Below are 53,329 nucleotides of genomic sequence, written 5' to 3'. Positions count from 1 at the left end.
CCCACCATGGCGGAGCAGGGCCTGCGGGGCTACGAGGCCGATGTCTGGTTCGGCGTGATCGGCCCGGCGGGCATGCCCGCGCCCATGGTCGGGCGCATGGCGGCCGACATCTCCCGCGCGCTGTCCAACCCGGCGGTGCGGGAGCGCTTCACCTCGCAGGACGCCGTCGTCCTCAACAGGCCACCGGAGGAGTTCGCGCAGCTCATGCGCGACGAGGACCGGAAATGGTCCGAGCTGATCCGCGCCGCCAACATCCGCGCCGAGTAAGGGAACCCCATGCCGAAGATTGCCTCCGTCGAGGTCTGCGTCGCCCGCGTCCCGCTCGACAAGCCGATCAACTTCTCCACGCGGCAGGTCACGGCACGGGAGTACTGCCTGGTCCGCGTGCGCGCGGAGGACGGCACGGCCGGCCTCGGCTACTGCTACGCCGTGAACAAGGCCGGGCGGCTGCTCTTCGATGCGGTCGTGGACGGCCTCTCGCACAAGGTGATCGGCCAGGACTCCCACCGCGTGGAGGGTATCTGGCAGGACATGTACCAGGAGACGCTGCTGCTCGGCCGCGTCGGCGGCGTGATGCGCGCGCTCAGCGCCATCGACATCGCCATCTGGGACCTGAACGCGCGCCTGGCCGGCCTGCCGCTCTACCGCTATCTCGGCGCCGCCGTGCTGGACCGCGTGCCCTCCTATGGCAGCGGCGGCTACTACTGGCCGGGCAAGGGCGACAAGGAACTGGGCGACGAGCTGCGCGCCTTCGTCGATGCCGGGCACCGTGCGGTGAAGATCAAGGTCGGCGCGCGCGGCCGGACCCCGGCGCAGGAGGCGGCGCGGCTGCGCGCGGCCCGCGAGGCGATCGGCCCGGACATCGAGCTGATGCTGGACGCCAACAACGCCTGGCCGGACCTGCCCACCGCCCTGCAGTACATCCGCCGCTTCGAGCCGATGGACCCCTACTGGATCGAGGAGCCCTTCCTTCCCGACGACATCGACAACCACGCCGCCCTGGCCCGCGCGACGCCGATCCCCGTGGCCACTGGCGAGATCGAGGCCGGCCGCTGGCGCTTCAAGGAGTTGCTGGAGAAGCGCGCCGCCGCCATCCTGCAGACGGACGCGACCGTCTGCGGCGGCATCACGGAATGGCGGCGCATCACCGCCATGGCCTCCTGCTTCGGCGTCGCCACCTCACCCCATGCCTGGCACGACGTGCACGTCCACCTCGCCGCCAGCGCGCCGAGCGTCAGCTACGTCGAGTTCATGCCGGACGACCATGTGGTGAACTTCCGCCGGCTGATCGACACGCAGCTTGTGCTGGAGAAGGGCGACCTGCTGCTTCCGAAAGGCCCGGGCCTCGGCTTCGACTTCGACCCGGAGGCGATCGCCCGCTACGGCGCGAAGGATGTTGGCGGCGAGGGCATCTGGCGCGTCCTGCGCTAGACCCCGGCCTCCGCCGCGGAGGTGATCCGCGCCATGCCGGCCTTCAGGTGATCCCGCATCGCGACCCGCGCCGCCTCGGCGTCGCGGGCCGCGATGGCGTCGAGGATCCGGCGGTGCTCCTCCAGCACCACCGCCATCCGTCCGCCCTGGCGCGTGTGCCCGTGCGAGACGCCGATGCTGTCGGTCAGGTACTGCTGCAGGAAGACCTGGAACTCGACGAAGAGCGGATTGCCGGCGGCCTCCGCGACGGCCCGGTGGAAGCGCAGGTCCGCCTCCATGGCGGGCTCGCCGCGCTCGATCCTCTGAACGAAAGCCTGGAAGGCCTCCCGGATCCGCTGCAGGTCCCCCCGCCCGGCCCGCGCCGCGGCCAGGGCGGCCGCCTCGGCCTCTAGGCCCAGCCGTAGCTCCAGCACGCGCAGGACGGAGGCGTCGCTCGCCGATCCCGTCGCGATGCGGAAGGGGCGCAGGCTGCCGGAGACATAGGCGCCCGACCCCTGCCGCACCTCAACGAGGCCTTCGGAGCGCAGCCGGGCCAGCGCTTCCCGCACCACGGTCGGGCTGACGCCGTAGGTGCCGGAAAGGGCCACGATCGTCGGGAGCTGCGCCCCCGGCGTCAGGCCGTTCTCGACGATATAGGCCTGAATGGCCTCGGCCACGCGGTCCGTCAGCTTCGGCGCCGCGGAGAGGGCGGGCTGCGGCGCGGGCGCCCGATGCCTAGGCGGCGTGTCACCGCCATCGGAATCTGCCGCGCGTCGTCTTGCCACGCCGCGAGATTACAGGCCGGTCCCGCGCGCCGTCGAGAGGAAGCGCCGGATCACCCCTCGCGCCAGGGCTTCTCGGACCAGAGCTTTCGGAACTCCGCCTCCCGCCCCAAGGTGAAGGTGCGGTACTCGTCGCCCAGGATGGACCGAACAGGCATGCCGAGCCGGTCCGCCTCCGCCAGGAAGGCCGGGTCGGCGAGGACCGTGCGGTAGGCCTCCACCAGCCGGGCGTGGATCTCGGCGGGCAGGCCGGGCGGGCCGCAGATGCCGCGCTGGGCGCCGCCGCCGGAGAGGGCCACGCCCGCCTCCTGCAAGGTGGGCACGCCCGATGCCTTGTGCCAGCGGGCGGCCCCGGCCTGGGCGAGGCAGCGGGAGCGGCCGTCGCTCAGCCCCTCGTAGCCCTCGCTCATGTTGAAGGAACCGAAGTCGATGTGGCCGCCCAGCATGGCGGCCTGCAGCGGTGCGGAGCTGTTGAAGGGGATATGGACGAAGCGCGTGCCCGGCAGCTTCTGCGCGATGTCGAGGACGAGGAGATGGTCGTCCGACCCGACGCCCGTGGTTCCGTAGGAAAGTCCCTCCGGCTTCGTGCGCGCGGCCTCGAGCAGGTCGGCGAGGCTGTTGTAGGGCGAGGCGGGCCGGACCCAGAGCCCGCCCGGATCGTCCACCACGTTCGCGATGAAGCTGAACTCGCCGGCCCTGTACCGAGTGGGCCGCTCGATCGGGATGGTCACCAGCGTGGGGGAGGTGACCACGGTCAGCAGGTACCCGTCCGGCCGCGCGTTGAAGACAAACTCGTTCCCGGTCTGGCCGGAGGCGCCGGGGCGGTTGGAGATGATGAAGTTGGAGCCGGGCAGCAGCCGCTGCACATAGGGCAGGGTGACGCGCGCGATGATGTCGCTGCCGCCGCCCGGGGTGAAGGGCACCACCACCTCGATCGGCCGCTCCGTGGGCCAGGCGCGCTGGGCCAAAGCAGGCGAGGGGGCCGGCGAGGCGAGCGCGGCGCCGAGCGCACCTGCCCCCAGGCCGCGCCGCGTGACCCTCAGCCCATGCGGGTTCCTCTCGTCCATTCCATCCTCCCCTTCCGGCTGTTCCGCCGGCTTGTCCCGGTCTCGTTCGACGCTCTCTAGGCAGTCTCCAGCACGACCCCCACGCTCGCCGCGGCCTTCCCGATCTCGCGCCAGGTGGTGGCGTCCACGGGGATGCCCTCCGCCAGGCGCTTGCGGCGGCTGGCCCGCTCGGGGTCGCCCGCGACCATCACCGGCTTGCCCGGGTCGATCGCGGCCGCGGTCTTCATGTGCGCCACCACCGCCTCGACCTCCCCTGCGAACCAGGGCAGGTCCACCACATGGCCGGGATCGATCACGATGGCCGTCATACCGTTGATGATGGCGGGGTCCGCGGCATCGGCGCGCTGCGCGGCGCCGCCACCGGCCAGGGCACCGCCCAGCAGCTCGCAGATCAGGGAGAGGCCGGAGCCCTTGTGCTCGCCGAAGGCCAGCAACGCGCCGCGCGGCCCATCGCCGTACAGCACGTCGGGGTCGGTGGAGGGCTCGCCCCCATGCGTGATGATGGAGCCGGGCGCGACGTGCCGGCCCTCGTTGCGGGCCACCCGCACCTTGTTCAGCGCGATCCGGCTGGTGGCGAAGTCCAGCACGACAGGCGCATCGCCGTGCGGCACGGCGATGCAGATGGGGTTCGTGCCCGTGCGCGGCTCCCGCCCGCCATGGGGCGCCACGCGCGGCGCGCCGGAGATGCCGTTGACGAAGGCGAGCATGATCAGCCCGGCCGCCACCGCCCTCTCGCCATAGGTGCCGACGCGGCCGATGTGATGGACGTTGCGCAGCGCCAGCAGGGCCAGGCCGTTCGCCTTCGCCGCGTCGATGGCCCAGTCCGTCGCCTCCCGCGCGACCACCTGCCCGAAGCCCATGCCGCCATCCACCACCGCGATGGTGGGATCGCGCCGGATGAACTCCGCGTGCCGGTTCGGGTGAAGGCGCCCCGCGCCGATGTTGCGGATATAGGCGGGCAGCACGCCCACGCCGTGGCTGTCATGGCCGCGGAGGTTGGACTCGATCAGGTGGTCGGCGACGATCGCCGCCTCCTCCGCGCTGCTTCCCGCCCCGCGCAGCACGCGATCCACCTCGGCCCGCAGGCGCTCCGCCTGGATCAGCATCAACCCTTTTCCCTCCCTTGCCCGGCGCGCACCACGTTCTCCAGCGGCCTCCCCTCGGCGAGCCGCCGGATATTCTCCGCGATGAGGGCGTATCGCCGCTCCATCAGCCCTTCCGTCCAGCCGGAAATGTGAGGCGTGGCGCGCAGGTTCGGCAGGTCGTGGAACGGGAAGCGAGAGGGAGGGCACTCCGCCTCGCCCGGTTTCGGGTAGCGGTACCAGACATCCACGGCCGCCCGCGCGATGCGGCGGTCCCGCAGCGCCTCGAACAGCGCCTCTTCCTCCGCCACCTCCGCGCGCGCCACGTTCACCAGCAGGGCGGAGGGCTTCATCGCCGCCAGCTCCGCCGCGCCGATCAGCCCGCGCGTGCCCTCGTCCAGTGGGCAGCACAGCACCAGCACGTCGGTTTCCGGCAGCACCTCCCGCAATTGCGCAACGGGCAGGCTGCGATCCGCCGCCGCATCCGGCTGCCCGCGGCGGGTCACGGCGACGATCCGCATCCCCAGCGCCCGTGCGCGGAGGGCGATCTCCTTCCCGATATGGCCGAAGCCCACGAGGGTCATGGTCCGGCCGCAGGCCTCGCCATGGAACGGCCGATCGCGGTGGATCGCCGGCCATGTCCAGGCATCCAGCCGGTCCGGCAGCGCGCCGAGCTCCAGCACGTGCTCCAGCACGGTGAAGAGCACGTATTCCGCGATCGGAATCTCGTGCTCGAACACGTTGCAGGCCGTGCAGCCCGGCGGCAGCGCGTCCAGCGCCACCCCGTCCAGCCCCGCGCCGGGAACCTGGAGCAGCCGGCTGTCGAGCCGCCCGGCCTCCTCCTCCGTCAGCCGGGTGGTGACGAGCACGTCCGCGCGGATCGGGCCCTCCGCCGGAAGGCGCTCCAGGGGGTGAACCTCATGCCCGGCCCCGAGCAGGGCGCGGAGCCGCGGGGCCTGGGCGGCGTGTGCGCCGATGAGTTGGATCAGCATCGGACCACCCCTAATCCGCCGTGATCCGGCCGGCCTTCACCACCTGCCGCCAGCGCTCGATCTCGGAGGCCTGGAAGGCGGCGAACTCCTCCGGGCTGTTGGCCACCACGTCGAAGCCCTGCTCTGTCAGGCGCGGGGCGACGCCGGGGCTTCGCAGCGCCGCGACGGCCGCGGCATGGACCTGCGCCAGCAGCGCCGGCGGCATTCCCGCCGGCCCGCCGAAGCCCTGCCAGGAATAGACGACGAAATCGCGCAGCCCCGCTTCCAGCGCTGTCGGCACCGCCGGCAGCACGGGGCTGCGCTCCGCCGAGGTGATGAGGATCGGGCGCAGCCGCCCGTCCTGGATGTGCGGGATCACGGCGCCGAGGTTCTGGAAGGAGATCTGCGTGTCGCCCGCGATCACGCTCGTCATCGCCGGGCCGCCGCCGGAATAGGGGACGTGCGTCATCTGTGTCCCCGTCTCGATCTTGAACATCTCCCCCGTCAGGTGGTCCGAGGCGCCGACGCCAGAGGAAGGATAGGAGGCGGTGGCCACATTCGCCCTCATCCAGGCCAGCAGGCCCGGCAGGTCGTTCACCGGCAGCCTCGGGTTTACCACCAGCACGTTCGGCGTCCGCACGGTCTGCGTGATGCGGGTGAGCTGCGTGACGGGGTCGTATCCGAGGTTCGGCCGCAGTGCGACGTTGATGGCCCAGGTGCTGATCGGCGCGTGCATCAGCGTGGTGCCATCGGGCGCCGAGCGGATCACCTGCCGCGCGCCCACCTCGCCCGTGGCGCCGGGGCGGTTCTCCACCGCGAAGGGCCGGCCGAGCGCCTGCTGCATCTGCTGCGCCATGGCGCGCGCGATGATGTCGGAGGAGCTGCCCGGCGCGAATGGCACGATGATCGTGACGGCGCGGGATGGCCAGGCCTCCCCGCCCCCCTGGGCCCGCGCGGCCCAGGGCAGGGCCAGCGCCCCGGCCGCGAGAAGGCCGCGGCGTCGGATTGCCCCTGCTCCGGCGCCGCTCACGACAGCGCGCTCTCGCGGATCACGGCATCCGGTCGCGTCCGCACGGAATCCTGCAGCTTCGTCCCCAGCCCCGGCGCGGTGGGGGCCTGCACCATGCCGTTCCGCAGCACCGGCAACTCCGTCACCAGGTCGCGGTACCAGGTGGCCAGGGTCGCGCGCACCACCTCCTGGAAGATCGCGGTCGGCGCGTGGAGCGCGAGGTGCAGGCCGGCCATCAGCGTGATCGGCCCGGTGCAGTCATGCGGCGCCAGCGGCTTGGCATAGACCTCGGCCAGGGCCGCGATCTTGCGGCCCTCCGTCAGCCCGCCGCACCAGGCGAGGTCGATCATCACCATGTCCAGCGCGTCCGCCGCCAGAAGGTCGCGGAAGGGCACGGCGCCGCCCAGCGTCTCGCTGCCGCAGATCGGCGTTCGCGTCTGGCGCCGCAGGTCCGCCAGCGCCCGCGCGTCGTCCATCTTGGCGATCGGGTCCTCCGCCCAGAAGACGCCCACGTCCTCCAGCGCGCGGCAGATGCGGATGGCGGCGTGGCCCGACCACAGGCTGTGCAGCTCCGCCATTACCTCGATCCGGTCGCCGACCGCGCGGCGGATCTTGCGGAAGGGCTCCAGCCCCGCCTTCAGCTCCTCCAGCGTGATCAGGTGCCCGCCGCTCGCCGTCGCGTACTCGTCCAACGGCCAGATCTTCATGGCCGTGTAGCCCTCGGAGAGCAGGCTCTCCGCCAGGCGGCCCGCATCCTTCATGAAGGCGACCTGATCATCATAGGGACCTGCCGCCTCCTCCTGCCCGGAGGTGGCGCGGCGGCCGCCGCTGGTGTTGTAGGCGTAGCCCGCGCAGGTGTTGTAGGCGCGCACCTCCGTCCGCACCGCGCCGCCCAGCGCCTCGTGCACGGGGATGCCGTGGCGCTGGCCTGCTAGGTCCCACAGCGCAATGTCCACAGCGCTGGCGGCGCGCACCTCCGCGCTCGCGCTGTGGAAGCCGAGATAAGGGGTCATCAGGTGGCGGGAGACCTGCTCGATCCGGCGGGAATCCTTGCCGATCAGCCAGGGCGCCACCGCCTCGTGCAGCACCGCCTCCACCGCCTGGGCGCCGCGGAAGGACTCGCCGAGGCCGGTCAGCCCCTCCTCCGTCTCGATCTCCACCCAGATCAGGTTGGGTCGCTCGGCGATGCGGATGGTGCGAAGGCGCGTGACCTTGGACAAGGAAGCGGTCTCCTACTCGGCACTGATGTTGTTGGCGCGGATCACCTCGCCCCAGCGGGCCGCCTCGCTCCGCAGCTGCCCGGCCATGCGGGCGGGCGGGCCGCCCAGGGGCACCACCGCGGCCTCTCTCAGGCGCTGGCGCACGGCCGGGTCCTGCAGGGCCCTGTTGAAGGCGGCGTTGAGGGCCTCCACCGTCGCGTCCGGCGTGCCGGCGGGGGCGAGGAAGCCGAACCAGCTGTCGATCTCCAGCCCCTGGGCCAGCTCCGGCAGGCCGGACTCGCGGAAGGTCGGCACGTCCGGCAGCTCGGGGATGCGCTCGTTGGACACGGCGGCGATCGGCCGCACCGTGCCGGCGCGGATCTGCGGCAGGATGGAGGGAAGGTTGTCGAAGAACACGTCGATCCGCCCGCCGATGAGGTCGGTGATCGCCGGGCCGCTGCCGCGATAGGGGACATGGATCCAGTTGATGCCGAGCATGCCGCGCAGCAGCTCCGGCGCCAGCTGGTTCGAGGCGCCGACGCCGGAGGAGCCGAAGGTGATCGTGCCGGGCCTGGCGCGGACGAGGGCGATCACCTCCGCCAGGCTCTTCGCCGGCAGCGCGTTGCTGACGGACATCACGTTCCGCACCGCCCCGGTGAGGATCACCGGCGCGAAGCTGCGCTGCAGGTCGTAGCCGGGGTTGGCGTAGAGGAAGGGGTTGGCCGCGCAGGTGCCGATGGTGCACTGGATCAGCACCGTCCCGTCCGGCTGCGCGCGCGCCACCTCGGCCGTGCCGATATTCCCGGCTGCCCCGGCTCTGTTGTCCACCACCGCGCCCGCCGGCAGGTGGGGTGCCGCGCCCGCGGCGAGGATGCGCGCCACGATGTCGCTGGTGCCGCCGGGCACGAAGGGCACGACGATCCGCACGGGGCGGTTGGGGATCTGCGCGGCGGCCGGCGCGGTCCAGAGCGCGCAGGCCGAGAGCAGCCCGGCCAGGGCGATGCCCAGCCGTGAACGCCGTGCCATGCCAACTCCTCCCGAGCCTTGCTTCTTGCCGCCAGGGTTACCGATCCAGCAAAGCTGTCAATTCTTTTCCGGTAATCGCGCATACTTTCTTACAGCTTTGACAAGCTGCGGGTAAGCTGGCGGCGGAGGATGGAGCAGCCATGGATCAGGCCCCGCGCCGCCCACTGAGCGAGGAGGTGTATGAGCGCCTGCGCGACCTGCTCGCGTCGGAGAGCTTCCCGCGCGATTCACGATTGCCGGGAGAGGTGGAGCTTGCCCGCCGCTTCAGTGTCTCGCGGCCGGTGCTCCGCCAGGCTCTCGCGCGGCTGCGGGCGGAAGGGCATGTCGTCTCCCGCCCGGGATCGGGCAGCTACGTGCGCGAGCCGACGCGCCCGGCCTCGCCGAGCTTCGGCCCGCTGCACAGCATCCCCGACATGCGGGCCTTCCTCGAGTTCCGCTGCAGCGTGGAGAGCGAGGTGGCCGCGCACGCCGCGCGCCGCGCCGACCAGGCCGCGATCACGATCATCCGCCAAAGGCTGCAGCAGTTGGAGCAGGACACCGTGGGGCTGGAGGCCGACGTCGCCTTTCACCACGCCATCGCGCGGGCCTCGGGGAACCGCTTCTTCGTAACGACGCTGGAAGCCTTCCACGAGCAGATGATCTCGGGCATCCGGCTGACTCGCGAGCTGGCCGGCCGCCCGGAGGGTGAGCGTCGTCCGGAGATCGCCCGTGAGCACGCGCGCATCGCCGAGGCCATCGCCGGGGCGGACGAGGCGGAGGCGCACCGGGCCATGGCGGACCATCTGCGCGGCGGCATCCGGCGCCTGTTCGGTGCTTGACGCCGCGAGGCATGTGTGGGCTCCCGGCCTCCAGCGGCCAGTCTCGATGGCCCGGTAGATCAGAGCCCCGCGAACCACTCCGCATAAGCCGTCTTCGCTGCCATGCGCCGGTTCAGGTCGGGCGTGCCGTCGGTCCACCAGACGGGCCCGCGCTCGCCCAGGGCCACCTTGGCCTCGTCCACCCCCGCCCGGGCCGATCGCAGGGCGGCCTCGTCGCCGGCGCGCAGGGCGGTGCCCACGGCGCGGCGGGCGGCCATCAGCCGCTTCGTGAGCTCCGCGCGGCGCTCCGCGGGCAGGGTGGGGTCCGACATGCGCCACAGGCGGCCGCGGACGACGAAGTAGCGCCCGTCCGGGGTCACGGGGTAGCGCACCTAGCCCTTGCGGCTGAGGAGGAAGAGGGCCTGTTCCCCGAAGAGGTTGGCCAGGCGCAGGCTCTCGCGCCATGGCGCGCGGGAGCCGTGCTCGTCCACCGCCAGCCAGCCGTTCACCTGGTAGCCATCGGCCTCGCAGAGGGCGACGAAGTCCAGGATGGTGCAGGGGTGAATGTTGGGCGTCTCGTACCAGGCGCGGTCCCAGGTCTCCGTGTCCGGCATGCGGCCGGTCCAGAGCAGGCGCCAGCGCATCTGCCAGTGGCCGAAATTCGGGAAGGAGACGATGGCGTGGGTGCCGATGCGCAGCATCTGGCGCAGCACCTCGCGCGGGCGCTCCACGGCCTGGAGGGTGCGGGAGAGGACGACGTAGTCGAAGGCGTTGTCCGGGTAGTGCTCGAGGTCCGCGTCCGCGTCGCCGTGGATGACGGCGAGGCCGGCGGCCACGGCCTGGGTCGCCTGCTTCATGTCGATCTCGATGCCGCGGGCATCGGCGCGCTTCTCCTGCGTCAGGTGCCCGATCAGGGCGCCGTCGCCGCAGCCGATGTCCAGCACGCGGGCGCCGTCCGGGATCATCTCCGCGATCAGGCGGAGGTCCAGGCGCATGTTCTTGGCGACGTACTGGATGGGCTCCCGCGGCTTCATTCCCATGGGAACCTCCTTGGCTCGCTGGCGCTCGCCGAGAATGGATTCACGCCGCCGGGCTGCGCCCTCCGTCGGTCCATCCTCAGACCCCCACCGCGTCGGCCGAGCCGGAGAGGAAGCCGCCGAGCGCGGCGTGGAACTCCGGCTCGTCCAGCAGGAAGGCGTCGTGGCCCTTGTCGGATTCCAGCTCGATGAAGGAGACGCGGGCGGCGGCGCGGTTCAGCGCGCGGGTCACGGCACGGCTCTCCGCGGTGGGGAAGAGCCAGTCCGAGGAGAAGGAGGCGACGAGGAAGCGCGTCGGCGTGCCCCGGAAGGCGCTGGACAGGTCGCCCCCGTGGTCGGCCGCCAGGTCGAAGTAATCCATGGCGCGGGTGATGGTGAGGTAGGAGTTGGCGTCGAAGCGCCGGATGAAGGTGCTACCCTGGTGGCGCAGGTAGCTCTCCACCGCGAAGACATCCTCCAGGAAGGTCAGCGCCTTGGCGCCCTGCAGGCGGCGGCCGAACTTCCGGGTCAGCGCGCTCTCCGACAGGTAGGTGATGTGGGCGACCATCCGCGCGACGGAGAGGCCCTGGGCGGGGATGCGCCCCTCTTTCCAGTAGGCGCCTTGGCAGAAATCCGGGTCCGCGTGGACGGCGGCGCGGCCGACCTCGTGGAAGGCGATGTTCTGGGCGGAGTGGTGGGCCGCCGTGGCGATGGGCGCGCAGGCGAAGACGCTGCGGGGATAGAGGGCCGCCCACTGCAGCGCCTGCATCCCCCCCATGGACCCGCCGATGACCGCGAGCAGCCGCTCGATGCCCAGGTACTCCACCAGCTTCTTCTGGGCGCGGACCATGTCCGCGATGGTGATGGCCGGGAAGTCGATGCCCCAGGGGCGGCCGAGGCCGCGGCCATTGGCATCCGTCATCTCCTCCCGCGGGCCGGTGCTGCCCATGCAGCCGCCGAGGACGTTGGCGCAGATGACGAAGTAGCGGTCCGTGTCGATCGGCTTGCCCGGCCCGACGATGGAGGACCACCAGCCCGGCTTGCCCGTGACCGGCTGGGTCTCGGCCAGGTACTGGTCCCCGGTCAGGGCGTGGCAGACGAGGATCGCGTTGCTGCGGGCCGCGTTCAGCGCCCCGTAGGTGCGGTAGGCCACCGCCATGGGCGCGAGCATGACCCCGCTGTCGAGCGCCAGCCCCTCGGGGAAGACGACCCGCTGGTGGTCCACGGCCGGCAGGGTAGCTGGAGCCTCGCTCATACCGGGAGGATTAGGAGTGCCGCCGCGGAACGGCAAGGCGGCGCCCCGGATCGGCGCCGGGGGAACCCCCGGCGCCGGGCCCGGCTACTGCCCCACCCGCACGTAGCGCAGCGGGAAGTAGTTGTCCGCCATCTGCTGCAGCGTGATGTTGGTCCGCGCCGCCCAGACCACGACCTGCTGGTGCAGGGGGATGTGGCCGACCTGCTCGGTGTGGATCCTCATCGCCTCGTCGATCATCTGCTGCCGCTTCGCGAGGTCGGTCTCCACCGCGATCCCGTTCGTCAGCTCGTCGAAGCGGGGGTTGCTCCAGCCGCCGGAGTTGAACACGCCGCGCTGCCCGCCCCGGCTGGCCATGATGTTGTAGAGCGTGTTGTGGGCGTCGTAGGTCGTCGGCGTCCAGCCCAGCATGTAGAAGCTGGTGTTGTAGCGGGGCGCCAGGATCTCGGCGAAGTAGCGGGCGCGGGTCTGGGCCGCGAGGTTCACGCGCACGCCGATCCGCGCCAGCATGGAGACCACCGCCGTGCAGATCGCCTCGTCGTTCACGTAGCGGTCGTTCGGGCAGTCCAGCGTCACGCCGAAGCCGTTGGGGTAGCCGGCCTCCGTCAGCAGCTGCCTCGCGCGGTTCACGTCCGGCCGCACCACGCGGTCTGCGGCCTCCGTGAAGCCGTTGACGCCCGGGCCGATCATCAGGCTGGTGGGGCGGGACTGGTTGCGCATGATGCGCGTCTTGATCGCCTCCAGGTCGATGGCGAGCTGGAAGGCCTGGCGCACGCGCAGGTCGCGGAACGGATTCCGGCCGCGCACGTCGCTCTTCAGCAGCTCCTCGCGGCTCTGGTCGAACCCGAGGAAGACGGTGCGGAGCTCCGCCTGCTGGTGGACCCGCACGGCCCGCTCGCGGCTCAACCGCTCCGTGTCCTGCGGGGGCACGGTGTAGATCATGTCCACCTCGCCCGAGAGCAGGGCGGCGACCCGGGTGGCGTCGTTGCCGATGACGTTGAACTGCACCTCGGTCAGGTTGTGCTCGGGCCTGTCCCACCAGTTCGGGTTCGGGCGCAGCACCGTGCGGCGGTCCGGCTCGCGGCTCGCCAGCACGAAGGGACCGGTGCCGTTGGCGTTGCGGGTGGCGAAGTTCTCCTGCCCCGTGGTCAGGTCCACCGCCTGGGTGGCGTTGTTCGCCTCCGCCCACCGCTTGGACATGATCGCCCAGGTCGTGATCTCCTCAAGGAAGATCGGGTCCGGGGCGTGGGTCTCGAACTCGACGGTATGGTCGTCGATCTTGCGGACCTCCTTCACGGAGGACAGCACGGAGGTGAGATTGGACCCGCCCGCGCGCACGCGCTGGGCAGAGAAGACCACGTCGTCCGCCGTGAAGGGCGAGCCGTCGTGGAACTTCACCCCCTGGCGCAGGTTCAGCCGCCATACCGTCGGGGAAGGCTGGGACCAGGAGGTCGCCAGCGCCGGCTCCACCTTCAGCTCCCGGTTCCGCCGCACCAGCGGCTCGTAGATGTTGTGCGTGAAGGTGAGAAGGAAGGTCTCGTTCCGCGCGTAGGGATCCATAGAATTGACGTCGCCGTCATTCGCCCAGCGGAAGGTCGACGCCTCGGCCCCGAAGCCCAGGCCCATCCCGAGCGCCAGCGCCGCGGCCCCGGCCAGCAGAAGTCGCCGCATCCCATTCTCTCCCCGTCTTGGATTCGACACGGAGGCTAGGCGGGCGGCGCGGAAATGGGAACGGCCGAGTCGTCGGGGGCTCCGCCCCCGGAACCCCCGCGAGGGGGAAGAAGGAATTTCCCCCCCTCGACCCCCATCATCTTCTTCTTCGAGCTGGTTCCAGGGGGACCTGTCACGCGCCGAGGGTCATGGACCCTCGGCGAACCGCAAGCCGGGCATCCCGCGGCAGCCCCTCAGAAAAAGATGAGGGTGGGGGTCCAGGGGGAGGGAGAATTCCTTCTCCCTCCCCCTGGGGCCGCCCCGAAACGCAAACGGGGGCCTCGCGGCCCCCGTGAAGCATCAGATACCAGCCCGGGATCAGGCCGCGCGCAGGGCCCGCGGCAGGTCGGCCACGGCCTTGTCGATCATCGCGGCGTCGCCCTCGGCCGTCAGCTTCTCCGCGATGACGGAGCGGGCGGCGGCGGCGGCAATCTCGGCCGCGGCGGTGCGGACCTCGGCCAGGGCGCTGGCCTCGGCCGCGGCGATGCGGTCCATCGCCATGCGCTCGCGCCGGGCGGCGTTCGCCTCGGCCTCGGCGGCGGCGGCGGTGGCCACGCGGTCGGCCTCGGCACGGGCGCGGGTGACGGTCTCCTCGGCCTCGCGCAGGGCGGCGGCGCGGTCGGCCTCGGCCCTCTTCCGCATGGCCTCGGCCTCCTCGCGCAGCTTCGTCGCCTCGGCGAGCTGGGCGCGCACCTGGGCACCGCGGGCGTCGAGCAGGGCGCCGAGGCGCTTCCAGATCATGCCGCCCAGCAGCACGACGAAGAGGATGAAGGAGACGGCGACCCAGAACTTCGGGTCCAGCCAGAAGTGCTCGTACTGGTGCATCAGGCGGCTCCCGTGCGCGGGTTGCGGGCGGCGAGCTCGCGGTCCACCGCGGCGGAGACGGCCGCCCCATCCGTCAGGCCGGAGAGGCGCTGGACGAGGGCCGTGGTCGCGTCGGTGGCCACCTCGCGCAGCGCGCCCATGGCGGCGTCGCGGGCGGTGCCGATGCGGGCCTCGGCCTCGGTGATCTGGCGGTTCAGCCGCTCGGCCAGCGCCTCGGCGCGGGCGGCGGATTCGGCCTGGGCGGCCTGGAGCGCGGCCGCGATGGAGGCCTGGGCCTCCGCGCGGGCGCGGGCCGTGCTGTCGCGCCGGCCGGCCTCGGCGGCCTCGGCCTCGGCGCGGGCGTCGCGCGCCGCGTCCAGGTCGGCCGCGATGCGCTGGCGCCGGTCCTCCAGCACCGCCGCCACGGGCGGCAGCAGGAACTGATAGCAGAGGAAGACGAGCAGCCCGAAGATGACGAGGAGCCACACCACCTGGGAGATCATCAGGGGGTTGCCGAAGTCCAGCTGCGGCATGCCGCCGGCGTCCGCCGCGTCATGGGCGGCGGCGCGGTACTCGTTGGCGGTGATGTTCGCCTCGCGCACCGCGTTGGCGCGGTCGCTGTCCGCCTGCACGGCGCGGCTCTCGCCCTGCTGGCCCGGAAGTGGGCCGGAGGGCTGCACCGGGCCGGTCGCGTGCGGTGCCGTGACCTGCTGGGCGAGCGCGCCCGGCGCGGCCAGGACCGATGCCCCGGAGAGAAGGGCAGCGAGGGCCAGGCTGCGCCAGGCATTACGGTGCGAGAGGCGGATCATGCGGTCTCCGTCCCGCGGCGGACGGCCGGGAGGACCTCCCGGCCGCGCCGCGGACCCGATCAGGCGAAGAGGATCAGGAAGGCGATCAGCAGCGCGAAGAGCGCGACGGCTTCCGTGAGGGCGAAGCCGAGAATGCCGATCGGGAAGACGGTGTCGCGGGCCGACGGGTTCCGCGCGACCGAGGAGATCAGCGTGGAGAAGATATTGCCGAGCGCGAGACCCACGCCGAACAGCGCGAAGACGGCGATGCCGGCGCCGAGCGCCTTGAAGGCGCCGAGGTAGGCGGCAGGATCGTTCATCGGAGAGCTCTTCCTTGTTGAGCGGTTGGAGAAGGTTGCCGGCGCGGTTCTAGTGCAGGTGCACCGCGTCGTGCAGGTAGATGCAGGTCAGGATCGCGAAGACATAGGCCTGGAGGAAGGCCACCAGGATCTCGAACCCGACGAGCAGCACGTTGACGGAGAGCGGGAGGAGCGCGGCCACCGGCCCGATCGCTCCCAGCCCACCGAGGAGGACGACGAAGGTGGCGAACACCTTCAGCAGCACGTGGCCCGCCACCATGTTGGCAAACAGGCGGACCGAAAGGCTGACCGGCCGGGAGAGGTAGGAGACCAGCTCCACCGGCACGATGATGGGCGCGAGCCAGAGCGGCGCTCCCTCCGGGAAGAAGTAGCCGAAGAACTTCCTGCCGTGCAGCGCCAGGGCCACGATCGTGGTCACGAAGAACACGGTGGCGGCGAGGCCGAGCGTGACGGCGATGTGGCTGGTGTAGGTGAAGGCGTAGGGGAACAGGCCGATGAGGTTCCCGAACAGCACGAACATGAAGAGGGCGAAGACGAAGGGGAAGTACTTCCGCCCCTCATGGCCCACCTGCCCGGTCACGAGGTTCTCGATGAACTCGTAGAACATCTCGGCGGCCGCCTGGAACCGGCCGGGCACCAGCGCGCGGCGGCGGATGCCGACCAGCATCAGGATCGAGATCAGCCCCACCGCCAGCAGCATGTGGGCGTTGGACTGGGAGAAGCCAACGGCCCGGCCGACCGGGCCGAGGACCGGGATCAGCTCGAACTGGCTCAGCGCGTCGATCGTCTTGCCTTCGGCGGCCACGTCTCGGTCCTTGATCTCACGGTCTGACGACCACTGGCGGGCGCTAGCGGGCGCCGGGATGGGGCTTGAACAGCCGGTAGATGTTCAGCACCCCTGCGGCGCCGCCCACGAAGAAGAAGACGAGGAAGAGCCAGGGAAAGGTCCCGAGCCAGCGGTCGAGGCCGAAGCCCAGCGCCGCGCCCACGACCAGCGCCGATACCACCTCGACCCCCGCGCGGAAGCCAATTCCCCACGGGCCCGTCGGCAGGCCGCCCTCCCCCCCTGTTCGGGGCTTTGGATCCAGGCCCTGGCGGGTCCTGGCCTGCCGCAGCCGGTCGTCGAAGCCGTCCCGGTTTTCCACTCTGCTCCTCCAGCGGTTGTCCCCCGGAAGGCAGGGGGTCCCTAAATTGGCGTCCATGTGAAGTCAAGCCGGCGCGGCCCCGCAACAGAGCCTTAACAGCCGCTTCCCGTGCGCTGTTGCAGCGCCTCCGGCCCTACGCCCCGATAAACCCGCCGGACTGCCGCGCCCAGAGGCGGGCATAGGGGCCGCCCCGGGCCAGCAGCGCCTCGTGCGGGCCGCTCTCCACGATCCGCCCCTCCTCCAGCACCACCAGCCGGTCCAGCTGCGCCAGGGTGGAGAGGCGGTGGGCGATTGCGATCACCGTCTTGCCCTCCATCAGGCTGGTCAGCCCTTCCTGGATCGCCGCCTCCACCTCCGAATCGAGGGCGCTCGTCGCCTCGTCCAGCACGAGGATCGGGGCGTCCTTCAGCAGCACGCGGGCGATGGCCACACGCTGGCGCTGCCCGCCGGAGAGCTTCACCCCCCGCTCCCCGGCATGGGCCTCGTAGCCCTTCCGGTCCCGCCAGTCCGACAGGCCGCGGATGAAGCCGTCCGCCTCGGCGCGCCGGGCGGCGGCGATCACCTCCGCGTCGGTGGCCTCGGGGCGGCCGAAGCGGATGTTGTCCCCGATGGAGCGGTGCAGCAGCGCCGTGTCCTGGGTGACCATGCCGATGGCGCCGCGCAGGCTTTCGGCCGTTACCCCGGCGATATCCTGGCCGTCGATCGTGATGCGGCCGGATTCCGGGTGGAAGAAGCGCAGCAGCAGGTTCACCGCCGTGGTCTTGCCGGCGCCGGACCGGCCCACCAGCCCCACCCGCTCGCCAGGGCGGATCTCCAGGTCGAAGCCGTCTAGCACGGCGCGATCGGCGCGGCCGTAGCCGAAGCGCACCCCCTCGAAGCGGATGGCGCCGCGCGTCACGGCGAGCGGCCCGGCGCCGGGCGGGTCCGGCTCGGTGGGCGGGGCGGCGATACTGCGGATGGATTCCTGCACCACCCCGATGCTCTCGAAGATCGCGCCGACGTTGAAGGCCACCCAGCCCGAGATGTTGGCCATCTGCCAAGCCATGGGCAGGGCCGTGGCCACCGTGGCCGCCCCGATCTCCCCCGCCATCCAGAGCCGGATGGACAGCGCCGCCATGCCGACCAGCAGAAGGGCGTTGAGGGCGGAGAGGACCGCGGAGTTGAAGGTGATCTGCCGCATCTGCGCCTGGAAGGCCGCGGTCAGGCCCGTCACCCCCTCCGCCACGAAGGCGTCCTCCCGCGCCGCCCGCGCGAAGAGCTTGATGGAGAGGATGTTGGTGTAGGCGTCCACGATCCGGCCCGTCAGCAGGCTCCGCTGCTCGGACGCGGCGCGAGACCGGTCCCGCAGCCGGGGCACCACGGCGCGCAGGAAGGCGGCGTAGAGGAGGAACCAGAGGAGGATGGGCAGCGCCAGGCGCCAATCCGCCCCCGCCAGCCAGATCACGGCGGAGGAGCCGTAGACGAGGATGTACCAGACCGCCGTGACGGATTGCGTGACGGATTCCCGCAGCGCCGGCCCGGCCTGCATCACCCGGTTGGCGATGCGCCCGGCGAAGTCCTCCTGGAAGAAGGGCCAGCCCTGGCGGGAGACGAGGCGGTGGGACTGCCAGCGGATGAGGCTGGTGAAGGCGGGGTTGATCGCCTGGTTGGCGACGAGGTTCTGCAGGAGGATGGAGGCCGGGCGCAGCACCAGCATCACCACCGCCATGCCCACGAGGGCCCACCCGGTCTCCGGGATCAGCCGGTCCGGCGCATGGGCGCCGAGCAGCGCGATCAGTTGGCCGATGAAGACGGGGATAAGGCTGTCCAGCACCGCCACGAGGAAGCCGGCAGCGAAAAGGGCGGCCACCAGCACCCGCGCCTGCCGGGCAAAGTGCCAGTAGAAGCCGAGAAGGGTGGCGGGCGGCGGCCCCTCCGGCACCGGCACCCCGCCAATCCGCGCCGCCTTCGCCCCGGGCGGCGCGACGGGGTCGAGGAAGGATTCGAAGGCGCGGAAGGGCATCGGCCGGATGTAGGCCCGGCCCCGGGGTGGCGATAGGCGCCCGCCCCTCACCAGCGGGCGAGGTCCGCCCTCAGACCGGGAAGCGCGCCGCTAGGCCGCCACGACCGCGATCGCCGCATTCCGCGGCAGCCCCGCAGAAAAAGAGGATGGGGTCCAGGGAGAAGAATTCCTTCTTCCCCCTGGGGCCATCAGATCCGCCCGATCAGGAAAGCATCGTCCCTTCCGGCGCCCCGGCGCCCTGCCCGCGGCGGGACTGCCACAGGGCCACGAAGTCGATCGGGGTGAGGGCCACCGGCATGAAGCCGCCGTCGCGCGTCACGTCGGAGAGGATGTTGCGCGCGAAGGGGAAGAGGAGGCGCGGGCACTCCACCAGCAGCACCGGCTCTAGCACGTCCGGCTGAACGTTCACGGTGAAGATGCCGCTATAGGCCAGCTCCGCGATGAAGGCGGTGGTGTTGTCGGCGGTCTTGGCGTCGGCGCGGATCTGCAGCGTCACCTCGAAGACGTTGCCGCCGTCCTGCAGGGCGCGGGCCTGCACGTCCAGCGCCACGTCGATGCGGGGCTGCTCGCGCAGCGCGGTGTAGATCTCCGGCGCGCCGGGCACCTCGAAGGAGAGGTCCTTCACGTACTGGAAGTTCACCACCAGCGGGGCCTGGGCTCCGCCGTTCGGGGCGCCCTCGGGCGGCATGTTGGCGGGCGGCGGCAGGTCGGACATGGGATCGGGCCCCTGGGCGCTAAGGGATGGTGGCCCGGCGGGGTAGCACGCGCCGGGTCGGGTGTCAGGCTCTCGCGGCTCGGGCCGGGACCGGTCCTGCCACCGCGCGGCGGATCAGCCCTCCAGCCCGGACAGGGCCTGCGCCACCGCCGCGCGCCCGGCCCCGTCCAGCGGCAGGATCGGGCGGGGCGGCTGGGCATCGGTGAGGCCGAGGAGGTTCGCGGCGGCGAAGACCACGCGGATGCTGCCGTAACGGCGGAACAGCTCCCAGAGCGGGTGGAGGGTGGCGTCGATCCGGCGCATCTCCGCCTCATCCCCCGCCTGGGCGGCGCGGGTGAGGGCGAGGCAGGTGCGGGGCAGGGTGCCGCCGAGCACGCTGTACCAGGCGTCGGCCCCGGCCAGCACGGCGTCCGGCGAGTGCCAATCGGCGCTGTAGCCGATGGAGAAGCCGGCGGGGACGCGGGCGCGCAGGGCGACGACCGTCGCACGGGCCTCCGCCGGGGCCGGGGCGGGGTTCTTCACGGCGGCAATGCCGGGCACGGCGGAGAGCCGCGCCACGAGGTCGTCGGAGAAGGTGAAGTGCGTGGTGGAAGGGTTGTTGTAGATGCAGACTGGCAGGCCGGTGGCGCCCGCCACGGCCGCGAAGTGCCCGTACACCTCCTCATCCGTTAGGGGCGTGTAGGAGACGGGGGCAAGGAGCAGCCCGTCCGCCCCGGCCGCCTCCGCATCCCCTGCCAGGGCCACCGCCTCGTCCGTGCGGAGGGCGCCGGCGCCGACGATGACGGGCACGCGGCCGCCCAGGGCCTCCACCGCCGCCTCCACGGCGCGGCGGCGCTCCGCCCGGGTCAGGTAGGCGTAGGTACCGGTGCTGCCGAGCAGCCCGACCGAGTCCACCCCCGCTTCCGCCAGCCGCCCCAGCAGGCGGGCCAGGGCATCGGTGTCCACGCGCCCCACCTCGTCCGCCGGGGTGATGGGAAAGGCCGAGAGGCCGCGGAAGAGGGTGTTCTCAGCCATGGTGCCAGTTCACCTGCTCGGGGCCGGGCTGGCAGGGGTCCACCCGCAGCCACGCCCCATTCATCACGGATTGCCCGGTCATCGCCAGGATGAAGCCCCAGTGGCAGACCACCACCGTGTGCGCCCAGTCCGGCCGCTCCCGCATCTCCTCCCGGAAGCTCCGGGCGCGGGAGAGGATGGAATCCGTGCTCTCCGTCTCCTGCGGCCACCACACCGTGTCCAGGTGGGCGAAGTCGTGCTCCGGCCAGTCTGTCGCCAGCGTGTCGCGGTGGGTGCCCACGTCGCAGGCGAAGGCATAGCGCTCCCGCACCAGGGAGTGGACGTGGACGGGCAGGCCCAGGCGGCGGGCCAGCGGGGCGGCGGTCTGCAGGGCGCGGGTGTAGGGGCTGGCGACGATGCGGGTGATCCCCTCCCCCGCCAGGGCCTCGGCGGCCTCCTCGGCCTGGGCGTGGCCCAGCTCCGTCAGCCGCGGGTCCTCGATGCCCGGGTCCTTGCGGGTCTCGCTGAAGCGCAGGTTGAACTCGCTCTGCCCATGGCGCAGCAGGATCATGCGGGCCTCCCGGTGACAGGGCTGGCGATAGCGGCTGGGGCGCGCGGGCACAATCGCGCGGTGGGCGTCGCCGCCCCCGGTTGATGGACCCCGGTTGATGGACCCGGGTTGATGACCCGGACTGATGATCCCGGGCCGATGAACGGATTGCAATGTGGTTGCGGTAGGGGCCTGCCAGCCCTAACTGTCACCCCACAAGGAGATTGCGATGCAGGGCGGCGGCTTCCCGATTGATCTGATCCTGTTCGGGATGGTGGCGGCCTTCCTGGTGCTGCGCCTGCGCAGCGTGCTGGGGCGGCGCACGGGGTTCGAGCGGCCGCCCGCCGAGCAGCGCGGCCCCGTGGCCGTGCCGGCCGGCGGGCCCGCGGCGGCCGCGCCCGTGGCGGCGCGCGGCGTGCCCGACGCCCGCGGCCCGGTGGGCCAGGCCCTGGCCCGCATCCGCGCCGCCGACCCGGGCTTCGATCCGGCCGCCTTCCTCGGCGGTGCGGAGGGCGCCTTCCGCATGATCGTGGAGGGCTTCGCGGCGGGGAACCGCCCGCTGCTGCGCGGCCTGCTCTCCGACGACACCTATGCCGGCTTCGAGGGCGCGATCGCCGACCGCGAGTCCCGCGGCGAGGTGCAGCGCACGGAGATCCGCGACATCCGCGAGGCCACTATCGAGGGCGCCGACCTGCGCGGCACGATCGCCGACGTCACGGTCCGCTTCGTTTCCGACCAGGTGAACCTGACCACCGATTCCGCCGGCAAGCCCGTGGCGGGCGCCGATGCCGTGACGGAGCTGACGGACATCTGGACCTTCCAGCGCGACACCCGCAGCTCGGACCCGACCTGGAAGCTGGTGGGCACGCGCTCGGCCTGAGGCCTTGCGCGCCCCCTTCCCGCTCCTCCTCTCCCTTCTCCTCGCGGCCTGCGGCGGCCTGCCGGGCTGGGAGACGGACCGCGTGGCGGAGGCGATCCCCGGCTTCACGGCCGGCTGCGCCGCAACCCCCGACCCCGGCCCCCTCGCCGCCGCCTGCGCGGAGGCCGCCCGCCTGCCCCCCGGCGACGAGGCCGCCGCCCGCGCCTTCCTCGCCCGTCACTTCGAGCCCGTGCCGGCCGGCGAAGGCCTGATCACCGGCTACTACGAGCCGGTCCTGCGCGTCTCCCCCGTGCCCGCGCCCGGCTTCACCGCCCCGCTCCTCGCCCTCTCGCCCGGCGCGCCCGACCTGAACCGCGCCTCCCTCGAGGCGGCCGTGGCGGCGGGCGAGTGGCCCGGCGCCGTCCTGGCCTGGGCCGATCCGGTGGACGCCTTCTTCCTGCAGATCCAGGGCTCCGGCCGCGTCCTCTTCCCCGACGGCACCGCGCGGCGCCTGGGCTACGCCGGCAAGAACGGCCACCCCTACGTCCCCATCGGCCGCCTCCTCATCGAGCGCGGGGCCATGACGCGGGAGGGGGTGTCCATGCAGTCCATCCGCGCCTGGCTGCGCGCCGCCCCGCCGGAGGAGGCCCGGGCGCTGATGGACGCCAATCCCTCCTGGGTCTTCTTCCGCTGGCGCGACGACCTCCCCCTCGAGGGCGGCCCGGCCGGCACCCTGGGCGCCCCCCTGCCCCCCGGCCGCGCCGTGGCCGTGGACCGGACCCACATCCCGCTGGGCAGTCCCGTCTGGATCGCCACGCGCGACCCGCTGTCCGGCCGCCGCCTGGAACGCCTCGTCATCGCCCTGGACACCGGCGGCGCTATCCGCGGCCCGGCCCGCGCCGACCTGTTCTGGGGCTGGGGCGACGCCGCCGGCGAGGCCGCGGGGCGTATGCGGGAAACCGGACGGGTCTGGGTGATGCAGCCGCGATCCTGATGGGGCCGGAACCAGGGGGCGCCGCCCCCTGGAACCCCCGCCAAGGGCCTGAGGCCCCTGGACCCCCATCTGGCTGCCGCCGCGCCGTCCTGAGATGGGGTTTCCGCGTGACGGGCCTCTTCCTGCCCTTGCAGTCGCCTCGGGTCATGGACCCGAGGCGCACCGTCAGCAGGGTATTCCCAAAGCCTAGAAGAAGATGATGGAGAGGGGTCCGGGGAGAGGAAGAATTCCTTCTTCCTCTCCCCGGGACAGACCGCCACCGCCAGCTCGGAACCTCCTAAGCACCGCGGCGCCGCAGGATGGCTCGCGCCACCTCCGCGTGGCCCTGGTGCTTCGGGCCTTCATTAAGGAGGACGGTTCCTTCCAGGCATTCCAGGATCTCGAGGTCCGGGAAGTGCTCCCGCACCAGCGCGGCCGACCAGAGCAGGTCGGGGTCGCGCGGCCCGCCGGAGCGGCGGCCTTCCTGGGCGGGGGTGAAGCCTTCCAGCACCAGCAGCCCGCCGGGGGCCAGCGCGGCGGCGGCGCGGGCGGCGACGAGGGCGCGGTCGGCCGGGGGCAGGTGGACGAAGATCCAGGCAATGACGTCGAAGGCGGCCTCGGACCAGTCCCAGGCGGTCAGGTCCGCCACCACCGTCTCCAGCATCACCCCGCGCTTCCGGGCCAGCGCCGAGGCCTTGGCCAGCCCGGTCGCGGACCAGTCGAGGCTTGTCACCGCCAGCCCGCGTTCCGCCAGCCACACGCCGTTGCGGCCCTCCCCGTCGCCGATGGCAAGGGCCCGGCCGCGCGGGGGCAGGCCCGCGGCCTGGGCGGCGAGGTAGCGGTTCGGGGCCTCGCCGAAGGCGAAGCCGCCGCCGGCGTAGCGCGCGTCCCAGGCGGCGGCGTCGCTCACGCCGGGGAGGGGCGCGCGCCGAAGATGGCGCTGCCGACGCGAACCTGGGTGGCGCCGTGGGCGATGGCGGCCTCGAAGTCCCCGCTCATGCCCATGGAGAGGATGCCCAGCCCCTGGTCCCGGGCGAAATCCGCCAGCCAGCGGAAATGGGGGGTGGGGTCCTCGCCCTCGGGCGGGATGCACATGGCGCCGGAGACGGTCAGCCCGTGCTCCTCCCGGCAGGCGCGAAGGAAGGCGGTGGCCTCGTTGCGCGCGATGCCGGATTTCTGTGGCTCGGCGCCGGTGTTGACCTGGACCAGCAGGCCGGGCGCGCGGCCCTCCCTCGCGATGGCCTCCGCCAGGGCGGCGGCGAGCTTCGGGCGGTCCAGGCTCTCGATGGTGTCGGCCACCCGCACGGCGTCGCGCGCCTTGTTCGTCTGCAGGCCGCCGATGATGTGCAGGCGCAGGGCGGGATGGCCCGGGCGCAGCGCCGGGAACTTGGCGGCGGCCTCCTGCACGCGGTTCTCGCCGAACACGGCCTGCCCGGCCTCCAGCGCGGCCCGCACCGCCTCCGCCGGATGGGTCTTGGAGACGGCGACGAGGGTGACGGCGGCGGGGTCGCGCCCCGCGCGCTCGCAGGCGGCGGCGATTCGGGCCTTGATGCGGAGGAGGCCGGCGGCGATGGCCCCGGGATCAGGCGGCGGGGTGGGCGTGGGGGATTCGGTCATGCGTCGGGGCAGGCTAGGGCAGAACGGGCGGCCCCGGAACGGGCGGACGGTCCCATCCCTCTGGCTGCTGAGCGACGCGCGGCGCCTGCCCGATCCCCGCGCGGCGGCGGCGCGGCTGCCGCGCGGGGCCGCGGTGCTGGCGCGGGACCTGGCGCCGGGGCTGCTGCGGCCGCTCGCGGCGCTCGCGCGGCGAAGGGGACTGATGCTGGTGGTGGCGGGGGATGGCCGCGCGGCGCTGGCGCTGCGCGCGGGGCTGCACCTGCCGGACCGCCGCGCGGTGCGGGGGCTGTTGCCCTTCCTGGCGGCGCGGCGGGCGGGGGCGGCAGGCCCTCTCTCCGTCGCCGCGCACGGGCGGGCGGGGATCGCGCGGGCGCGGCGGCTGCGCGCGGACCTCGTCATCCTCTCCCCGGTCTTCCCGACGGCGAGCCATCCCGGCGCGCCGGCGCTCGGCCCGCTGCGCTGGGCGGCGCTGGCGCGGCGGGCCGGGCGGCCAGTGGTGGCGCTGGGCGGGGTGAACGGGAAGAACAGCCGGCGCCTGCCGCGGCCCGCGGCGGGCTGGGCGGCCATTGGCGGGCTGGCGTGACACGGCATGTTGCGGGCTGGCCACAGTGTTTCGCGGATGTCGCGATCCGTTCGATTGCGCATGGACGCCCCAGAAGCGGCTGAACCATAGTCCGGGCGGGCTCGGCCACGGGGCGCATCCAAAGGGGTGCAATCCTCGCGGCAAACCCGCCGAGGGGGGCGGGCGGGTCGCATGAAGCGCCGGGGCGGTTCCCCGGCACGTCAGGAGGATTTGGGATGCGCAAGCTTCTTCTCGGCAGCACGGCCGTCGCCGCCGCTGCCCTCTTTGCGCCGAACGGCGCGATGGCCCAGGGCAATGACCCCTTCGGGCGGGGCATGGGCGCGGCCGCCGCGTCGCTCCGCGGCCTCGAGGTCCGCGTGGGCGGCTACTTCCGCGGCATGTACGAGTACGTCGACCAGTCCGGCGTGAACAACGCGACGAACCGCCTCGGCAAGTCCGACTTCTCCCAGGAGATCGAGATCCACATCCTCGCCACCGGCAAGGCGGCGAACGGCCTGCGCTACGGCGTGGCGCTCGAGATCGAGAACGACATCTACCGCACCCCGGCCAACGTCGCGAGCGGCGCCTCGGGCTCCGGCAAGAACACCATCGGCTTCGACGAGGCGTGGGGCTTCCTGGCCGGTCCCTGGGGCCAGATCCGCTACGGTGAGGAAGACGGCGCGATCCAGCAGCTGCAGTCCGGCCACATCACCGGCTTCGGCATCGGCGGCCTCGACTCCGGCGACACGAACCAGCAGGTGGTCGGCGGCAACTACCGCCCGAACTTCAGCTTCGTGAACGACCTGGGCGACAACACCAAGCTCACCTACCTGTCGCCGCAGTTCTTCGGCTTCGACGCCGGCGCCACCTTCGCCTTCAACACTGGCGAGGGCCCGCTCTCGGGCTGCGACACCATCGACACGGCCGGCATCTGCGACCGCGTCTCCGCCGTCGCGGGCGGCCAGTCCCGCCGCCGCAACGAGATCCAGGCCGCCCTGCGCTGGCGCGGGTCCTTCGGCCCGGTCGGCGCGGCCGCCACGGTCGGCTACATCACCGCCGACTCCGTGGGCAACACCACCGGCGTTTCCCCCCGCCGCGTGGACATGATCTGGGCCGGCGCGACGGCCACCGCCTACGGCTTCGTGGTCGGCGGCTGGTACACGGGCGGCACGGCGCTGCCGGGCTACAACCCGATCCTGCGCCGCGGCTCCACCGCCGCGACGATCGACGACCGCGACATGGACGCCTTCATGGTCGGCGCCACCTACACGATCGACGCGATCACCGTCGGCGGCCACTTCACCACGACCTGGTCCGCCGGTTCGCAGACCGTGGCCGCCGGCCGTCGTGACCGCGGCTGGGCCGTGGGCGGCAACTACCGCATCGCCCCGGGCCTCGACCTCTTCGCCGAGTACCTGAACACCAACCGCAAGGAGGTCGGCGTGCGGTTCGAGAACGCCGACGTCGCTCCGCGCGCCCCCGGTGGCCGTGCGAACACCGACATCGTCATGGCGGGCTTCCGCGTCGCCTTCTGATCCACTCTTCCGGATCGCCCTGGAAGGGGGCGGCGGGATCTCCCGCCGCCCCTTTTCCGTTCCTGACCTCCCTCCGGCTCCGCAATGGCCGGGTCTTTACGATTTCTCACTTGCACGGCGCCGCGCCTCTGCCATAGGTGCGGCCCCATGCGCCACCTCCGCCTCGCCGTCCTCGTCCTGCCCGTCCTCGTCGCCGCCTGCGGGCAGAGCCGCGAGGTCCAGAACGACGAGTACTACGACGACAGCGCGCGCGCGCGCGTCAGGGGGCGGCTCTCCGGCAACCAGGACGGTCTCCTCATCCTCGGCACGGACCGCAGCCGGAACCGCGAGGGCGGCGGCGCCGCCGGCGCCCCGGGCGAGGGCAGCGCGCTCGGCGTGAACGCCTATCTCTGGCGGGCCAGCCTCGACACCCTCTCCTTCATGCCGCTCGCCTCGGCCGATCCCTTCGGCGGTGTCATCATCACGGACTGGTACTCCCCGCCCGCGGCGCAGGGCGAGCGCTTCCGAGCCACCGCCTACATCCTCGGCCGCCAGCTCCGCTCGGACGGCGTGCGCGTCTCGATCTTCCGCCAGGAGCTGCGGAACGGGCAGTGGGTGGACGCCCCCGTCTCCGCCGGCACGGGCACGGAGCTGGAGGACAAGGTTCTCGCCCGCGCCCGCGAGCTGCGGAGCCAGTCCGCGGCGCTCTGACCGGCCGGGGCGGCCGCGCCCCGTTCGCCGAACCGCGCCGCCGAACCGCCGCGTTAAGCGGGATCGTGCGGCAGCCCGCCGAAAAAGGACGGAGAACGGGCCCCGAAGAGAGAGGGGATCCCCTCTCCCTCCCCGGGATCTCATGTCAGCGGTAGTTCACGCCGGGAAGCGAACGGATCTCGGCGGAGGGCATGTCGATTGTCACGCGGCGCTCGCCGGGAACGGCGCGCAGCCGCTGCATGGGGACGGAGACGTATTTCTGCGTCATGCCCAGGCGGTTCTCCACCTCAATCACCACCATGGTGACACGCCCCTGCGGGTCGATGATCAGGTCCTCGACCTCGCCGATCTCCACGTTGTCGGTGGCGTAGACGTCGCGGTCGATCAGGTTCTCGGCGCGGATATGGCCGGCCGGGATCTCGGTCATGCCGGCCGCGCTGCCGGCAGGCTGGGTGGGGGCAGGTTGGGCGGGGGCGGGCTGGGCGAGGGCGGGCTGGGCGAGGGCGGGCTGGGCGAGAGCGGGCGCGGCGAGGGCGGGCGCGGCGAGGAGGCCGGCGAGCACCGCGGCGATCGGTAGAGCGCGCATATTACAGTCCCTTCATCTTGATCGGCACCAAGAACCGGGGAGCCGGCCCTGGGTTGCCCCTTCCCACCCCGGCCGCCGGAGAATACTAGGACGGACCACACCTCAAAGGCCCGACCTGGCCCCGCTATGACTGACGGCCCTTCCGACAGCCCCGCGCGCTACGACTTCGCCGCCGCCGAGCCCCGCTGGCAGCAGGCCTGGGGCGAGGCATCCCTTTTTGCCGCGCCGGACGTGCCGGACGGCACGCGGCCCAAGTACTACGTGCTGGAGATGTTCCCGTATCCCTCGGGCAAGATCCACATGGGGCACGTGCGGAACTACACGCTCGGCGACGTGGTGGCGCGCTACAAGCGGGCGCGCGGGATGCAGGTGATGCATCCCATGGGCTGGGACGCCTTCGGCCTGCCGGCGGAGAACGCGGCGCGGGAGCGGGGCACGCACCCGGCGACCTGGACCTACGCCAACATCGCGAACATGCGGGCCGAACTGAAGAGCATGGGCCTCTCGCTCGACTGGTCGCGCGAGTTCGCCACCTGCGACCCCGAGTACTACGGCCAGCAGCAGGCGCTGTTCCTGGACTTCCTGGCGGCCGGGCTGGTGGAGCGCCGCAAGTCCTGGGTGAACTGGGACCCGGTGGACGGCACCGTGCTGGCGAACGAGCAGGTGATCGACGGCCGCGGCTGGCGCTCCGGCGCGCCGGTGGAGAAGCGCGAGCTCTCCCAGTGGTTCCTCGCGATCACGAAGTACGCCCCGCAGCTGCTGGAGGCGCTGGACACGCTGGAGCGCTGGCCGGAGCGCGTGCGGACCATGCAGGCCAACTGGATCGGCCGCAGCGAGGGCGCGCGCGTGCGCTTCCAGCTCGCCGAGCCGGTGGAGGGCACGGCCGAGGTGGAGGTCTTCACCACCCGTCCCGACACGCTCTACGGCATGTCCTTCCTGGCCGTCGCGGCGGAGCACCCGCTGGCGGCCGCGGCCGGTGCGCGGGACCCCGCGGCGGCCGCCTTCATCGCGGAGGCGCGCAGCCAGGGCACGAGCGAGGCCGCCATCGAGCAGGCCGAGAAGAAGGGCTTCGACACCGGCTTCCGCGTGAAGCACCCCTTCATCGAGGGGGCGACCTTCCCCGTCTGGATCGCGAACTTCGTGCTGATGGAGTACGGCACGGGCGCCCTGTTCGGCTGCCCCGCGCACGACCAGCGCGACCTGGACTTCGCGCGGAAGTACGGGCTGCCGGTGCCCCCCGTGGTGCTGCCGCCGGGCGAGGACCCCGCGGGCTTCGACGTGGGCAAGACCGCCTACACGGGCGACGGCACCCTGTTCCACTCCGACTTCCTCGACGGGCTGGGCACCGAGGCCGGGAAGCGCGCCGCCATCGAGGCGCTGGAGGCCAAGGGCATCGGCCAGGGCGTGGTGAACTGGCGCCTGCGCGACTGGGGCGTCTCCCGCCAGCGCTACTGGGGCTGCCCCATCCCCGTCATCCACTGCGACGATTGCGGCATCGTGCCGGTGCCGAAGGATCAGTTGCCGGTGCGGCTGCCGGAGGACGTGGATTTCGCGAGGCCCGGCAACCCGCTGGACCACCACCCCACCTGGAAGCACGTGGACTGCCCGCGCTGCGGCAAGCCCGGCCGGCGCGAGACCGACACCTTCGACACCTTCGTGGACAGCTCCTGGTACTTCGCCCGCTTCACCGCGCCGAAGGCGGAGACGCCGTTGGTGGCGGATGCGGCGAACGGGTGGCTGCCGGTGGACCAGTACATCGGCGGGATCGAGCACGCGATCCTGCACCTGCTCTACTCCCGCTTCTTCACCCGGGCGCTCGCGGGCATGGGCCAGCTGGACACGCCGGAGCCCTTCGCCGGTCTCTTCACCCAGGGCATGGTGCAGCACGCCTCCTACAAGGCGCCCGACGGCCGCTGGCTGGCGCCGGACGAGGTGGAGACGACGCCGGATGGCGGCGCGGTGGAGCGCGCGACCGGCATCGCGCTGACGGTCTCGCGCAACGACAAGATGTCGAAGTCCAGGCGCAACACGATCGACCCGGGCGCCATCATCTCCCGCTACGGGGCGGACACGGCGCGCTGGTTCATCCTGGCCGACAACCCGCCGGACCGGGACATGGAGTGGAGCGAGGCCGGCGTCTCCGGCGCGCACCGCTTCGTCCAGCGCCTCTGGCGGCTGGCCGCGACGCTCGACGCCCGCTCCGGCGATGCCGAGGCGCGGCCGCTGATGCAGGCCGTCCACCGCACGATCGCGGCGGTGACGGGGGCGCTGGAGAGCTTCGCCTTCAACGTCGCCGTCGCGCGCCTGCACGAGCTGGCCAACACCCTCGAAGCCTCCTCCGCCCCGCTGGAGGCCCGGCGCGAGGCGGTGGGCATCATGGCCCGCCTCGTCGCGCCGATGATGCCGCACCTGGCCGAAGAGATCTGGTCCATTCTCCACCCCGGCCCCCATCCCGGCGAGGGCACGCTCGTCGCCGGCATGGCCTGGCCGGAAGCCGACCCCGCCCTGCTGGTGGCGGAGAGCATGACGATCGCCGTGCAGGTGCTGGGCAAGCTCCGCGCCACCCTCTCGGTGCCCGTGGGCATCGCGGAGACGGAGCTGATGGCCCTGGCCGAGGCGGAGGAGAACGTGCAGCGTGCCATCGCGGGCAAGCCCATCCGGAAGCGCATCCATGTCCCAGGCCGCGTCGTCAACTTCGTCGTCTGAGGGGCGCCGCGGGGTGTTCCGCCGGGCGTTCCTCGCGGCCCTCGCCGCCCCGATGGGGCTGGCCGGCTGCGGCTTCCGCCCGCTCCACGCGCCGCCCGCGCCGGGCGAGACGGACGTGGCGCCGGAACTCGCCGCCGTCCGCCTGGGCCGCACCTACGGGCGCACCGGGCAGATCCTGCACCAGGCGCTGGAGCGGCGCCTGGCCGCGCGGGACCGCAGCGGGCCGGCGGCCCGCTACGAGCTGGCGGTGGCGCCGCAGCTGGCGATCGAGACGCAGGGCTACCGGCGCGACGGCTCGCCCACGCGGTTCCGCATGGTGATGAGCGTCGACTACACGCTCAGCACCCTCTCCGTTCCCGTCCAGCCGGTCGCGGCGGGCTCGGCGCGGGCCATCGATTCCTACAACACCATCGACAACGAGTACTTCGCCTCCATCGTCAGCAGCGAGGAGGCGCAGCGCCGGATGGCGGAGCAGGTGGCGGAGGACATCGTGCTGCGCCTCACCCTCGCGCTGCGTGGGAACCCGGCGGCCTAGCGCCGGCATGGCGAAGCTCGACGCGCGGCGCCTGCCCGGCTTTCTGAAGGATCCGGGCGCCACGCGGGCGGCGCTGCTCTTCGGCGAGGATGCCGGGCTGGTGCGGGAGCGCGCCGACGCCCTGCAGGAGGCGGTGGCGCCGGGCAACGACCCCTTCCGCGTGGCCGAGCTGCCGCGCGACGTCGCCGCGAAGCCCGGCGCCCTGGCCGGGGAGGCCGCCGCCCTGGCCCTCACCGGCGGCCGCCGGGTGGTGCGGGTGCGCGACGCCACCGACGCCCTGGCCCCCGGCCTGCGCGAGGCGCTGGACGGCCCGGGCGAGGCCCTGATCGTGATCGAGGCCGGGGAGCTGCCCGCGCGCTCCAAGCTGCGCCAGCTCGCCGAGGCCAGCCCCGGCGCCGCCGCCATCCCCTGCTACCGCGAGCGCGGGGCGGAGCTGGCCGCCACCATCGCTGCCCTGCTGAAGGCCGAGGGCGTCTCCGCCGAGCCCGCCGCGATCGATTGGCTGGCCGGCCGCCTCGGCGAGGACCGGGGGATGCTGCGCCGGGAACTGGAGAAGCTCGCCCTCTACGCCGGCCCCGGCGGCCGCCTGGCGGAGGAGGACGTGCTGGCCTGCATGGGCGACGGCTCCGCCCTGGAGCTGGACGAGGCCCTGGTCGCCGCCACCGCCGGCGACCTGCCCACCGCCGACCGCGCCCTGGAATCCGCCATGGCGGAGGGGGCCAACCCCGTGCAGGTCATCCGCGCCCTGCTGCGCCACGTGCAGCGCCTGCACCTCGCCTCCGTGGCCGGGATGCAGGCCCTGCAGCCGCCCGTCTTCTTCCGCAGCAAGCCCGGCTTCGAGAGGGCGCTGCGGATCTGGCGGACCGAGGCGCTGGAGACCGTGCTGGCCGGGCTGCTGGAGGCCGAGCGCCAGAGCAAGTCCGGCGGCACGGGGCGGCCGGTGCCGGACGCGGCGGTGGCGCGAGCCGCCTTCCTGGCCCTGGCACGGCAGTCGGCGATCCTGGCGCGGCGCTAGGCCGCCGGGGCTGCCGCCGCAGGTGCCAGGCGGGAGGTGCTAGGCGGGGTCCCCGGGCGAGGGGGGAGGCCGGCTGCGGCCGGTTTCATTCCGGAAGACGAAACATCCGCTGGTGCCCGGCGGTGTCCGGCACCTGTCCGGACGAGAGGCCGGCCCAATGTCGGTCCTTACGATCCCGTTATGCCTCTTCCGCGGCCGCCTGGGCTGGTCACGCGGCGCCGAGGCCGGACGGGGATCGGCGGATCCGCCGCAGAGCCCGGCAGAGCCCGAAGGAGCACGCGGCCGGACTCCGGCCGGCTGTGTCGCCGCACCAGGGGCTGCCCATCGGCGCAGAGGAGGTCACCCATGTCGGACGGAGCGAAGCCAGCCCGCCCCTTCGCCTACACCTGCCCCATCTGCGGCGGGGCGATGCAGAACGGCGAGGACGAGCGCGGGCCATGGTTCCAGTGCCACACCGGGCACGAGTTCTCGGCGGGCGACATGGACGAGCGGATGACTGCCATGGTGGACCGGGCGCTGAGCGGGGCCCTGCGCGTCCTGGACGAGCGGGCCCTTCTCTGCGCCCAGTTCGCCGATGCGGCCACCCGGGCGGAGGAGCCCGGCCTGCAGGCCCGGTGGCTCGACCTCCAGGAGGAGGTCGAAATGAAGGCCCAGGTGGTGTCGGGCCTGATCGACCGGGGCTGGCCGGCCCCGGCCGCGGGGTAGAGGACTCCCCACCTCCGCTCGTCAGCGCGCCTGTGGTGCCCTCAGCGGCGGACCAGCATTCCCAACACCAGAGCCGCGCAGGACGCCGAGGCGGCCCGGAGGGCAGTGTCCGTCTCCCCCGTGGCGGCCAGGACGAGGGTGGCGGCCGCCCCGAGGGCGCCCGCGGCCAGCAGCAGGGGGGAGAGGGCGCGCATGCCCCGGCCTAGCGCGGGCTGGCCGGGCGGGTGACCCCGCCGGTGCCGCTCTCCCGGGCCGTGTTGTCGGCGGGCACGGGGCTGCCCTCGCCCTGGCCGGGAGAGGCGGAGCCGGCGGAGCCGGTCGTGCCGCCAGCCCCCATGGCCGGGGCGGCGGCGCCGGAAGGGGCGGCGGGGGGGATGTAGGGATAGGCCCGGGGGTAGACGATGCTGCCGGGCGGGCCCGGCGCGCGGACCGGCCCCACCCGCCCGCAGGCGGCCAGGGCCAGCAGGGCGACGAGAAGGCTGAGAGTCCTCATGCCAGCTTCTCCACCCAGTCCTTCGCCATGGCCGCCACGTTGGCGGGCGCCGTGCCGCCGTGGGAGGTGCGGGAGCGGACGGAGGCGGCGACGGAGAGGACGCCGAACACCCCCTCGGTGATCCGGGGCTCCACGGCCTGCATCTCCGTGATGGTGAGGCCCGAGAGGTCCACGTTCATGCTCTCGGCCTTGGCGACGAGGCGGCCGGTGACGTGGTGGGCGTCGCGGAAGGGCAGCCTCAGCTCGCGCACCAGCCAGTCCGCGAGGTCGGTGGCGGTGGAGAAGCCGGCGCCGGCGGCCTCCGCCAGGCGGCCCACCACGGGCTGCATGTCCCGCACCATGCCGGCGGTGGCGGCCAGGGCGAGGGCAAGGTTCTCGGCGGCGTCGAAGATGCCCTCCTTGTCCTCCTGCATGTCCTTTCCATAGGTGAGCGGCAGGCCCTTCATCACGGTCAGCAGCCCGACCAGGGCGCCGGTGATGCGGCCGGGCTTGGCGCGCACCAGTTCCGCGGCGTCGGGGTTCCGCTTCTGCGGCATGATGGAGGAGCCGGTGGTGAAGGCGTCCGACAGCTTCACGAAATTGAAGTAGGGGTTGGTCCAGATCACCACCTCCTCCGCGAAGCGGGAGAGGTGGGTGGCGCAGATCGCGGCCGCCGAGAGGAATTCGAGGGCGAAGTCGCGGGAGGCGACGCTGTCCAGGCTGTTGCGGGTCGGGCCGTCGAAGCCCAACGCCCGGGCGGTCATGTGCCGGTCGATCGGGAAGCCGGTGCCGCAGAGGGCGGCGGCGCCGAGCGGGCTCTCATTCAGCCGCTTCCGGGCATCGGCCAGCCGGCCGCGGTCGCGCGACAGCATCTCCACATAGGCCAGCAGGTGGTGGCCGAAGGTGGTGGGCTGGGCGGGCTGCAGGTGGGTGAAGCCGGGCATGACGGTGCCGGCATGCTCCGCCGCCTTCTCCGCGAGCGCGCGCATGACATCGGCCATCTGCGCGTCCAGCCCGTCGATCGCGTCCCGCGTCCAGAGGCGGACGTCGAGCGCGACCTGGTCGTTGCGGCTGCGGGCGGTGTGCAGGCGCTTGCCCGCCTCCCCGATCCGCTCGGTCAGGCGGGCCTCGATGTTCATGTGAATGTCCTCCAGCGCCTCGCTGAAGGGGAAGTCGCCCGCCTCGATCTCCCGCCCGATAGCCTCCAGCCCGTCCCGGATCGCGGCCTCGTCCTCGGCGGAGATGATCCCCACATGCGCGAGCATCGCCGCATGGGCGAGGCTGCCGCGGATGTCCTGGCGCCACATCTTGCGGTCGAAGCCGATGGAGGCGTTGATCGCCTGCATGATGGCGGAGGGGCCGGCCGCGTAGCGCCCGCCCCAGGCGGCATTGGCGGTGGAATCGGGCTTGGCGTGGCTGTCGGGCACGGGTGAGGAGGTCTTTCGGTGTTGGTACACGGTCGCCGCGCGGCGCTCGGGCTTCTGGCGGGCGGCACCCTAGTCGGGGGGGTCTCCCCGCGTCCAGCGCGGGCGCAGGCCGCCACCGGCCGGCTGATGGAGGGGGAGCCGAAGCCCCTGCCCGCGATCGTCCTGACCGACCCGGAGGGGAAGGAGCGGGACCTCTCCCACTTCGCGGGCAAGGGGGTCGTGCTGAACCTCTGGGCCACCTGGTGCGCGCCCTGCGTGGAGGAGATGCCGGCGCTGGACCGCCTCTCCGCGCTGCTGGCGAAGGAGAGCATCCTCGTCATCCCCGCCTCCTCGGACCGGGGCGGGCGGGCGCAGGTGGACCCCTTCTTCGCCCGGACCGGCATCCGCCACCTCGGCCCCTGGCTGGACCCGCGCTCCGCCGGCATGCGGGCGCTCGGCGCGCGGGGCCTGCCCACGACGATCCTGATCGACCCGCAGGGCCGGGAGCGCGCGCGGCTGGAGGGCGGGGCGGCCTGGGACGGGCCGAGGCTGGTGGCCGATGTACGGCGCCTCTGCGGCGCACCGAAGCCCGTCACGGAGCCGAGCTGAGGCTCCGTCCCCGCTCTCACAACCTCGCGATAGCCTTGCGGCGCCTCCCTGTAATCCGAAGAAGTGGGCTCAGCTGGGAACCAGCTTATGTTGGTTCCCGGAAGGCCCGAGATGCACGAAGAGCGGGCTCTTGCCGCCCTTGCCCGAGCGCAGCTGTCCGTGGACTCGGCCGCGGAGGCTTATCTCCGCTCGCTTCGGTGCATCCGCGCCTCCCGCGCCCTCCTGGCCGTCCCGGTCTGGACGACCCAGCGCCGGGCCGGATGGCAGGCGCGGGACACGGGCGAGGTCACGAGGATGCTGCAATCCGTCTGACCTTGGTCCCCCGGCCAGCCTGCCGCGGCAGCCTCATGGAAGAGGGTGCGAAGGGGTTCAGCGGGAGGAAGTTCCTTCCACCCCCTGGACCACCCGGCTCACCCGCCCTCAGAGCGTCTCGAGGATGAAGCGGCCGTTCGTGTAGACGCAGATGTCGCCCGCGATGGTCATGGAGCGGCGGGCGATCTCCTCCGCGGAGAGGCCGTCCACCGTCATCAGGGCGCGGGCCGCCGCCAGGGCGTAGTTGCCGCCGGAGCCGATGCCGATGATGCCGTCCTCCGGCTCCATCACGTCGCCCTGGCCGGTGATGAGGAGGGAGCGGTTCGCGTCCGCCACGGCGAGCAGGGCCTCCAGCCGGCGCAGGTAGCGGTCCATGCGCCAGTCCTTCGCCAGCTCCACGGCGGCGCGCTCCAGCTGGTCGGGGAAGCGCTCCAGCTTCGCCTCCAGCCGCTCCAGCAGGGTGAAGGCGTCGGCTGTCGCGCCCGCGAAGCCGGTGACGACCTTGCCGCCGGCGATCTTGCGGACCTTGCGGGCATTGTTCTTGACGATGGTCTGGCCCATGGAGACCTGGCCGTCGCCGGCCATGGCCACCTGGCCATTCTTGCGGACGCAGAGGATGGTGGTGCCGTGCCAGCCCAGGAAATCGTGTGGATCGGTGGTGGTATTCATGATGGATGCCATGTGAGGCAGCCCATGTGGCGACGCGTTGCCGGCGTTGCAATCGGACGGGTCCGGGGCGGTTCCGCGCGGCGTGCGGCACCCCCATCTGCGGGCGTATGAGTTCGGGATCGTGAGTTCGGGGCCATGACTTCGGGGCAGGGATGAGCGCAGCGGGCCTATCCGTCCGCGGACCGTCGATCCGGGGGGCCGGCCTTCCCGGGCCGCTTCTGCCTGGGCCGACCCTTCCGGCGCCGCGCCTGCCGCGGGCGTGGCGGCGCGGGCCGCAGCGCCGCGGCGGCTGGCGGTCCCTCGCGCTCGCCCTCTCCCTGCTGCTGCACCTGGCAGCGGGATGGTGGCTGCTGTTCGGCCTGCCGAAGAAGCCGATGGAGGAGGCCGCCGCCCCCTCCGCCGTGGACGTGGTGTTCGACGGCGGCGATTCGGTGGCGGTGCCCGCCCCGCCCGGCGGCGCCCCGGCCCCGCCGGAGCCGCCGGGCGAGGCCGCGCCGCCTCCCCCGCCCTCCCCCGTGCCGCTGCCGCCCGCCCCCCTGCCGCCGCAGGCCGCGGCGCCGCCGACCCCCGCGCCGCCCGTGCCTCCCCCGCTGCCGGCCCCGCCGGCGCCTGCCCTGCCGCCGCCGGCGCCCCCTCTCGCGCCCCCACTCGCTCAGGCGCCCGCGCCGCCGCTGCCCGCGCCGCCCGCCGCCGCACCGCCCGCGCCCCTGCCGCCCGTGGCGCGCCCGGTGCCGCTCCCGCCCCTGCCCGCGCCGCAGGCGCCCTCCGATTTCGCCCTGCCGCCGCCCCCGCCACCGACGGAGGGCGCGCGCGAATCCGACGTGGCCGCGCTGCCCCTGCCGCCGCCCCCGGCCCCGGAGCCGCCCGCCGCACCGCCGGAGACGGCGGCCCGCCCGCCCGCGCCGCAGCGCCCCCAGCCGCAGCCCCAACCACAGCCCCGGCCGCGCCCGGCCCAGCCGGCCAACCCCTTCGCCGGGGCGATGGACCTCGGCAGCGGCATCACCGTGGGCCGCCCGGCGCCGCCGCCCGGCACCGTTTCCCGCCCGAACCGGGACGCGGGCGCCGCCGGCGCCGCCAACGCGGACGCGCCGAACGCGCAGATGCGGATCCGCGGCGCCAATCTCGGCGCCGACTGGCGGTCGGCCTTCATGGCCTGGCTGCGCGCGCACGGTTACTACCCGCGCCAGGCCGCCGAGGCGGGGGAGGACGGGACCGCCGTTGTCCGCTTCACCGTGGCGCGGGACGGGCGCGTCAGCGGGCTGCAGCTCATCGGCCGCTCCGGCTCCATCTGGCTGGACGCCGGGGCGCAGGCGCTGCTGCGGGACCGGGTGGTGCCGCCCTTCCCGCCCGGCACGGTGGAAGGCAGCGCGGAGATCGACCTGACGATCAACTACATCCTGCGGCGCCGCTGACGATCCTCCCCCGCACTCAACCGGTGACGGTGACGCCGCCCCCGCCCGGGTCTAAAGGACCGCCATGGACGCCCCCCCCCGCCGCGCCGAGATCAGCCGCGAGACGAGCGAGACCCGGATCCACCTGGCGCTGGACCTGGACGGCACCGGCCGCGCCGAGGTCGCGACGGGGATCGGCTTCCTCGACCACATGCTGACCGCCCTGGCCCGCCATTCCCTGTGCGACCTCTCGGTGAAGGCGGAGGGCGACCTGCACATCGACTTCCACCACACGACCGAGGATGTGGGCATCGTGCTTGGCCAGGCGATCCGCCGCGCGCTGGCCGACAAGCGCGGCATCCGCCGCTACGGCGGGGCCCTGGTGCCGATGGACGAGGCGCTGGCGGAATGCGCCATCGACATCTCCGGCCGCCCCTTCCTCGCCTGGTCCGCCGCCTTCCCGCGCGACAAGGTGGGGGAGATGGACACGGAGCTGTTCGAGGAGTTCTTCCGCGCGCTGGCGATGAACGCCGCCATGACGGTCCACCTGACGCAGCGTGCCGGCACCAACGCGCACCATATCGCCGAAGGGCTGTTCAAGGCCTTCGCCCGCGCGCTCCGGATGGCCGTCGAGGCCGATCCGCGCGCCGCCGGCACCGTTCCGTCCACCAAGGGCATGCTAGAGGCCTGATGCGGGTCTTCACCATTCACGCCCGGGATGGGCAGAAGCCCCGCGCCCGGCTGGTGCCGGAAGGGTTCTCCGTCCTGGCCCTCCTCTTCGGGGCGCTCTGGCTGCTCTGGCGCGGGCTGTGGCTGGTGCTGCTCGGCTACCTCGCCCTGGCCGTGGCCATCGCCTTCCTGCCGGGCCCTTGGGAGGGTCCGGCCGGGATCGCGCTGCAGCTCCTCCTCGGCTTCCACGCCTACGACCTGGAGCGCTGGACGCTGCGGCGCCGCGGCTACGCCATGGGCGGCGTCGTCTCCGGGGCGGACGAGGAGGAGGCGACGCTGCGCGCCCTCCGCGCCCGGCCGGCGCTCGCCCGGGGGATGATGGCGTGAGGCCCGCGCCATGAAGCTCGCCATCGTCGATCCCGGCTCCGGCAATCTCGCCTCTGTCCGCCGCGCCTTCGAGCGGGCGGGGCAGGAGGCGGGCGTATCGCTGGACCTGCAGGTGACCACCCGGGCGGAGGACGTGCTGGCGGCCGACCGCGTGGTGCTGCCGGGACAGGGCGCCTTCGCCGCCTGCGCCCGCGGCCTCGCCGCCCTGCCCGGCATGGAGGAAGCGCTGCGGGAGAGCGCGATCGAGCGCGGCCGCCCCTTCCTCGGCATCTGCGTGGGCATGCAGCTGATGGCGGAGCGCGGGCTGGAGCACGGGGTCACCCCCGGCCTCGGCTGGATCCGGGGCGAGATCGCGCCCATGGACCCGCGCGGGGCGGACGGCGCGCCCCTGCCGCTGCCGCAGATGGGCTGGAACGCGCTGGAGCCCCATCTCCCGCACCCGCTCCTGGCCGGGCTGCCGGAGGGCGCGCACGCCTACTTCGTCCACTCCTACGCCCTCAGCGGCGGCCGGCGGGAGGAGCTGCTCGCCAGCGCCGCCTATGGCGGCGACGTCGCGGCCGTGGTGGGCCGAGACAACCTGGCGGGCACCCAGTTCCACGTGGAGAAGTCCGGCCCCGTCGGCCTGCACATCCTCCGGAACTTCCTGCGCTGGGCGCCATGAGCCAGGACACGAACCTCCTCTCCGTCGAGCGCGTGACCGCGCTGGACGAGGCCGACACCGCCGACCTCTGCGAGGCGACGGACGCCGCCATCATCGAGGGCGGCGGCTTCGGCTGGACCGCGCCCCAGGGGCGGGAGGCCCTGGCCCGCCACTTCCGCGGCGTGCTGCTGGTGCCCGAACGGGAGCTGTTCGTGGCGCGTCTGGACGGCCACCCCGTCGGCTCCGCCCAGCTCGTCCGCCCCGCCCGCAACAACGAGGCCCAGGCCTGGGCCGCGCAGCTCACCCACGCCTACATCGCCCCCTACGCCCGCGGCCACGGCCTGGCCGGCATGCTGGTGCGGCGCGTGGAGGAACGGGCCGCAGCCCTCGGCCACCGCGTGCTGAACCTCGACGTGCGGGAGACGCAGGCGGTCGCGATCGGCCTCTTCGAGCGGCACGGCTACATCCGCTGGGGCACCCACCCCGCCTACGCCCGCATCGACGGGCGCACGGTCGCCGGCCACCACTACTACAAGCTGCTGGACCCGGCCCGGGGCCGCCCGACCGAGACGCTCTTCCCCCAGGACCCGTGATGGACTTCATCCCCTACCCCGCCATCGACCTGAAGGGCGGGCAGGTCGTGCGCCTGAAGCGCGGCGACATGGACCAGGCCACGATCTACGGCGACCCCGCCACCCAGGCCGCCGCCTTCGACGCGGCGGGTTTCCCCTGGCTGCACGTGGTGGACCTGGACGGCGCCTTCGCCGGCCGCCCCGCCAACGCGAAGGCCGTGCGCGCCATCCTGGCCGCGACGACGCGCCCCGTGCAGCTCGGCGGCGGCATCCGCGACAGCGCCACCATCGAGTCCTGGCTTTCCGCCGGCATCAGCCGCGTCATCCTCGGCTCCGCCGCCGCCAAAAACCCGGACTTCGCGCGCAGGGCCTGCCGCGACTTCCCGGGACGCGTCGCCATCGGCATCGACGCCCGCGACGGCCGCGTGGCGACCGAGGGCTGGGCGGAGACCGGCCACCTCACCGCCCTCGACCTCGCCCTGAAGCTGGAGGACGCGGGTGCCGCCGCCATCATCCACACCGACATCGACCGCGACGGCATGCTCGGCGGCGTGAACGTGGCCGCCACCGCCGCCCTGGCGGAACGCCTCTCCACCCCCGTCATCGCCAGCGGCGGCGTCGCCGGGCGCGCCGACCTGGACGCACTGCGCGCCACCGGGCGGATCGCCGGGGTCATCATCGGGCGGGCCCTCTACGACGGACGGCTGACGGCCGACGAGGCGTTGGGCGCTTCCTGATGCCGGCCAGGGGGCGCCGCCCCCTGGAACCCCCGCCAAGGGCCTGAGGCCCCTAGACCCCCTTCTGGCTACCGCCGCGCCGTCCTGACACGGGGTCTCTGCCTGACGGGCCTCCTACTGCCCTGGCAGTCGCCTCGGGTCATCGACCCGAGGCGCACCGTCAGCAGGGTAAAACCACCTACTAGAAGAAGATGATGGTGAGGGGTCCGGGGAGAGGAAGAATTCCTTCTTCCTCTCCCTGGCCACGGACGGCCCATCCCGGCTCGGACAGGCGTCATGCACCCGGCCCTCAGGGGCAGCCTGATTGACGGTGCGAGATTTTTGCCCAACCGATACGGAAGCAATGTCGCGGACCGTTCCGAGTCGTCGGGGCACAAGGAGGAACCATGATCCGTCGCACCCTGATGGCGGCCGCCCTGTCCGGCGCCCTCTCGCCTCTCGTCGTCGGCGGTGCTTTTGCCCAGAGCAATAACCCAGACTTTCGGCTCAACAACCGGACGGGGCAGACGATCAACGAGGTCTACGTCTCCTCCTCCGCGCGGGCGGACTGGGGCCGGGACCTGCTGGGCAACAACACCTTGCCGTCCGGGCAGAGCTTCAGCGTCGTCCTGCCCGCGGGGCAGTGCATGAACGACATCCGGGTGGTCTATGCCAACGGCGCGGCGCAGGAGCGGCGGCAGGTGAACACCTGCGGCATCACGGACTTCAACTTTACCCGCTAGGCCGCACGGCCGGGCGCGCGGCGCCCGGCCCGGAGGGCGGCCGCTCCGTGCCCGCCCCTACATCACCGCCGGCGGCATGCCGCCCGGCCCGGGCCCGATGGGCGGGATGTCCGGCCCGATCGGGTCGTTGTCGGGGCCAATGGGGTCGCTGCCCGGGATTTCCGGCGTGGGCGGCGGGGGCGGGGAGATGGGGCCCGGCACCGGGTTCTCCGGCCCTGGCGCAGGGCCGGGGGCGGGGGACGGGTTGGGCGGCGTGATCTCGGGGGTGTCGGACATGGGCGCTCCCTCTCCTTGGAAGGGGTGAACGCGCCAGGGGTCCGGTCGTTCGGGGCCAAGCTTCCCGAAGGACGGGGCATCCCGGGGAATGAGCCTCGACTCCGGGGGGCACCCCCTTTAAGGCGCCGGGCCATGGCCCCTGCCCCCTCGCTGACCGGCGCGCTGGACCGACTGCCGGAGGTGCGTCGGCCGCGGCTGCTGCTCTCGCTACTCTGCCTGCTGATGTGGGCGCCGGGGCTCTTCTCCCTGCCGCCGGGGGACCGGGACGAGGCCCGATTCGCCCAGGCCAGCCGACAGATGGTCGAGAGCGGCGACTACGTGCGCATCCGCAACGGCGAGGTGGAGCGGAACAAGAAGCCCGTCGGCATTCACTGGGCGCAGGCCGGCATCGTGCACGCGATGGAGGCAGCCGGGCTGCCGGCTCGGGGCTGGATCGGCAGCTACCGGCTGGCTTCCGCCATCGGGGCATGGCTCGCGGTGCTCGGCACCTTCTCGCTCGGGCGGGCGCTGGTGGGGCGGCGGCCGGCCTTCCTGGCCGCGTCGCTGCTCTCGGCCACCCTGCTGCTGGTGGTGGAGACCCACATCGCGAAGACGGACGCGGCGCTGCTGGCAAGCATCGTCGCGGCCATGGGGCTGATGGGGCGGGCCTACCTCTCCCCCAACACCTTCACGGCGCGGGCCGCGCTGGGCTTCTGGCTGGCGCTGGGGGCGGGGGTGCTGCTGAAGGGGCCGATCGCGCCCATGGTGCCCCTTTTCGCGGGGCTGACCCTCTTCGCCGCCGATCGCGGCTGGCGGACCGGCGCGCCCTGGCTGCGCGCGCTGCGGGCGCATTGGGGCATCCCGCTGATGATCGCCTGCGCCCTGCCCTGGCTGGTGGCCATCGGCATCGCGACGGAGGGCCGCTTCTTCCAGCAGGCGCTCGGCGACGACATGCTGAACAAGGTGGGCTCCGGCGAGGAGGCGCACTGGGGGCCGCCGGGCTACTACCTCCTCACCTTCGGGATCGCGGCCTTTCCCGGCGCGTTCCTGGTGCTGCGGGCCATGCCGGCGGCCTGGGCCGCGCGGATGCGGCCGGGCACGCGCTTCCTCCTGGCCTGGGCGGCGCCGACCTGGCTGCTGTTCGAGGCGGTGGCGACGAAGCTGCCGCACTACGTCCTGCCCGCCTTCCCCGCCCTGCTCCTGCTCGGCGCCGCCTGGGCCTGCGACCCGCTGCGGCGGCCGGCGCCCCGCCCGCTGGCCTGGCTGGGCTGGGCGGCGCTCTACGGCACGGCGGCCGGGCTGGCGATCGGCGCGGTGGCGCTGCCGGTCCTGGCGGATGGGCGCGTCTCCCTTCCCGGCCTGCTCGCCGTGCCCCTGGCGGCAGGGCTGCTCCTGGCCGTCACCCGCGCCGCGCGCGCCGGGGAATGGGCGCGGGCCGGGCTCTCCGGCGCGGTCCTCGCCGTGCCGCTCTACTGGGCCCTGCTCGGCGGGGTGCTGCCGCACCTCACCGCTCCCTGGGTCTCGCCCCGCGTCGCCGCGCTGGTGGCGGCCGAGGGCGTGCCGGCCGACCGCTTCGGCATCGCCGGCTATCACGAGCCCTCCCTCGTCTTCTCCGCCGGCACCGCCACCCACCTGCTGGGCGACGGTGCGGCCGCCGCCCGCTTCCTCGCCGCCGCCCCGGACCGGGTGGTGGCCGTGGAGGGCCGGGAGGCGCCGCGCTTCGAGGCCGGGGCCGCCGCCATCGGCCTGCGCCCCCGCGCCGTGGGCCGGGTCGAGGGCTTCAACTACGTGCGCGGCCGCCGCGTCGCCATCACACTCTTCAGGGCGAGCTGAACATGCTCCAGACCATTGCCGACATCATGGCGGCCACCGGAACCTTCGGCATCTTCCTGCTGATGCTGGCGGAGAACATCTTCCCGCCCATCCCGTCGGAGGCGATCATGCCCGTGGCGGGCTTCGCCGCGGCGCAGGGGCAGTTGGACCCGCTGGCGGTCTTCCTGGCCGGCACCACCGGCGCGGTCCTCGGCAACGCCTTCTGGTACGAGGCGGCGCGCGCCGTCGGGCAGGAACGGATCGAGCGCCTGGCCGACCGCTACGGCCGCTATGTCGGCATTGTGGGAGAGGACATCCGCGCGGCCAGCGGCGCGCTGCTGCGCTGGGGCGCGCCGGCCGTCTTCATCTGCCGGTTCCTGCCGGGGCCGCGCACCCTCATCTCCGTGCCCGCCGGGATCGCCCGGATGCGCCGGTGGATCTTCTACCCCGCGACGGTCCTCGGCACCGCCCTGTGGACGGGCTTCCTCATGGCCGCCGGGTGGTGGCTGCAGGGCCAGTGGGAGGCGATCGGGCACTGGATGGAGCCGCTGGGCCTGGCCGTGATCGCCGCCTGCATCCTGGTCTACGCGTGGCACCTGTGGCGCACGCGGCACCGCTGGACGCGCCGTAAGGGCGACACGGGAGCCTGAGGCGCTTCCCGCCCGGGCTGGGGGCGGAGCGCGCCGGTCAGGGAGAGGTGGCCCATCCCCGCGCCCGCAGCGCGGCCTCCTGCTCCGCCGACATGGCGGGCCCGGCGCCGAGGGCGTCCAGCACGGCGTCCACCGCCGCGCCGGCCCGGTCATTCGCCAGCGAGATCCCGCCGGAATGCGCGACGGCGAGCTCGACCCTCCAGCCGGCCCCCCGGTTGCAGGCCAGGCCGCGCGTGCCGATTCCCGAGGAGGGCTCGGGGGAGAGCTCGAAACTGCGGCAGGCGCCGTCCGGCACGGCGTAGCTCGCCGTCACCCGCACATCGCCGGCGGCCTCGCCCGAGGGCAGCTCCCGCAGCGCCGCGACGAGGGCCGGCCCGGCCGCCAGCAGGCCGGCCGAGGGCGTGGCTCGCTGGCCGGAGAGGTAGCCGCCGACCAGGGCCAGCCCGGCCACCGAGGCGGCGAGCGCGGTGACCGCGAACCTGCCCGACCGCCCCCGCGCGGGGAAGGGCAGGACGGCCGCGGAGGGGGGTACCTCCAGGGCGCGCACCAGCCCCGGTGGGGGCGTCGCCTCCAGCACGCCGGCAAAGGCTCTCCGGACGGCCTCGCGGGATGTGCGGTGGGCCTCGATGCGGGCGGCCAGGGCGGGATCGGCGCCGGCGGCGGCCCCGATCGCGGCCGTGCGGGCGCCGTCGAGCTCGCCATCGGCGAAGGCCATCAGCTCCTCGTCCGAGAAGGCCGGCTCAGCCATCTCCTCCCTCCCGGCCACGATCCTCACCCCCGCCCTTGTTTTCACCCAGGGCCGCGGACACCGCAGCGCGGGCGCGCGCCAGGCGGCTCATGACGGTGCCGACCGGCACGTCCAGCACGGCCGCGGCCTCCCGGTAGCTGAGCCCCTGCACGCAGACGAGGACGAGGACGGAGCGCTGCGCCTCCGGCAGGCGCCCCAGCGCTGCGCGCACCTCCCCGAGGCGGAGCCGCTCGTCCGGCTCCTCGTGCCGCGCGCTCTCCAGCTCGAGCGCCGGGGCAAGGCAGGGGTCGTCGAGCGAAGCGTGGGGGCGCCGGGCCCGGTGCTCGTCGATCCAGCGGTTCCGCATGATGCGGAACAGCCAGCTGTCCAGCCGCGTCCCCGGCTCGAACCGGGAGGCGGCGCGCAGGGCGCGCTCGCAGGTGGCCTGCACGAGCTCGTCGGCGGCGTCGCGGGTGCCGGCGAGCGAGCGCGCGAAGGCCCGCAGCCGGGGCAGCATGGCCACCATTCCCCGGCTGAGTTCCCCCCGATGGAGTTCCTCATGGTGGAGTCCCCCGGCGCTGCTCTCCACCACTTCCCTGCCCGGCTGTCCTGTCCCATGTCACCCTAACGGCGCGGACACATGTTTATTCCCGCGCCGCGGCATCAATCCGCCATCGCGACGTTCCGCGGGGCTCGACGAGCGAGGAGCCCCGATGCGCGAGCAGCATGGAATGGCGCGTCCCGGCCGAGGGCTGGGGTGGTTCCGCCCGGTGGCCCTGGCGCTCGCCCTCGCCATCCTCGCCCCGGCGCCGGACCGTTCCGGATTCGGGTTCGGGCCGATGGGCGCCGCGGCCCTGGCGGATGACGACGACGATGACCGCCGGCCGCGCCGGGCCGCCCCGAGGCGGGCTCCCGCCCGGCAGGCCCCCGCGCGGCCGGCACCGGAGCTCGTCGTCTCGGTCCCCGCCGGCGCCGAGCTCGACCGGCTGTCGGGCCGCGGCTTCGAGGTGGTGGCGCGGGCCGATTTCCCGCTCCTCGGCGGCGTCGTCGCCCGGCTGCGCGGGCGCGGGGGCGAGACGCCGGCGGCGGCGCGCGGCCGGCTCCGCGACCTGCTGCCCGGCGCGGTGCTCGACGACAACCACCTCTACCGCCAGAACGCCTTCGCCTGCGGCGCGGCGGGGTGCGACGCCTTCCGGATGGTGCGCTGGCAGCCCTCCGCCGGCACCTGCCCGGCCGCCCCGCGGATCGGGCTGATCGATTCCGGCGTCTCGGCGGACCACGCGGCGCTGAAGGGCAGCGCGGTGGAGCAGCTGAGCGTCCTGGGGCCGGACCGCCGGCCCGCCTCCCCCACGCACGGCACCGCCGTGGCCGCGCTCCTCGTCGGCCGGCCGGAGAGCGGGACACCCGGGCTGCTGCCCGGGGCGCGCCTCGTCGTCGCCGGGTCCTTCCACCGGGGCCCGGCGGGGGACGACACGGCCGACGCCTTCGACCTCGCGCGCGCCCTGGACGCCCTGGCCGGCCGCGACGTCCCGGTGATCAACATGAGCTTCTCCGGCCCGGCCAACGCGCTGCTGGAACGCGCCGTCGCCGCCGTCCGCGCCCGCGACATCGCCCTCGTCGCCGCCGCCGGGAATGCCGGGCCCCGCGCCGCGCCGCTCTACCCCGCGGCCTATCCCGGCGTGGTGGCCGTGACGGCCGTGGACCACGAGGGGCAGGTCTACCCGCGCGCCAGCGCGGGGCCGCACATCGCCCTCGCCGCGCCGGGGGTGCGGCTCTGGACGGCGGCACCGGGCGAGGGGGCCGGAACGCTCCGCTCAGGAACCTCCTTCGCCGCCCCCTTCGTCGCCGCCAGCCTCGCCGCGCTGCGCGCCGCCGCGCCCGAGCGGCGGATCGGCGACCTCGTCGCGCGGCTCACCGGCGGGGCAGAGGATCGCGGCGCGCCGGGGCGTGATCCGGTCTATGGCTGGGGCATCCTGCGGGCGCTGGACTGCTCCGCGCTGTGAGGCGCAGGGGCCCCAGCGGCCGCCGCGCCCGGCCGTCCGCCGATGCGCCAGGGGCGGCCCGCTTGGGCTCGCGGGCGGGGCGGCCCCGCCGCTCCGAGAGGGCCATGCCCACGAGGATGCCGCGCAGCGCCTGCTCGGCCGCCCGCTCGATGTCGGCGGGCGCGCGCCGCACCGCCTCCGGCAGCGGCACCGCCGCCCCGAGGGTGGAGAAGAGGGCGTCGATCCCCGCCCCGTGCACCGCCTCCACCCCGGGGCCGACGCAGCCGGCCAGCGCGATCACGGGAACGCCCTGCGCCCTCGCCCGGCCGGCGATGATCGCCGGAATCTTGCCGCGCGGGGTCCCGCCGTCGATGCCGCCCTCCGCCGTGACGACGAGGTCGGCCCGGGCGATCTCGCGGTCGAGCGACATGCCGGAGAGCACCACCTCCTGCCAGGGGCGGAGGCGGGCGCCGAGAAGGGCGTGCAGCCCCGCGCCCAGCCCGCCCGAGGCACCGGCGCCCGCCATCTCCGCCAGGCCCGTCGCGCCGAGGTCCCGGCCGGCCACCTCGATGAAGCGGGCGATCCCGGCCTCCAGCTGATCCACCTGCGCGGGGGTCGCGCCCTTCTGCGGCCCGAAGCCGCGGGCCGCGCCGGCGGGGCCGGTCAGGGGCACGCTCATGTTGCAGGCGACCTCGATCGGGACCTCCGCGAGGCGGGGATCGCGGCCGGCCACCTCGATCCGCGCGAGCCGGGCGAGGGCGCCGCCGCCGGCCGGAAGCTCCCCTCCCCGCCTGTCGAGGAAGCGGAAGCCCAGGGCAGCCGCCATGCCGAGGCCGGCATCGCAGGTGCCGCTGTCGCCGCAGCCCAGCAGGATGCGCCGCGCCCCGCGGTCCAGGGCGGCGCGGATCAGCTCGCCCACCCCGCGCGAGGTGGTGGCCAGCGGGTCCCGCCGGTCCCGGGGAACGAGGCGCAGCCCCGCGGCGGAGGCCATCTCGATGACGGCGGTCGGCTCACCCCGGTCGCCGAGCCAGCCGAGCCCGGCCGTGACCGCCTCCCCGACCGGGCCGGTCACCGTCACGGGCTCCACCCTGCCGCCGCTGGCGAGGGCCAGGCCGCGCGCGAAGCCCTCCCCGCCATCCACCACCGGCCGGGTGACGATCTGCGCGCCCGGCAGCGCCCGCGCCAGCCCGGACCGGATCGCCTCCGCGACCTCGGCCGCGTAGAGGCATTCCTTGTAGCCGGACGGGGCCACCAGTATCCGGAGCGGCTGCATGCGGTCCTCTCTGTCCCTCGGCCCCTGCGGCCGGTCGGGAGGGAGAACGAGGGACCGGCGGGACTTATTCCATCCCCATCCCCATCCCCATCCCTGGAGCGGCGCGGCGGGCGGCCGGCCTCAGAGCCGGGCGATCGCCCCGCGCAGGGCGGCCTCCTCCACCGGCTTCTCCAGGCAGGGCACGGCGCGGAAGTGCGGGTGGATGACGGCGGCGTCGTAGCCCGTGATGAAGAGGAAGGGGATCTCCGCCTCCCGCAGGGCCGTGCAGACATCGTACACGCGCTCCCCCTCCAGGTTCACGTCCAGCATGGCCAGGTCCGGCCGGCCGGCCCGCAGCAGGTCCAGCGCCGCCTCCACGCCGGGGACCGGCCCCATGACGGTGCCGCCCAGCCGCTCCACCAGCGCGCAGAGATCCTCGGCGATGAGGTACTGGTCCTCCACGACCAGCACCGTCTGCCCGGCCAGCGGCACGGCCCGCTCCTCAACGTCCATCGCTCTCCCCGCCCCCCTCGGGATCCGGTTCGTCCAACTCGTCCATGGCGATCACCCGCGGCCCCATGGGCAGCTCCACCGTGCAGCGCACCCCGCCCGGCAGGAACTCCAGCGAGGTGGTGGCGCCGAGGTCGTAGGGAAGGCCGCGCTCGATCAGCCGGCGGCCGAACCCCATGCGGGAGGGGCGCACGTCCAGCGCCGGCACCCCCGCCTCCCGCCACTCCAGCGCCAGCCGGTCCCCGGCGGCCGTGTGCCGGACATGCCAGCGCACGCCCAGCCGGCCCTCGGGGCCGGAGAGGGCGCCGTACTTCACCGCGTTCGTCGCCATCTCGTGCAACGCCAGCCCGAAGGTCTCGGCCGCCTTCTCCTTCAGCAGCATCGGCGGCCCCTCGACTTCCACCTGCCCGCCCTCATGGCCGAGCACCGCGGCCAGCTCGTCGCGCACCAGCGTGTCCAGGCTGATCCCGTCGGAGCCGCGGTTGGCCAGCAGGCCCTGGGTGCGCGCCAGGCTGTCGATGCGGCCGCCCAGGTGCAGGCGCAGCTCCTCCAGGCTCTCCGCGCTCTCGAGGGAGCGGCGGGTGACGGAGCGCACCACGGCCATGGTGTTCTTCACCCGGTGCTGCAGCTCGGCCATGAGGAGGGATTGCTGCGCCTCCGCGCGGCGGCGGGCATCCACGTCCTGGAGCACGCCGAGCACGCGCCCGCCGGTGCGGCCGCCGCTGAAGCGGATCCACAGCTCGCGCCGCCCCGCCAGCAGCCGCCCTTCCGCGTCCAGCGGCTCCCCCCGCGCCAGGGTCTGGTCGAAGGCCAGGGCCAGGCGGCCCCTGTCCTCCGGATGGGCGGTGCCGAGCAGGGAGGAGAGGGTCGTGGGCGGCGGCGCCTGGAAGATCTGCTCGAAGCCTTCCGCGTGGCGGAAGCGCCCGGTCTCGACGTCCAGGTCCCAGGTGACCATGCGGGCGGCGGTCGTCGCCAGCCGCGTGCGCTCCTCGGCCGCGCGCAGCGCCTCCTGCGCCCGCACCGCCTCCGTCACGTCGAGGAAGGTGAGGACGGCGCCGGCGATGAAGTTGTCCACGCTGCGATAGGGCAGCACCCGGACGAGGAACCGCCGCCCCCCCGGCATCCCGATCTGCCGCTCGACGGTGGAGAGGGTCCGCAGCACGCGCCGCAGGTCCTCCGCCATGTCCGGGTAGGGCACGCGGGAGGCGAGGTGCGCGATCGGCCGCCCCACATCGCCCTCCATGAGGTGGAACACCTCCGACATGCTCGGCGTGAAGCTCTTCACCCGCAGGTCGTTGTCGAGGAAGAGGGTCGCGATCTGCGTCGATTCCAGCAGGTTCTTCAGGTCGCTGTTGGTACGGGCCAGCTCGCCCACCCGGTGCGCCAGCTCCCCGTTGACGGTCTGCAGCTCCTCGTTGACGGATTGCAGCTCCTCCTTCGAGGTCTCCAGCTCCTCGTTGGCGGATTGCAGCTCCTCGTTGATCGACTGGTACTCCTCGTTCGAGGACTTCAGCTCCTCGTTCGTGCTCTCCAGCTCCTCGATCGTGGCCTGCAGCCGGTCCTTCGTGACGCGCAGCTCGCCCTCCAGCCGCATCACGTGCTCGTCGCGCAGGATCGCGGGGTCCCGCGCCTCGTCCTCGGCCTCGCCCCCGTCCGGCCCGTGGTCGTGGAAGAGAACGACGAAGTGCGGCGGGTCCTGCGCGCCCTCCGTCAGCGGCTCCACCGTCATGCCCACCCGGCGCGCCTCCTCCTCCTCCGCCCGCATGCGGAGCGGGGGGACGCGGACCGCCCGGCGCTCGGCGCCCGCGCGCATCAGCGCCGCCCGCAGGTCCAGGCGCAGGTCGCGGTGGACGAGGTTCAGCAGGTTCAGGTTCGCCGCGCCGCTGCTCGGGTCCAGGAAGGGTCCCGTGCGGCCGGAGAAGTTCAGCACCTGGTACTCGGGATCGACGACGACGTAGGCCGGCGCGTGGCGCTCCACCAGCCGCTCCGCCCGGCGGCCGAGGCCGGTGCCCGCCGCCGTCCGGGCGGCCTGCCCCGCCTCCGGGCGCCGGACCTCCGCCCGCGCGGTGAGGGGGAACTCCGGCAGCACCCGCGTGACCGTCTCCTGCCGCCGGAAGATGCGGTGCCGGCGATCCACCGGCTGGAAGAGCTTGGCGTGCCGCGTGACGTTCTCCGACGGGCCGAGGAAGAGGTAGCCGCCCGGCCGCAGCGAGAAGTGGAATAGGGGGATAACCCGCTCCTGCAGGTCCCCGTTCAGGTAGATCAGCAGGTTGCGGCAGGAGATGAGGTCGGTGCGGGAGAAGGGCGCGTCCTTGATGACGTTGTGCGCGGAGAAGATGCACATCTCCCGCAGGTCCTTGTGGATGGCGTAGGTCCCGCCCTCTTTCACGAACCAGCGCGCCAAGCGCTCCGGCGGCACGTCCTTCTCGATGGCCTGCGGGTAGCGCCCGGTGCGCGCCACCGTCAGCGCCCGCGCGTCGATGTCGGTCGCGAAGATCTGCACCTGCGGCGGCGCGTCCATCCGCCCGGTCGCCTCGCGCAGCAGCATCGCGAGGGAGTAGGCCTCCTCCCCCGTCGCGCAGCCCAGCACCCAGACGCGGACCGTGTCCGCCGATCCCTTGCCCTCCAGCAGGGCGGGGACGACCCGCTCCTGCAGCACTGTGAACTCGTGCGGGTCGCGGAAGAACTGCGTCACGCCGATCAGCAGGTCCTCGAAGAGGCTCTGCGCCTCGTCGGCGTCGGCGCGCAACCGCGCCACGTAGTCGTCCAGCGCGTCGATCCGCAGCACGTGCATCCGGCGCTGGATCCGGCGCAGGAAGGTGTTGGCCTTGTAGCCGTGGAAGTCGTGGCCGGTGCGGTTGCGCAGGATGGTGGCGATGGCGGGCAGCCGGCTCTCCCCGTCCTGCAGCAGGCCGCGCGCCTCCCGCGGCGCGTCCACCTCCCGCAGGTGCGCGACGAGGGAGAGGAGGCGCCGCGGGATCTCCTCCAGCGGGAGGTGCAGGTCGGCCATCGCCGCCGCGCCCTGCGCCTCCAAGGCCTCGGTCCCGGGCTCGGCCTCGTCCCCCTCCGCCAGGATCAGCCCGCCGCAGGCCTTCAGCCGGGCCACGCCGATGCTCCCCGCATCCGGCATGCTCTCCAGCAGCACCGTCACCGCCGCCTCCCGCTGCGCCTCGGCGAGGGAGATGAGGAAGGTGTCCACCGTGCCGCGGTGCCCCGCCCGCTCCTCGGGAGGGAGGATCCGCAGGTGGCCGTCCTCGAACGTCGTCATCGTCCCGTTGGGCGCCACGTGGACCTGGTCCGCCATCAGGCGGTCGCCATCCGCCGCCGGCCGGGCGCGCGGCCCGCCGCCCTCGTTCAGCGCCCGGACCAGGGCGGCCGCGTCGATCGCCTCCCTCGATTCCGAGACGACGACGAAGGCCACGCCGCTCTCCCGCGGCATGAGGGAGAACAGGCGCAGCAGGGACCGGAAGCTGGCCGCGGCGACCCCGAGCCCGACCACCGCCACCGGCGCGGCCTCGTCGGATGCCCCGATCCTGGTCTCCTCCTGCTCGTTCAAAGTTCCACCCTGCCCTTCCGGGCCCTGGCTGCCCGCCTCTTCCTATACCGGCCTCATCGGCCCGGCTCTACGCCTCCGGCGGCCCGGTGGGCCGGGATGACCGCAGGTCCGTCGTCGCGGCGCGGCGGAGGGTGGCGGCGTAGCCCGCGTACTCGACCGCGCGCGCCTCATACAGTTCGGCCACGGCGCTCCGCCCGCTCTCCCGCGCCTCCTTCGCCATGCGGGTGACGAGCTCCACCCGCTCCTCCATCATCCGCATGGCGATCCGCAGCGCGTCGCTCACCCCCGCCTCCTGGGAGGCGATGACGGCCTCGGCGGTGAAGGCGTGGCCGATCTGGCAGCGGTAGCGCAGCGGCCCGCCGCCCTTCATCTCAGAGAGGACGCCGTGGCAGTGCGGGCAGCTCAGCGGGGCGGGGTTGGCCAGGCGCCGCAACTGGTCCGACCCCAGCCTCCGCCCCGCCGCGATCGCCACCTCCAGCTCGAGGTCGGGCTCCAGGCCGGACGTGGGGCCGGACGTGGAGCCGGACGTCGGGCCGGACGTCGGGCCGGGGGCCAAACCGGGCGGCAGGACGGGCGTGCCGGCGACGGCCACCAGCATGCCGGCCAGGTCCTCGGCACGGCCCACCGCGTCCGCCTCCACCGCCTCCAGCGCGGCGCGGGGCATCTCGTCGGCCTCCGCGTCCAGCGGGTGCTGCACCAGGGCCGTGCCGCCCAGCGCCTTGATGGCGTGCAGCCCCGACGCCCCGTCGTTCAGCAGTCCCGTGAGCACCAGCCCGATGGCGCGCGGCCCGTAGGCCAGGGCGACGGAGCGGAAGAGCGGGTCGATCGCCGGGCGGGCCATATTCTCCCGCGGGCCGGTGCCCAGCAGGACGGCGCCGTCCACCGCCAGCAGGTGCCGGTCCGGCGCCGCGACGATCACCTGCCCGGGCTGGATGGGCTGCCCGTCCACGGCCTGCCTCACCGGAAGCCTGCTGTGACCCGTCAGCGCCTCCGCCAGGTAGCCCGGGCTGTTGCCCGGCACGTGGGTGGCGATGAGGACCGCGGCGGGGAAATCGGCCGGCAGCCCGCCGAGGAGGCGCCGCAGGACCGCGCTGCTTCCGTAGGACCCGCCGATGGCGACCACGTCCCGGAGAGAGGTCATCCCTCCCGCAGCGCCGCGGAGGAGGCCGGGCCGAGGGTGGAGACGCGGGGCGGGGCGTAGTCCGCAATGCCGGCCAGCCGCGCCGGGTCCAGCAGCTCCGCCTGCCCCTTGTCCAGCCGGAGGAGGCGCAGGCGCCGCAGCTCCTGCAGGGTGCGGTTCATGTGGACGGTGCTGAGGCCCAGCGTATCGGCCAGGACCTCCTGGGTCAGCGGCAGGGGGAAGTGCGTCACGCCACCCAGCCCGACGGCCGCCAGGCGGTCCCGCAGCTCGAGGAGGAGATGGGCGGTCCGCTCCAGCGCCGTCTGGCGCCCCAGCCGCATGAGGTGGTCCAGCAGCCCCGCCTCCGCCCGGGCCGCCTCGAGCGCGAAGGCGGTGGCCAGGGCGGCGTGGCGCTCCGGATCGTCCCGCAGGGCGGCCGTCACCGGCTCCAGCTCCAC

General features: G+C 73.6%; 59 protein-coding genes (2 of these 59 running past the window's edge). 24 read left to right on the top strand and 35 right to left on the bottom strand.

Going from position 1 to position 53,329, the window contains the following annotated elements; genetic code table 11:
- Window positions 1-267 carry the 3' end of a tripartite tricarboxylate transporter substrate binding protein gene (locus tag VQH23_RS08625; RefSeq protein ID WP_338665224.1) on the top strand. 738 nt of this gene lie to the left of the window's left edge, so the window shows 267 of its 1,005 coding nt (coding positions 739-1,005); the start codon falls outside the window, past its left edge; the stop codon is at window positions 265-267.
- A 9-nt stretch (window positions 268-276) separates the two neighbouring features.
- Window positions 277-1,431 (top strand): mandelate racemase/muconate lactonizing enzyme family protein, encoded by a 1,155-nt coding sequence (locus tag VQH23_RS08620; RefSeq protein WP_338665223.1) that lies wholly within the window; start codon window positions 277-279, stop codon window positions 1,429-1,431.
- Here VQH23_RS08620 and VQH23_RS08615 read toward each other — a convergent pair.
- The 7 genes from VQH23_RS08615 to VQH23_RS08585 are packed head-to-tail and all read right to left on the bottom strand — an operon-like array spanning window position 1,428 to window position 8,546.
- Window positions 1,428-2,195 carry an FCD domain-containing protein gene (locus VQH23_RS08615; RefSeq protein ID WP_338665222.1) on the bottom strand — a complete coding sequence of 256 codons (768 nt, stop codon included), beginning with the start codon at window positions 2,193-2,195 and terminating at the stop codon, window positions 1,428-1,430. The genes VQH23_RS08620 and VQH23_RS08615 overlap by 4 nt on opposite strands.
- A 50-nt stretch (window positions 2,196-2,245) precedes the next feature.
- Complete coding sequence (locus VQH23_RS08610; protein WP_338665221.1) at window positions 2,246-3,259, bottom strand: tripartite tricarboxylate transporter substrate binding protein; 1,014 nt, start codon at window positions 3,257-3,259, stop codon at window positions 2,246-2,248.
- Between the two features lie 56 nt (window positions 3,260-3,315).
- Window positions 3,316-4,365 carry a malate/lactate/ureidoglycolate dehydrogenase gene (locus VQH23_RS08605; protein WP_338665220.1) on the bottom strand — a complete coding sequence of 350 codons (1,050 nt, stop codon included), beginning with the start codon at window positions 4,363-4,365 and terminating at the stop codon, window positions 3,316-3,318.
- On the bottom strand, window positions 4,365-5,333 hold the full coding sequence (locus VQH23_RS08600; RefSeq protein WP_338665219.1) for a 2-hydroxyacid dehydrogenase: 969 nt from the start codon (window positions 5,331-5,333) through the stop codon (window positions 4,365-4,367). Before VQH23_RS08600 ends, VQH23_RS08605 begins: the two co-directional genes overlap by 1 nt.
- A gap of 10 nt (window positions 5,334-5,343) precedes the next feature.
- Window positions 5,344-6,342, bottom strand: coding sequence for a tripartite tricarboxylate transporter substrate binding protein (locus tag VQH23_RS08595; RefSeq protein ID WP_338665218.1), 999 nt, complete (start codon window positions 6,340-6,342; stop codon window positions 5,344-5,346).
- Entirely contained in the window at window positions 6,339-7,541 is a 1,203-nt protein-coding gene (locus VQH23_RS08590; RefSeq protein ID WP_338665217.1) for a mandelate racemase/muconate lactonizing enzyme family protein, read from the bottom strand. Before VQH23_RS08590 ends, VQH23_RS08595 begins: the two co-directional genes overlap by 4 nt.
- Window positions 7,542-7,553: 12 nt before the next feature.
- On the bottom strand, window positions 7,554-8,546 hold the full coding sequence (locus tag VQH23_RS08585; protein WP_338665216.1) for a tripartite tricarboxylate transporter substrate binding protein: 993 nt from the start codon (window positions 8,544-8,546) through the stop codon (window positions 7,554-7,556).
- A gap of 140 nt (window positions 8,547-8,686) precedes the next feature.
- On the opposite strand from VQH23_RS08585, the gene VQH23_RS08580 reads away from it, so the two are divergent.
- On the top strand, window positions 8,687-9,364 hold the full coding sequence (locus tag VQH23_RS08580; protein WP_338665215.1) for a FadR/GntR family transcriptional regulator: 678 nt from the start codon (window positions 8,687-8,689) through the stop codon (window positions 9,362-9,364).
- A 59-nt stretch (window positions 9,365-9,423) separates the two neighbouring features.
- Here the strand turns inward: VQH23_RS08580 and VQH23_RS08575 are convergent, their stop codons facing one another.
- From VQH23_RS08575 to VQH23_RS08515, 13 genes are all read right to left on the bottom strand, one after another.
- The gene (locus VQH23_RS08575; protein ID WP_338665214.1) at window positions 9,424-9,735 is read right to left on the bottom strand and encodes a hypothetical protein; all 312 of its coding nucleotides are present in this window, start codon (window positions 9,733-9,735) and stop codon (window positions 9,424-9,426) included.
- Window positions 9,736-10,338 (bottom strand): methionine biosynthesis protein MetW, encoded by a 603-nt coding sequence (gene metW / locus VQH23_RS08570; RefSeq protein WP_338666076.1) that lies wholly within the window; start codon window positions 10,336-10,338, stop codon window positions 9,736-9,738.
- Between the two features lie 121 nt (window positions 10,339-10,459).
- A complete protein-coding gene (locus VQH23_RS08565; protein WP_338665213.1) occupies window positions 10,460-11,614 on the bottom strand; it encodes a homoserine O-acetyltransferase in 1,155 nt (384 codons plus the stop codon).
- An 84-nt stretch (window positions 11,615-11,698) separates the two neighbouring features.
- A complete protein-coding gene (locus VQH23_RS08560) occupies window positions 11,699-13,282 on the bottom strand; it encodes an ABC transporter substrate-binding protein (protein ID WP_338665212.1) in 1,584 nt (527 codons plus the stop codon).
- A gap of 357 nt (window positions 13,283-13,639) precedes the next feature.
- Complete coding sequence (locus VQH23_RS08555; protein WP_338665211.1) at window positions 13,640-14,146, bottom strand: F0F1 ATP synthase subunit B; 507 nt, start codon at window positions 14,144-14,146, stop codon at window positions 13,640-13,642.
- Complete coding sequence (locus VQH23_RS08550; RefSeq protein ID WP_338665210.1) at window positions 14,146-14,934, bottom strand: hypothetical protein; 789 nt, start codon at window positions 14,932-14,934, stop codon at window positions 14,146-14,148. Before VQH23_RS08550 ends, VQH23_RS08555 begins: the two co-directional genes overlap by 1 nt.
- 59 nt (window positions 14,935-14,993) lie before the next feature.
- Window positions 14,994-15,233 carry an ATP synthase subunit C family protein gene (locus tag VQH23_RS08545; RefSeq protein WP_073134617.1) on the bottom strand — a complete coding sequence of 80 codons (240 nt, stop codon included), beginning with the start codon at window positions 15,231-15,233 and terminating at the stop codon, window positions 14,994-14,996.
- A 49-nt stretch (window positions 15,234-15,282) separates the two neighbouring features.
- Window positions 15,283-16,038, bottom strand: a complete 756-nt coding sequence (locus VQH23_RS08540; protein WP_338665209.1) for a F0F1 ATP synthase subunit A — start codon at window positions 16,036-16,038, stop codon at window positions 15,283-15,285.
- 43 nt (window positions 16,039-16,081) lie between these two features.
- Window positions 16,082-16,378, bottom strand: a complete 297-nt coding sequence (locus VQH23_RS08535; RefSeq protein ID WP_338665208.1) for an AtpZ/AtpI family protein — start codon at window positions 16,376-16,378, stop codon at window positions 16,082-16,084.
- Between the two features lie 133 nt (window positions 16,379-16,511).
- Window positions 16,512-18,380, bottom strand: coding sequence for an ABC transporter ATP-binding protein (locus tag VQH23_RS08530; RefSeq protein ID WP_338665207.1), 1,869 nt, complete (start codon window positions 18,378-18,380; stop codon window positions 16,512-16,514).
- 202 nt (window positions 18,381-18,582) lie between these two features.
- Window positions 18,583-19,095, bottom strand: a complete 513-nt coding sequence (gene secB, locus VQH23_RS08525) for a protein-export chaperone SecB (RefSeq protein ID WP_408904309.1) — start codon at window positions 19,093-19,095, stop codon at window positions 18,583-18,585.
- A gap of 114 nt (window positions 19,096-19,209) precedes the next feature.
- Complete coding sequence (locus VQH23_RS08520) at window positions 19,210-20,109, bottom strand: dihydrodipicolinate synthase family protein (RefSeq protein WP_338665206.1); 900 nt, start codon at window positions 20,107-20,109, stop codon at window positions 19,210-19,212.
- On the bottom strand, window positions 20,102-20,659 hold the full coding sequence (locus VQH23_RS08515; RefSeq protein WP_338665205.1) for a histidine phosphatase family protein: 558 nt from the start codon (window positions 20,657-20,659) through the stop codon (window positions 20,102-20,104). The genes VQH23_RS08520 and VQH23_RS08515 overlap by 8 nt, the downstream gene beginning before the upstream one ends.
- Before the next feature lie 208 nt (window positions 20,660-20,867).
- On the opposite strand from VQH23_RS08515, the gene VQH23_RS08510 reads away from it, so the two are divergent.
- Together VQH23_RS08510 and VQH23_RS08505 are read left to right on the top strand one after the other, a co-directional pair.
- Window positions 20,868-21,518, top strand: coding sequence for a Tim44/TimA family putative adaptor protein (locus VQH23_RS08510; RefSeq protein ID WP_338665204.1), 651 nt, complete (start codon window positions 20,868-20,870; stop codon window positions 21,516-21,518).
- Between the two features lie 4 nt (window positions 21,519-21,522).
- The gene (locus VQH23_RS08505; RefSeq protein ID WP_338665203.1) at window positions 21,523-22,491 is read left to right on the top strand and encodes an MltA domain-containing protein; all 969 of its coding nucleotides are present in this window, start codon (window positions 21,523-21,525) and stop codon (window positions 22,489-22,491) included.
- Between the two features lie 277 nt (window positions 22,492-22,768).
- Here VQH23_RS08505 and VQH23_RS08500 read toward each other — a convergent pair whose 3' ends face one another.
- On the bottom strand, window positions 22,769-23,380 hold the full coding sequence (locus tag VQH23_RS08500) for a class I SAM-dependent methyltransferase (protein WP_338665202.1): 612 nt from the start codon (window positions 23,378-23,380) through the stop codon (window positions 22,769-22,771).
- The gene (locus VQH23_RS08495; protein ID WP_338665201.1) at window positions 23,377-24,087 is read right to left on the bottom strand and encodes a YggS family pyridoxal phosphate-dependent enzyme; all 711 of its coding nucleotides are present in this window, start codon (window positions 24,085-24,087) and stop codon (window positions 23,377-23,379) included. The genes VQH23_RS08500 and VQH23_RS08495 overlap by 4 nt, the downstream gene beginning before the upstream one ends.
- Here VQH23_RS08495 and VQH23_RS08490 point away from each other — a divergent pair.
- The 3 genes from VQH23_RS08490 to VQH23_RS08480 all read left to right on the top strand — a co-directional run bounded on the left by VQH23_RS08490 (window position 24,086) and on the right by VQH23_RS08480 (window position 26,874).
- On the top strand, window positions 24,086-24,670 hold the full coding sequence (locus tag VQH23_RS08490) for a thiamine phosphate synthase (RefSeq protein WP_338665200.1): 585 nt from the start codon (window positions 24,086-24,088) through the stop codon (window positions 24,668-24,670). The two genes, VQH23_RS08495 and VQH23_RS08490, sit on opposite strands and share 2 nt — an antisense overlap.
- A 215-nt stretch (window positions 24,671-24,885) precedes the next feature.
- The gene (locus VQH23_RS08485) at window positions 24,886-26,184 is read left to right on the top strand and encodes a porin (RefSeq protein ID WP_338665199.1); all 1,299 of its coding nucleotides are present in this window, start codon (window positions 24,886-24,888) and stop codon (window positions 26,182-26,184) included.
- Window positions 26,185-26,331: 147 nt separating this feature from the next.
- The gene (locus tag VQH23_RS08480; RefSeq protein ID WP_338665198.1) at window positions 26,332-26,874 is read left to right on the top strand and encodes a DUF3576 domain-containing protein; all 543 of its coding nucleotides are present in this window, start codon (window positions 26,332-26,334) and stop codon (window positions 26,872-26,874) included.
- 145 nt (window positions 26,875-27,019) lie between these two features.
- Here the strand turns inward: VQH23_RS08480 and VQH23_RS08475 are convergent, their stop codons facing one another.
- Entirely contained in the window at window positions 27,020-27,460 is a 441-nt protein-coding gene (locus VQH23_RS08475) for a PRC-barrel domain-containing protein (protein ID WP_338665197.1), read from the bottom strand.
- Between the two features lie 126 nt (window positions 27,461-27,586).
- Between VQH23_RS08475 and leuS the strand changes: the two genes are divergently transcribed.
- The 4 genes from leuS to VQH23_RS08455 all read left to right on the top strand — a co-directional run bounded on the left by leuS (window position 27,587) and on the right by VQH23_RS08455 (window position 32,421).
- Window positions 27,587-30,166 carry a leucine--tRNA ligase gene (leuS, locus tag VQH23_RS08470; RefSeq protein WP_338665196.1) on the top strand — a complete coding sequence of 860 codons (2,580 nt, stop codon included), beginning with the start codon at window positions 27,587-27,589 and terminating at the stop codon, window positions 30,164-30,166.
- 13 nt (window positions 30,167-30,179) lie between these two features.
- The gene (gene lptE, locus VQH23_RS08465; protein WP_338665195.1) at window positions 30,180-30,701 is read left to right on the top strand and encodes an LPS assembly lipoprotein LptE; all 522 of its coding nucleotides are present in this window, start codon (window positions 30,180-30,182) and stop codon (window positions 30,699-30,701) included.
- Window positions 30,702-30,708: 7 nt separating this feature from the next.
- Entirely contained in the window at window positions 30,709-31,716 is a 1,008-nt protein-coding gene (holA, locus tag VQH23_RS08460; RefSeq protein ID WP_338665194.1) for a DNA polymerase III subunit delta, read from the top strand.
- Between the two features lie 345 nt (window positions 31,717-32,061).
- Entirely contained in the window at window positions 32,062-32,421 is a 360-nt protein-coding gene (locus VQH23_RS08455; protein WP_338665193.1) for a hypothetical protein, read from the top strand.
- Between the two features lie 41 nt (window positions 32,422-32,462).
- On the opposite strand, the gene VQH23_RS08450 is transcribed toward VQH23_RS08455, so the two are convergent.
- Genes VQH23_RS08450 through argH form a run of 3 tightly spaced genes read right to left on the bottom strand, consistent with a single transcriptional unit; the run spans window position 32,463 to window position 34,239 of the window.
- On the bottom strand, window positions 32,463-32,615 hold the full coding sequence (locus tag VQH23_RS08450; protein ID WP_338665192.1) for a hypothetical protein: 153 nt from the start codon (window positions 32,613-32,615) through the stop codon (window positions 32,463-32,465).
- An 8-nt stretch (window positions 32,616-32,623) separates the two neighbouring features.
- Window positions 32,624-32,914: a hypothetical protein gene (locus VQH23_RS08445; RefSeq protein ID WP_338665191.1), complete on the bottom strand. Its 291-nt coding sequence runs from the start codon at window positions 32,912-32,914 to the stop codon at window positions 32,624-32,626.
- Window positions 32,911-34,239, bottom strand: a complete 1,329-nt coding sequence (gene argH, locus VQH23_RS08440; RefSeq protein WP_338666074.1) for an argininosuccinate lyase — start codon at window positions 34,237-34,239, stop codon at window positions 32,911-32,913. Before argH ends, VQH23_RS08445 begins: the two co-directional genes overlap by 4 nt.
- 102 nt (window positions 34,240-34,341) lie before the next feature.
- On the opposite strand from argH, the gene VQH23_RS08435 reads away from it, so the two are divergent.
- The gene (locus VQH23_RS08435; protein ID WP_408904308.1) at window positions 34,342-34,908 is read left to right on the top strand and encodes a TlpA family protein disulfide reductase; all 567 of its coding nucleotides are present in this window, start codon (window positions 34,342-34,344) and stop codon (window positions 34,906-34,908) included.
- A 111-nt stretch (window positions 34,909-35,019) separates the two neighbouring features.
- A complete protein-coding gene (locus VQH23_RS08430) occupies window positions 35,020-35,220 on the top strand; it encodes a hypothetical protein (protein WP_338665189.1) in 201 nt (66 codons plus the stop codon).
- Window positions 35,221-35,328: 108 nt separating this feature from the next.
- Here the strand turns inward: VQH23_RS08430 and hslV are convergent, their stop codons facing one another.
- Entirely contained in the window at window positions 35,329-35,889 is a 561-nt protein-coding gene (gene hslV / locus VQH23_RS08425) for an ATP-dependent protease subunit HslV (protein WP_338665188.1), read from the bottom strand.
- Between the two features lie 152 nt (window positions 35,890-36,041).
- Between hslV and VQH23_RS08420 the strand changes: the two genes are divergently transcribed.
- The 7 genes from VQH23_RS08420 to VQH23_RS08390 all read left to right on the top strand — a co-directional run bounded on the left by VQH23_RS08420 (window position 36,042) and on the right by VQH23_RS08390 (window position 41,007).
- Window positions 36,042-37,301 (top strand): energy transducer TonB, encoded by a 1,260-nt coding sequence (locus VQH23_RS08420; protein WP_338665187.1) that lies wholly within the window; start codon window positions 36,042-36,044, stop codon window positions 37,299-37,301.
- Between the two features lie 64 nt (window positions 37,302-37,365).
- The gene (gene hisB, locus VQH23_RS08415) at window positions 37,366-37,971 is read left to right on the top strand and encodes an imidazoleglycerol-phosphate dehydratase HisB (protein ID WP_338665186.1); all 606 of its coding nucleotides are present in this window, start codon (window positions 37,366-37,368) and stop codon (window positions 37,969-37,971) included.
- On the top strand, window positions 37,971-38,336 hold the full coding sequence (locus tag VQH23_RS08410) for a DUF2628 domain-containing protein (RefSeq protein WP_338665185.1): 366 nt from the start codon (window positions 37,971-37,973) through the stop codon (window positions 38,334-38,336). The genes hisB and VQH23_RS08410 overlap by 1 nt, the downstream gene beginning before the upstream one ends.
- Window positions 38,337-38,346: 10 nt before the next feature.
- Window positions 38,347-38,997 carry an imidazole glycerol phosphate synthase subunit HisH gene (gene hisH, locus VQH23_RS08405; RefSeq protein WP_338665184.1) on the top strand — a complete coding sequence of 217 codons (651 nt, stop codon included), beginning with the start codon at window positions 38,347-38,349 and terminating at the stop codon, window positions 38,995-38,997.
- A complete protein-coding gene (locus tag VQH23_RS08400; RefSeq protein ID WP_338665183.1) occupies window positions 38,994-39,569 on the top strand; it encodes a GNAT family N-acetyltransferase in 576 nt (191 codons plus the stop codon). Before hisH ends, VQH23_RS08400 begins: the two co-directional genes overlap by 4 nt.
- The gene (gene hisA / locus VQH23_RS08395; protein ID WP_338665182.1) at window positions 39,569-40,285 is read left to right on the top strand and encodes a 1-(5-phosphoribosyl)-5-[(5-phosphoribosylamino)methylideneamino]imidazole-4-carboxamide isomerase; all 717 of its coding nucleotides are present in this window, start codon (window positions 39,569-39,571) and stop codon (window positions 40,283-40,285) included. The genes VQH23_RS08400 and hisA overlap by 1 nt, the downstream gene beginning before the upstream one ends.
- 386 nt (window positions 40,286-40,671) lie before the next feature.
- Window positions 40,672-41,007 carry a hypothetical protein gene (locus VQH23_RS08390; RefSeq protein WP_338665181.1) on the top strand — a complete coding sequence of 112 codons (336 nt, stop codon included), beginning with the start codon at window positions 40,672-40,674 and terminating at the stop codon, window positions 41,005-41,007.
- Between the two features lie 57 nt (window positions 41,008-41,064).
- Here the strand turns inward: VQH23_RS08390 and VQH23_RS08385 are convergent, their stop codons facing one another.
- Window positions 41,065-41,283: a hypothetical protein gene (locus tag VQH23_RS08385; protein ID WP_338665180.1), complete on the bottom strand. Its 219-nt coding sequence runs from the start codon at window positions 41,281-41,283 to the stop codon at window positions 41,065-41,067.
- A gap of 132 nt (window positions 41,284-41,415) precedes the next feature.
- Here VQH23_RS08385 and VQH23_RS08380 point away from each other — a divergent pair, with 132 nt between their 5' ends.
- Together VQH23_RS08380 and VQH23_RS08375 are read left to right on the top strand one after the other, a co-directional pair.
- Window positions 41,416-43,095, top strand: a complete 1,680-nt coding sequence (locus VQH23_RS08380) for a phospholipid carrier-dependent glycosyltransferase (RefSeq protein WP_338665179.1) — start codon at window positions 41,416-41,418, stop codon at window positions 43,093-43,095.
- Between the two features lie 2 nt (window positions 43,096-43,097).
- Complete coding sequence (locus VQH23_RS08375) at window positions 43,098-43,724, top strand: DedA family protein (protein ID WP_338665178.1); 627 nt, start codon at window positions 43,098-43,100, stop codon at window positions 43,722-43,724.
- A 37-nt stretch (window positions 43,725-43,761) separates the two neighbouring features.
- On the opposite strand, the gene VQH23_RS08370 is transcribed toward VQH23_RS08375, so the two are convergent.
- Together VQH23_RS08370 and VQH23_RS08365 are read right to left on the bottom strand one after the other, a co-directional pair.
- Entirely contained in the window at window positions 43,762-44,472 is a 711-nt protein-coding gene (locus tag VQH23_RS08370; protein WP_338665177.1) for a hypothetical protein, read from the bottom strand.
- Window positions 44,465-44,968: an RNA polymerase sigma factor gene (locus VQH23_RS08365; protein WP_338665176.1), complete on the bottom strand. Its 504-nt coding sequence runs from the start codon at window positions 44,966-44,968 to the stop codon at window positions 44,465-44,467. Before VQH23_RS08365 ends, VQH23_RS08370 begins: the two co-directional genes overlap by 8 nt.
- Before the next feature lie 196 nt (window positions 44,969-45,164).
- Between VQH23_RS08365 and VQH23_RS08360 the strand changes: the two genes are divergently transcribed.
- Window positions 45,165-46,454, top strand: coding sequence for a S8 family serine peptidase (locus VQH23_RS08360; protein ID WP_338665175.1), 1,290 nt, complete (start codon window positions 45,165-45,167; stop codon window positions 46,452-46,454).
- On the opposite strand, the gene VQH23_RS08355 is transcribed toward VQH23_RS08360, so the two are convergent.
- The 5 genes from VQH23_RS08355 to VQH23_RS08335 all read right to left on the bottom strand — a co-directional run.
- Entirely contained in the window at window positions 46,363-47,706 is a 1,344-nt protein-coding gene (locus VQH23_RS08355) for a glycerate kinase (protein WP_338665174.1), read from the bottom strand. The two genes, VQH23_RS08360 and VQH23_RS08355, sit on opposite strands and share 92 nt — an antisense overlap.
- A gap of 120 nt (window positions 47,707-47,826) precedes the next feature.
- The gene (locus VQH23_RS08350) at window positions 47,827-48,198 is read right to left on the bottom strand and encodes a response regulator (RefSeq protein ID WP_338665173.1); all 372 of its coding nucleotides are present in this window, start codon (window positions 48,196-48,198) and stop codon (window positions 47,827-47,829) included.
- Window positions 48,188-51,751 carry a CheR family methyltransferase gene (locus VQH23_RS08345; protein WP_338665172.1) on the bottom strand — a complete coding sequence of 1,188 codons (3,564 nt, stop codon included), beginning with the start codon at window positions 51,749-51,751 and terminating at the stop codon, window positions 48,188-48,190. The genes VQH23_RS08350 and VQH23_RS08345 overlap by 11 nt, the downstream gene beginning before the upstream one ends.
- Before the next feature lie 67 nt (window positions 51,752-51,818).
- Complete coding sequence (locus VQH23_RS08340) at window positions 51,819-52,892, bottom strand: chemotaxis protein CheB (RefSeq protein WP_338665171.1); 1,074 nt, start codon at window positions 52,890-52,892, stop codon at window positions 51,819-51,821.
- Window positions 52,889-53,329 carry the 3' portion of a Crp/Fnr family transcriptional regulator gene (locus tag VQH23_RS08335; RefSeq protein WP_338665170.1) on the bottom strand. 336 nt of this gene lie beyond the right edge of the window, so the window shows 441 of its 777 coding nt (coding positions 337-777); the start codon falls outside the window, past its right edge — the gene reads right to left on this strand; its stop codon occupies window positions 52,889-52,891. The genes VQH23_RS08340 and VQH23_RS08335 overlap by 4 nt, the downstream gene beginning before the upstream one ends.

Source organism: Pararoseomonas sp. SCSIO 73927, from assembly GCF_037040815.1.
Classification (GTDB): Bacteria; Pseudomonadota; Alphaproteobacteria; order Acetobacterales; family Acetobacteraceae; genus Roseomonas.
Note: the sequence above shows the minus strand (reverse complement) of the source record. Positions and strands in the feature narration are given on the sequence as shown.

Bases quoted from the DNA above. Each gene is read 5' to 3' on its own strand.
- hisH (WP_338665184.1), top strand. From the start codon at position 38,347: ATGAAGCTCGCCATCGTCGATCCCGGCTCCGGCAATCTCGCCTCTGTC.
- VQH23_RS08380 (WP_338665179.1), top strand. From the start codon at position 41,416: ATGGCCCCTGCCCCCTCGCTGACCGGCGCGCTGGACCGACTGCCGGAG.
- argH (WP_338666074.1), bottom strand. From the start codon at position 34,239: ATGCAGGCGATCAACGCCTCCATCGGCTTCGACCGCAAGATGTGGCGC.
- VQH23_RS08620 (WP_338665223.1), top strand. From the start codon at position 277: ATGCCGAAGATTGCCTCCGTCGAGGTCTGCGTCGCCCGCGTCCCGCTC.
- leuS (WP_338665196.1), top strand. From the start codon at position 27,587: ATGACTGACGGCCCTTCCGACAGCCCCGCGCGCTACGACTTCGCCGCC.
- VQH23_RS08515 (WP_338665205.1), bottom strand. From the start codon at position 20,659: ATGATCCTGCTGCGCCATGGGCAGAGCGAGTTCAACCTGCGCTTCAGC.
- VQH23_RS08585 (WP_338665216.1), bottom strand. From the start codon at position 8,546: ATGGCACGGCGTTCACGGCTGGGCATCGCCCTGGCCGGGCTGCTCTCG.
- VQH23_RS08610 (WP_338665221.1), bottom strand. From the start codon at position 3,259: ATGGACGAGAGGAACCCGCATGGGCTGAGGGTCACGCGGCGCGGCCTG.
- VQH23_RS08420 (WP_338665187.1), top strand. From the start codon at position 36,042: ATGAGCGCAGCGGGCCTATCCGTCCGCGGACCGTCGATCCGGGGGGCC.
- VQH23_RS08340 (WP_338665171.1), bottom strand. From the start codon at position 52,892: ATGACCTCTCTCCGGGACGTGGTCGCCATCGGCGGGTCCTACGGAAGC.
- metW (WP_338666076.1), bottom strand. From the start codon at position 10,338: ATGCGCCTGGACCTCCGCCTGATCGCGGAGATGATCCCGGACGGCGCC.
- VQH23_RS08520 (WP_338665206.1), bottom strand. From the start codon at position 20,109: ATGGCTGAGAACACCCTCTTCCGCGGCCTCTCGGCCTTTCCCATCACC.
- VQH23_RS08370 (WP_338665177.1), bottom strand. From the start codon at position 44,472: ATGGCTGAGCCGGCCTTCTCGGACGAGGAGCTGATGGCCTTCGCCGAT.
- VQH23_RS08390 (WP_338665181.1), top strand. From the start codon at position 40,672: ATGATCCGTCGCACCCTGATGGCGGCCGCCCTGTCCGGCGCCCTCTCG.
- VQH23_RS08400 (WP_338665183.1), top strand. From the start codon at position 38,994: ATGAGCCAGGACACGAACCTCCTCTCCGTCGAGCGCGTGACCGCGCTG.
- VQH23_RS08430 (WP_338665189.1), top strand. From the start codon at position 35,020: ATGCACGAAGAGCGGGCTCTTGCCGCCCTTGCCCGAGCGCAGCTGTCC.
- VQH23_RS08510 (WP_338665204.1), top strand. From the start codon at position 20,868: ATGCAGGGCGGCGGCTTCCCGATTGATCTGATCCTGTTCGGGATGGTG.
- hisA (WP_338665182.1), top strand. From the start codon at position 39,569: ATGGACTTCATCCCCTACCCCGCCATCGACCTGAAGGGCGGGCAGGTC.
- VQH23_RS08410 (WP_338665185.1), top strand. From the start codon at position 37,971: ATGCGGGTCTTCACCATTCACGCCCGGGATGGGCAGAAGCCCCGCGCC.
- VQH23_RS08445 (WP_338665191.1), bottom strand. From the start codon at position 32,914: ATGAGGACTCTCAGCCTTCTCGTCGCCCTGCTGGCCCTGGCCGCCTGC.
- VQH23_RS08495 (WP_338665201.1), bottom strand. From the start codon at position 24,087: ATGACCGAATCCCCCACGCCCACCCCGCCGCCTGATCCCGGGGCCATC.
- VQH23_RS08365 (WP_338665176.1), bottom strand. From the start codon at position 44,968: ATGCTGCCCCGGCTGCGGGCCTTCGCGCGCTCGCTCGCCGGCACCCGC.
- VQH23_RS08475 (WP_338665197.1), bottom strand. From the start codon at position 27,460: ATGCGCGCTCTACCGATCGCCGCGGTGCTCGCCGGCCTCCTCGCCGCG.
- VQH23_RS08550 (WP_338665210.1), bottom strand. From the start codon at position 14,934: ATGATCCGCCTCTCGCACCGTAATGCCTGGCGCAGCCTGGCCCTCGCT.
- VQH23_RS08560 (WP_338665212.1), bottom strand. From the start codon at position 13,282: ATGCGGCGACTTCTGCTGGCCGGGGCCGCGGCGCTGGCGCTCGGGATG.
- hslV (WP_338665188.1), bottom strand. From the start codon at position 35,889: ATGAATACCACCACCGATCCACACGATTTCCTGGGCTGGCACGGCACC.
- VQH23_RS08555 (WP_338665211.1), bottom strand. From the start codon at position 14,146: ATGCACCAGTACGAGCACTTCTGGCTGGACCCGAAGTTCTGGGTCGCC.
- VQH23_RS08385 (WP_338665180.1), bottom strand. From the start codon at position 41,283: ATGTCCGACACCCCCGAGATCACGCCGCCCAACCCGTCCCCCGCCCCC.
- VQH23_RS08605 (WP_338665220.1), bottom strand. From the start codon at position 4,365: ATGCTGATCCAGGCGGAGCGCCTGCGGGCCGAGGTGGATCGCGTGCTG.
- VQH23_RS08375 (WP_338665178.1), top strand. From the start codon at position 43,098: ATGCTCCAGACCATTGCCGACATCATGGCGGCCACCGGAACCTTCGGC.
- VQH23_RS08360 (WP_338665175.1), top strand. From the start codon at position 45,165: ATGCGCGAGCAGCATGGAATGGCGCGTCCCGGCCGAGGGCTGGGGTGG.
- VQH23_RS08485 (WP_338665199.1), top strand. From the start codon at position 24,886: ATGCGCAAGCTTCTTCTCGGCAGCACGGCCGTCGCCGCCGCTGCCCTC.
- VQH23_RS08480 (WP_338665198.1), top strand. From the start codon at position 26,332: ATGCGCCACCTCCGCCTCGCCGTCCTCGTCCTGCCCGTCCTCGTCGCC.
- VQH23_RS08580 (WP_338665215.1), top strand. From the start codon at position 8,687: ATGGATCAGGCCCCGCGCCGCCCACTGAGCGAGGAGGTGTATGAGCGC.
- VQH23_RS08350 (WP_338665173.1), bottom strand. From the start codon at position 48,198: ATGGACGTTGAGGAGCGGGCCGTGCCGCTGGCCGGGCAGACGGTGCTG.
- VQH23_RS08455 (WP_338665193.1), top strand. From the start codon at position 32,062: ATGTCGGACGGAGCGAAGCCAGCCCGCCCCTTCGCCTACACCTGCCCC.
- VQH23_RS08355 (WP_338665174.1), bottom strand. From the start codon at position 47,706: ATGCAGCCGCTCCGGATACTGGTGGCCCCGTCCGGCTACAAGGAATGC.
- VQH23_RS08565 (WP_338665213.1), bottom strand. From the start codon at position 11,614: ATGAGCGAGGCTCCAGCTACCCTGCCGGCCGTGGACCACCAGCGGGTC.
- VQH23_RS08490 (WP_338665200.1), top strand. From the start codon at position 24,086: ATGCGTCGGGGCAGGCTAGGGCAGAACGGGCGGCCCCGGAACGGGCGG.
- VQH23_RS08530 (WP_338665207.1), bottom strand. From the start codon at position 18,380: ATGCCCTTCCGCGCCTTCGAATCCTTCCTCGACCCCGTCGCGCCGCCC.
- VQH23_RS08600 (WP_338665219.1), bottom strand. From the start codon at position 5,333: ATGCTGATCCAACTCATCGGCGCACACGCCGCCCAGGCCCCGCGGCTC.
- hisB (WP_338665186.1), top strand. From the start codon at position 37,366: ATGGACGCCCCCCCCCGCCGCGCCGAGATCAGCCGCGAGACGAGCGAG.
- VQH23_RS08545 (WP_073134617.1), bottom strand. From the start codon at position 15,233: ATGAACGATCCTGCCGCCTACCTCGGCGCCTTCAAGGCGCTCGGCGCC.
- secB (WP_408904309.1), bottom strand. From the start codon at position 19,095: ATGTCCGACCTGCCGCCGCCCGCCAACATGCCGCCCGAGGGCGCCCCG.
- holA (WP_338665194.1), top strand. From the start codon at position 30,709: ATGGCGAAGCTCGACGCGCGGCGCCTGCCCGGCTTTCTGAAGGATCCG.
- VQH23_RS08450 (WP_338665192.1), bottom strand. From the start codon at position 32,615: ATGCGCGCCCTCTCCCCCCTGCTGCTGGCCGCGGGCGCCCTCGGGGCG.